Genomic DNA, 57,671 nt, shown 5'->3' with positions numbered 1-57,671 from the left:
CTGCAGCTCGAGCCAGGCGTTCGAGGATATGTCGAAGATCTTGCGGATGATGGCGTTGGCGGCGCTGACCAGGATCGCCAGCAGGATCAGCCACGACACCCATTTGCCGATGAATTCGTTCACGCGATCAATGGTCCTGGATAGAGCGAGAAGCCCTGCCATGCATTCCTCCCTGTGCCGGAGGCGTGCCGGCTTCCCCCTAAGGTCCGTCACGCCGCGTGGTCCAACGGTATGCCGCGCGTGGCCGGACCGGTCAACAAGGATGGAGGCAGCAAACGTCATCGCAACGGAGGGCAGGTCCGGATATTGGCGATTTGCCCCGGCGTCATGCAACCAAAGTCTGATGGTTTCAGGCGATCTTGCTGGTGTCGCGGCCGGCGCCGATCAGCACCAGCATGGCGACCAGGAACAGATACATCCAGGCGTCGCGCCATTCGACCGGGAAATAGCCGGCCCACAGCGATTCGGCCATGCCGAACGCGGCCGCTCCGAGCGCCGCGCGCGGCGGCGAGAGATAGCCGCCGACCGCGGTCACGAACAGGATCTTCAAGCCGTAGACGAGACCCGAGCCGAAACTGACATTGCCGTAATAGAGGCCGGCCATGACGCCGGCCAGCGCGGCGCAGAAACCGCCGAACAGCACGGCATGCCGGAACACCGCGCGCACGTCGACACCGCACATGGCGGCCGCCTTTGGGTCGTCGGAGACGGCGCGCCAGCGCCGGCCGAAGCTCGAGCGGGCGAATGCCCACGCAGCCAGCACGATTGCCACAAGCACCACCGTGCAGTCGATGAGCTGGATGAGCGTCAGCGTTGCCTTGAAGGTTGCGTCCTGCGCGAAAATGACGGGCTGCGCCAGCATCGGCGGCAGCCACAGATCATGGGTGTCGGCGGCGATGCGGCTTGCCTCGGACAACAAAAGCAGGATGCCGAGCGTCGTCACCACGATTGCATTGGGCGAGCGGTCGGCCAACGGTTCGAAGACGCTGCGCGACAGCACGTAGCTGACCAGCGCGGCATAGAGGAAAGCCGCGAAGACGCCGAGGGCCACAGCAGCCAGCAGCGTCAGCCACAGCACCTGATAGCCGAAGGCCGCGGTGAGGATCATCGTCTGGCCGCAAAAGGCAAACAGCGCGCCATAGGCAAGATTGGTGCGGTGCAGGATGCCGTTAGTCAGCACGTAGCCGAAGGCCAGCAGCGCGTATAGCGCTCCCGAATGCAGCCCGTTCAGCACCTGCTGGAAGAAATAGAGCATGCAAAACCCTCGGATCATGCCGTCCAGAAGCAACTGACGTGACGACGACATGTTCAAAAAGGCTGCGGGGAACCGCATCCCTACAGAGGTTGCATCTCTGAATCTAACTTGTCAAATGCGATTTATAGGTTAGATTTCGAGCATGACGGTATCCTGGACCCCGCACCGCTTCACCGGCGGCCTGCTTGCGCTCGACACGACGAACACCGTCGTGCTGCGCGGCGATCCGGAGAGAACGTTCGACCGCTTCGATGATCCGGCCGAGATCGCCCGCTTTGCCGATGCGGCGAGCCGCTTTCGCGCCGCCGAGCTGGGCGACCGACAACTGGCCGTATCGTCGTCCGTGGCGATCGCGCCCGTCGTACTGTCGATCCGCGAGGCGACGGACCGGCTTTTTCGTGGCGCGGTCTCGAAAGGCACGGTTGCCACCGCCGATCTGCCGGGGTTTCTGAGCGCCTGCGCCGAGGGGTTGGCTGGCAGCCAGACCGAAATCGGGGCGCCGGGAAGGCCGTTCGGCGACCCCGTGACGCCGATCGCCTTCGAGGCGGCGCTGGCGGTTTCCGCCCTGTCGCTGCTGCGCGACGACACCGTCGCAAGGCTGAGGATCTGTCCCAACTGCACCTGGCTGTTCGTCGACAGAAGCCGCAATTCCAGCCGTCTTTGGTGCGATATGGCGGTATGCGGCAACCGTCAGAAGGCAAGTCGTCACTATCGTCGCCGCCGCATGGCGGCCAATGAGGTCAAGGATGCTTAGAAGTCTTTCCCGCTCGATCGTCGTCGGCGCTGCTCTGATTGCCGCCGTTGCGCTCGGTGCCTGCCGCGATACCGGCAACGACGAAGGCAAGCTGTTCGAGATTTCCGGCAAGATATTCGTCTTCAACTACCGTCTCGCCAGGGCGACCTATGTCGTCACGCTGCGGCCGCTGCAGCCGATGGGAGACGGCCAGGTGGCGGTCGCCAGCTTCCAGGATCCCGCCGGCGGCGCGCCTTTGGTGGTCGAGCAGAAGGTCTGGCCGAAGCTCGACAAGGTGACACTTGAGAGCCCGGCCCTGACCTGCGTCGTCAAAAACAAGCCCTATGCGATTGTCATCAGCATCAAGGGCGCCGATGGCGCGATCCTGCAGAAGATCGACACCACCTTGATGTCGACGGAGGACCAGTCGGTGCTGCCCGACCGGCCGCTGGTCATCGATCAGCTCTACACGGCCAATCCCGATCTCGTCGGCCATCCCGATGGCAAGTTGCCGGGCGAACCGAAGCCGGATTGCTCGAAAGGCATCTGACGCGCAGAAATTTTAGTGCGCTAGGCAGCGTCCGTGGATCGGTTTTGCACCCGATTCGGGATCGCCGCGGACCGTTCGTTGCGCGTCGCCTGGTACCTTCGATTTTGTTTGACCTGCCTTGCAAGGGGAGAAAGGATGCGTCATCCGACTCCGAACGTTGGCTGCCTGCTCCCACGCGGCCTCCGCAGAGGAAATGCCTGATGACGCTGCATGATGTCGCGCTCGACGACAAGTTCGACCTCGCAAAGGAGCGCATCTTCCTGTCCGGTGCGCAGGCGGTCATCCGCATGCTTCTGATGCAGCGCGAGCGCGACCGCCGCGCCGGCCTCAACACGGCGGGCTTCGTTTCCGGCTATCGCGGCTCGCCGCTCGGCGGCCTCGATATGCAGTTGTGGAAGGCCAAGAAGCAGCTCGCCCAGGCCGATATTGTCTTCCAGCCCGGCCTTAACGAGGAGCTTGCCGCCACCGCTTGCTGGGGATCGCAGCAGGCGGAACTGCTGGGCGAGGGCACCCATGATGGCGTCTTTTCGGTCTGGTACGGCAAGGGGCCGGGCGTGGATCGTTCGGGAGATGTGTTCCGCCACGCCAATCTCGCCGGCTCGTCCAAACATGGCGGTGTGCTCGCCCTGATGGGCGACGACCACATGGCCGAATCATCGACCAACGCGCACGCCACCGAATTCCTGTTCGTCGACACCATGGTGCCGATCCTCAACCCGGCCGGCGTCCAGGAGATCATCGATTACGGCCTATACGGCTTTGCCATGTCGCGCTTTGCCGGCACCTGGGCGGCGATCAAATGCGTCAAGGACAACATCGAATCGACGGCCTCGGTCGATGCCTCGCTCGAACGGCTGAACATCGTCGTGCCCGATTTCGACATGCCGCCCGGCGGTCTCAACATCCGCCACGAGATCGACATGCTCGGCCAGGAGGAGCGGCTGCATGAATACAAGCGCGCCGCTGCCTCCGCCTTTATCCATGCCAACGGGCTGAACCGCATCGTCTATTCGGGCGGCCGCAACCCGAAGCTCGGCATCATCACGCTGGGCAAGAGCTATCTCGATGTCCGCCAGGCACTGGAGGACATCGGCATCGACGAGGCGGCCGCCAACCGCATCGGCGTGCGGCTGTTCAAGGTCGGCTGCCCCTGGCCGCTCGACCTGCAGCATATCGCCGACTTCGCCCGCGGCCTCGACACCATCGTCGTCGTCGAGGAGAAGCGCTCGCTGATCGAGGTGCAATTGCGCGAAAGTCTTTACGGCACCGCCTCGCAGCCGGTCATTGTCGGCAAGAAGGACGAGCGTGGCGACTGGTTGTTTCCGGCCAAGGGAGCGCTCGACCCCAACGAGATCGCCATCGCGCTTGGCGAGAGGATCGTGCGGACGATCGGTCCGTCGGAAGAGATTTCGGCGCGGGTGGCAAAGCTGCGCCAGTTCCAGGCGATGCTTGCGGATGCCACCGACATCGGCTCGCGCACGCCGTTCTTCTGTTCCGGCTGCCCGCACAATTCCTCGACCAAGGTACCGGACGGCTCGATCGCCGCGGCCGGCATCGGTTGCCACTTCATGGCATTGTGGATGGACCGCAACACCCTCGGCTTCACCGCGATGGGCGGCGAGGGTGCGCAATGGGTCGGCCAGGCGCCGTTCTCGAAGCGCGACCATATCTTCCAGAATCTCGGCGACGGCACCTACAACCATTCCGGCACGCTGGCGATCCGCTTCGCACTATCGACCGACGCCAACATCACCTACAAGATCCTCTACAACGACGCCGTCGCCATGACCGGCGGCCAGCCGCACGAAGGCGGCCTGACCGTCGACATGATCGCCAGGCAAGTGCGAGCCGAAGGGATCGACCGCATCGCCATCGTCACCGACGAGCCGGACAAATATGCCGGCAAGGTCGAATTCCCAGCCGGCGCCACCATCCATCATCGCGACGACCTCGATCTCGTCCAGCGCGAGCTGCGCGGCGTCAAAGGCGTGTCGGTGCTGCTCTACGACCAGACCTGCGCGGCCGAAAAGCGCCGCCGCCGCAAGCGCGGCACCTTTCCCGATCCCGACAAGCGGGTCTTCATCAACGAACTGGTCTGTGAAGGCTGCGGCGATTGCGGCGTGCAATCGAACTGCGTTTCGATCCAGCCGGTCGAGACCGAATTCGGCCGCAAGCGCAGGATCGACCAGTCGAGCTGCAACAAGGATTTCTCCTGCGTCAACGGCTTTTGCCCGTCCTTCGTCACCGTGCACGGCGCCAAGATCCGCAAGGCCGAGGGGACGGCCGGCAAGGCCGACCCGCTCGACGGCGTGCCGACGCCCGCCGAATTTCCGCTTGGCGAGCAGGGCTGGGCGGCGATCATCGACGGCGTCGGCGGCACCGGCGTCGTCACCGTCGGTGCGGTGCTCGGCATGGCGGCCCATCTCGAGGACAAGGGCTGCGGCATGATCGACATGGCCGGCCTCGCCCAGAAAGGCGGCTCGGTGTTCACCCATGTCCGCATCGCCCGCACCCCTGACGATATCCACGCCATCCGCGTCTCGGCCGGCAAGGCCGATCTCGTGCTTGGCTGCGATCTCGTTGTGTCTGGCGCCAAGAAGGTGCTGACGGCGGTGCGCGAGGGCCACACCATCTTTCTCGCCAACACCGCCGAGATCATGCCCGGCGAATTCGCCCGGTCGGCCGATTTCTCATTGCCGGTCGAGCGCCTGAAGAAGGCGATCCGCGCCGCCGCCGGCGACGGCAAGGCGCATTTCTTCGACGCCACGCGCACCGCCACCGCGCTGTTCGGCAATTCGCTCGGCGCCAACATGTTCATGCTCGGCTTTGCCTTCCAGCACGGCGGCTTGCCGCTGTCGGCCGAGGCTGTCGAGAAGGCGATCGAGCTCAATGGCGAAGCCGTGGCGATGAACATCGCCGCCTTCCGCTGGGGCCGCCGTGCCGCCCATCAGCCGGATTTCGTGCGAGACCTCGTCGCCCAGCCGGGCAAGACCGGACAGGCCGCCGCGATCGCCGAGACGCTGGATGACATCATTGCCCGCCGCGTCGCTTTCCTGACCGCCTACCAGAATGCCGCCTACGGCAGGCGTTATGCCGAAAGGATCGCCGTCCTGCGCGCGGCCGAAGCCAAGGCCGTGCCCGGTTCGACCGCGGTGTCGGAGGCTGCCGCCAGGAACCTGTTCAAGCTGATGGCCATCAAGGACGAGTACGAGGTGGCGCGGCTCTACACCGATGGCTCCTTTGCCGCCGAATTGGGCAAGCAGTTCCAGAGTTACGAGAAACTCGAATTCCATCTCGCCCCGCCGATCATGGGCCGCCGCGGCAATGACGGCACACCGAGGAAATCGAGCTTCGGCCCCTGGATGATGAAGGGTTTTCGCCTGCTGGCGGCGATGAAAGGCGTGCGCGGCACCGCCTTCGACCTGTTCGGCTACACCGCCGAGCGGCGCAGGGAGCGGCAGCTTCTTGCGCAGTACGAGGCGGATCTGGACCTCGTCGCCAGATCGCTGGCGCCGGCCGGGGTCGATGCGGCAATTGCCCTTGCCTCGGTGCCGGCTCTCATTCGCGGCTATGGCCACGTCCGCCAGGCCAGCGCAGAAAGGGCCGCCGGCGAACGCCAAAGGCTGCTCGAACGTCTGTCGAACACGCCGGCACGGCCGAAACTTCAGGCTGCCGAATGATCGATACGCCTTGTTTACCTGAAGCCCAGTTTCCCAGCCGATCCTGCATCTGCGCGCCCTCGGCAACCGAGCCGAAACCACTGTTCTAAGCCTTTCTTAAGGCGGACGTGGCATGACAGGGCTTAGCGTTGGGCCGACGATATGGGCAGGACAAAGACCGAAAACATCCCACCGGATGTTTATATCCAGTTTGTGCGGTCGTTGTTCGACAACGCCCACATGCTGGTGATTGGCGGCGTGTGCTACTGGATCCTCGGATTCATGATCTACTTTCGCACGCATAATCCGTTGTTCCTGGCTTTCTCTTTTACTCTACTGTCCATCAGCCTCTTCCGCTACTTCGGCATTCGCGCCTTCCGCAAGGCGGGCGCTGTCATAGCCAATGTCGACGAGGCGCAGCGGTGGGAGCGCAACTACATCCTCAAGGGCAGCCTGCAGGGCCTCGGGTTGGGCGCGCTATGCTTCATTTCGATCTATGTGTATCCAGATCCCTTTGCCGAACTGGCCGCGACGTCGCTGGCCATTGCTACCCTGGTCACGGTTGTTGGCCGGAACTACGGATCTCCGCGCATGGTGCGGATTTTTTCCGTGACCTTCATTGGCCCGGCGGCACTTGCACTCTTGCTGCGCATGGATATCCCTTCGGTCGTTCTCGGGTTGATGATCATCCCGTTGACTTTCATCACCATCAACAGCGCCGATCACGTCCGCAACGTGCTTTTCTCGGCCGTCATTGGCCACAAGGAAGCGAGGAAGCTCGCCCTCAGGTTCGATCGCGCCCTCAACACCATGTCGCACGGCCTTGTCATGCTCGGCCCGAACGGCCGCGTGGCGGTGGCCAATGCCGAGGCCGCGCATCTGATGTCGCTCAAGTCACCGGATGCGCTGCTCGGGCGGTCGATCCACGGTCTGTTGATGCGCGGTGTCGCCGGCGGCATGCTGGCGCCGAAGGATTGCCGCTATATCGAGGCCCAGCTGACGCGCGCCCTGCGCGAAGGCCGCGACCGCAAGGTGCTGGTTTCGCTCGCCAACGGCCAGCACTATGAATTCTCGGCTCGCGAGGGCAGCCAGGAGTTGGGCGTCATTACCTTCGAGGACGTCACCGCCCGTGTCGAGGCGGAAGACAAGATCCGCTTCATGGCCCGCTACGACAACCTCACCGGCCTGCCCAACCGGGCCTATTTCCACGAACTGGTCGGCGAGGCCATGGCGTCCGGCGACGGCGACCGTCTCTGCGGGCTGGCAGTGCTCGACCTCGACGATTTCAAGAGCGTCAACGACACGCTTGGGCACCCGATCGGCGACGGGTTGATCTACGCCGTCGCCGAGCGGCTTGCCGCCATTGCCGGGCAAGGCATCACGGTCAGCCGTTTCGGCGGCGACGAATTCATGATCTTCTTCGACCGCGTCGAGGACGAGAGCCATCTGACCGGCCAGCTCGACGAGATTTTCGCCGGCCTGCAGGGGGAGGTCGACGTCGCCGGTCACGGGCTGCGTATCCAGGCCAGCGGCGGCGCGGTGCTGTCGCGGGTCAAGGATACCGATGTCGACGCCATGATCGTCAAGGCGGACCTGGCGCTCTACAAGGCCAAGGAACTCGGCAAGAACAGCTGGCGGCTGTTCGAGGCCTCGATGGATGCCGCCTTCCGCAACCGTCAGCTGATGAAGGCGGATCTGCGCACCGCCGTAGAAAGCAAGGCCCTGCGGGTGGTCTATCAGCCGATCGTGGCGATGAACACCATGCGTATCGCCAGCTGCGAGGCGCTGTGCCGCTGGGATCATCCAGATCTCGGGCCGATCTCGCCCAGCATCTTCATCCCGCTGGCCGAGGAAATGGGCATCATTTCCGAGATCAGCACCTTCGTGCTGCAGGCGGCCTGCACCGAATGCGCCAAATGGCCGGACCAGACGAGCGTCTCGGTCAATCTCTCCGCCAAGGATTTCCGCAGCCGCGACGTCGTCCAGAAGGTTCGTGACGCGTTGATCAGCTCCAGCCTCGCCGCCGGTCGGCTGGAGATCGAGGTCACCGAAACGGCGCTGCTCGACGACAAGTCGCTGACGCGCCAGTACATCGAGGAGCTGAAGCAGCTTGGCGTGCGCATTGCGCTCGACGACTTCGGCACCGGCTATTCGAGCCTGAGCTACCTGCACAAGCTGCCGCTCGACAAGATCAAGATCGACCGTTCGTTCCTGATAGACGTCACTCAGAACAGCCGCTCGCTCGAACTGCTCAAGGGCATTGTCAATTTGTCACGGCCGCTCGGACTTTCCGTGACCGTCGAAGGTGTAGAGACCTTCGAGCAGCTCAAGATCCTGGCCTTGCAGGTCAAACCGGATCTCGTGCAAGGCTTCCTCTTCGGCGCCGCACTTAGTGCGTCGGGTATCGAGACGATGTCGAGTGCCACCTGGCCATTCGTCGCTGACCTGCGCCTCACCGGCAAGCGGACAGCCAGTTAGTATCCTGCTTTTCGAAGTTGGCTCTTGGCGGCCTCCTCCTCACGCGAGTTAATCATCAGTAGACATTTTCAAACGGACGTCCGTCCGTTAACGTTAACAGAAGGTAAATCAACAATATCGGAATTTCAGCTTGTGTCTCATTTCAGCTCGAATAGCCTATCCGCAGGCGGAATTTTCGAGGACAGACAATGGATGCTGCACGGGCTGTAGGGAGTGCGTCTGGCGGGGTCAGCACGGCTGGGGATTCGGTGTTGAACCGATCGATCATGCAACTGCTGGAGCATGTCGATTATCGCCTTATTACAGGAGGCGAGGATCTGGAGGCGATCTATCGACTTCGCTATAAATCCTACCTGCGCTCAGGCATGTGCGGTCCGATCGCCAGCGGTATGTTCGAGGATCGCTGGGACAATCTGCCCAATTCCTACCGGTTCGGTGTCTATTGCTATGGCGAATTGGTCAGCACGATCCGCTTCCATTACATTTCCAGCGAGCACCCGTATTCGCCCTCCGTCGATGCCTATCCGGAAATACTGATCGAGCGACTTGCCCGCGGAGAAACCTTCATCGACGGAACCCGGTTCGCAACCGATCCCGACAGCGCGCCGGCGCCCGGAGTGCTGCCTTTTTTGACACTCAGGCTTGCCATGGTGGCCTCGCGCTACTTTGGCCAGGACTCGGTGCTTACGCCGGTCAAGATCGAGCATTCCAATTTTTATGCCCGTTACTTCAATGCCGTGCAGAGGACTGAGGGCAAAGAGTTTCCCGGCGTTCTTACTCCGATCGCACTGTTCGAAATCCCTGCCGGCGAAAACATGCGCCTGACACTCGAACGGTTCCCATTCTTCAGGTCGACGCCGACCGAACAGCGGCTGATGTTTGCCAATCCGGCCATCAACCGACTGACACCCTTGTCCATCGTGCCGACAGCGAAATATTATCGCGAAGCCGCCTGAGGCCGCGATTTTCGCCAAGCGCCTGGAGCTTTCCGGCCACTTCCGCGTTCTGGATGACGTCAAGGGCGCTGCCGCGCCCCGGGCATCGCCGCGAAGTCTTTGAAGGAACCCGACATGCACATCTCGCAGCTCGCGCTCACGCCGCTCATCTCGCTGATCGCCGGCGTGCTGATTCTCATCATGCCTCGGCTGTTGAACTACATTGTCGCGCTCTATCTGATCGTCGTCGGTCTGCTCGGGCTTTTCCCCCATCTTGCCGGCTGAAGCGTCCGTCAGCCGGCGAAGAACGCAGCGTCGCGGCGACGATCGCCTCGGGCGCATCTTCCTGCGTGAGATGGCTGATGTCGCCGAAAATGTGAAATTATCACAGCGCGTTCAGTTCCCCTGACAGGGTCGCCGGTGCCGCCTGTGGTCGGGTTAGGGGAGCCGGCTTCAATTTTCCTTTGAGGCAGTTGTCGGCTGCGATGCGGCAATAGCGCCATTGCTCTCGGCCCGGCTTTTCGCTATGTGCCTGAAAGATGTCTTCGAAGGGGTATTGCTATGGCTGATCACACGCCGACCGGTCCTGTCGAACTGGGCGCGAAGATGGACTATGCCGAGCATGACCGCACCTATGCGGGCTTTCTCATGCTGGCCAAATACGGATCGCTCTTTTGCGGCGCCATACTGCTGGCGATGGCTTTCGGCTTCTTTGCGGGCGGCTTCTTTTCGGCGACCATCCTGTTCATTCTGATTCTGGCCGCCGGCGCCTTTATCCTCCGATAGATTTTTCCGACACCTTGTCCACGGCGCCGCCGCGAGGCCGGTCGGCGTCTTGCGGGAAACAGCTTCCGGCCGAAAGGATCATGCGGTGGGACAGACGGTTTTCATCCCTCGTGAACTCGATGCCAACGAGCCGCGCGTAGCGGCTTCGCCCGACACGGTGAAACGGCTGGCGGGGCTTGGCTTCGATGTTGTCGTCGAGACCGGTGCCGGCGCGAGGTCGCGCATCCCCGACGAGGAATTCGCCAAGGCCGGTGCCGCCATCGGCAAGGCTGGCGATGTCGCCAAGGCCAATGTGGTGCTGAAGGTCCGCCGGCCGACGGATACCGAGCTGAAGGGCTACAAGCCCGGTACGGCTGTCATCGCCATCATGGATCCCTATGGCAATGACGCCGCCGTCGCGGCCCTGGCCAAAGCCGGTGTCACCGCCTTCTCGATGGAGTTCATGCCGCGCATCACCCGCGCCCAGTCGATGGATGTGCTGTCCTCGCAGGCCAATCTCGCCGGCTATCAGGCGGTCATCGACGGCGCTTCGGAATATGATCGCGCCTTGCCGATGATGATGACGGCGGCGGGCACGGTGCCGGCGGCGAAGGTCTTCATCATGGGCGTCGGCGTCGCCGGCCTGCAGGCGATCGCCACCGCGCGTCGCCTCGGTGCGGTCGTCACCGCCACCGACGTGCGCCCCGCCGCCAAGGAACAGGTCGCCTCGCTCGGCGCAAAATTCCTCGCGGTCGAGGATGACGAATTCAAGGCGGCCGAGACGGCTGGCGGCTACGCCAAGGAAATGTCGAAGGAGTATCAGGCCAAGCAGGCGGCGCTCACGGCCGAGCACATCGCCAAGCAGGACATCGTCATCACCACGGCGTTGATTCCCGGTCGGCCGGCGCCGAAGCTGGTGTCGGCGGCCATGGTCGCCTCGATGAAGCCGGGCTCGGTGCTCGTCGATCTGGCGGTCGAGCGCGGCGGCAATGTCGAGGGCGCTGAGGCCGGCAAGGTCGTCACCACGGCCAACAACGTCAAGATCGTTGGCCATCTCAATGTGCCGGGCCGCGTCGCCGCATCCGCCTCGCTGCTCTATGCCAAGAATCTGTTCGCTTTCCTCGAGACGCTGGTCGACAAGACCACCAAGGCGCTTGCGATCAACCGCGATGACGATCTGGTCAAGGCAACGATGCTGACCGATGGCGGCAAGGTCGTTCATCCGGCCTTCGCCAAGGCCGACCAGCAGCCTCATGTCGAACCCGCCGCGATCCCAGCCACCACCATGGTCGCCGACGCTTCGGCCAAACCCGCTGCTGCAAAGAAGGCCGCGCCCAAGAAACCGGCCGCACCCAAGTCGCCCTCGTCGAAGTCGAAAGGCATTGCGTGATGGATCAGACCCTGCAGAAAGCCCTCGACCAGCTCGACCAGGCCTCCGCCGCCGTTCGGCTGGCGGTACAGAACATGGCGACCGCGCCCGGCGGTGCTGAAGCGGCGGGTGATGCCGCGCACGCCCTATCCGGTGGTGCCATCGATCCCTTTGTCTTCCGCTTCGCCATCTTCGTGCTGGCGATCTTCGTCGGCTACTACGTCGTCTGGTCGGTGACCCCCGCTTTGCACACGCCGCTGATGGCCGTCACCAACGCCATCTCGTCGGTCATTGTCGTCGGAGCGCTGCTTGCCGTCGGCATCGCCGCCTCCGGCATTGCCGCCGGCTTCGGCTTCGTCGCGCTGATGCTGGTCTCGGTCAACATCTTCGGCGGCTTCCTCGTCACCCAGCGCATGCTGGCCATGTACAAGAAGAAGGACAAGTAGAGCGCCATGAACGCCAACTTCGCGTCCTTCCTCTATCTGGTTTCCGGCGTCCTGTTCATCATGGCGCTGCGTGGCCTGTCGCATCCGACCACCAGCCGCCAGGGCAACCTCTACGGCATGATCGGCATGGGCATCGCCATCGCCACCACGCTGGCGCTGGCAACCCCGTCGGCCGGCCGTTTCGGCCTGATCGTGCTTGGCCTCGCCATCGGTGGCGGTGTCGGCGCCATCACCGCGCGCCGCATCGCCATGACCTCGATGCCGCAGTTGGTAGCTGCCTTCCACTCGCTGGTCGGCCTTGCCGCCGTCATGGTGGCGGCAGCAGCCATCTATGCGCCGGAAAGCTTCGGCATCGGCACGGCCGGCGACATCCATGCCCAGGCCCTGATCGAGATGAGCCTTGGCGTTGCCATCGGCGCCATCACCTTCACTGGCTCGGTCATCGCCTTCCTGAAGCTCGACGGACGCATGTCGGGCAAGCCGATCATGATCGGCGGCCGGCACTTCATCAACGCCGCCCTTGGCATCGCTTTGATCGTGCTGATCGTGCTTCTGGTCGGCACGGAATCGAAGCTGGTGTTCTGGCTGATCGTCGCCGCATCGCTGGTGCTGGGTATCCTGCTCATCATTCCGATCGGCGGCGCCGACATGCCGGTCGTCGTCTCGATGCTCAACTCCTATTCCGGTTGGGCAGCGGCCGCCCTTGGCTTCACGCTCGGCAATCTGGCGCTCATCATCACCGGTGCGCTGGTCGGCTCGTCCGGCGCGATCCTGTCCTACATCATGTGCAAGGGCATGAACCGCTCCTTCATCTCGGTCATCCTCGGTGGCTTTGGCGGCGAGACGGCGGCAGCGGCGGATGACGGCATCGAGCGCACGGTCAAGCAGGGTTCGGCCGACGATGCGGCCTATCTGATGATGAACGCGCAGAAGGTCATCATCGTGCCGGGCTACGGCATGGCGGTTGCCCAGGCTCAGCACGCGCTGCGCGAGATGGCTGACAAGCTCAAGGCCAACGGTGTCGACGTCAAGTACGCCATTCATCCTGTCGCCGGCCGCATGCCTGGCCACATGAACGTGCTCTTGGCCGAGGCCAACGTGCCCTACGACGAGGTGTTCGAGCTCGAGGACATCAACTCCGAATTCGCGCAGGCCGACGTCGCCTATGTCATCGGCGCCAACGACGTCACCAACCCGTCCGCCCGCGATGACAAGTCCTCGCCGATCTACGGCATGCCGATCCTCGACGTCGACAAGGCCCGCACCTGCCTGTTCGTCAAGCGCTCGCTCGGCTCCGGCTATGCCGGCATCGACAACACGCTGTTCTACAAGGACGGCACCATGATGCTGCTCGGCGACGCCAAGAAGATGACCGAGGAGATCGTCAAGGCCATGGATCACTGATCGGCGGATCAGCGCAGAGACACGCCAAGAAACGCCCGGCCTCGCGCCGGCCTTTTTCTTGGCTTGACGGCGGTTTCGGGGCTACGATGACGAATGCCCGTCCCGTCGACGGGATTGTCGTCAACGGAGACGTTGGTGCCCGACCCCATAGCATCGCAGGCCACCCCAAAAGCGCCGCGCAAGCTCAGCCAGGCGGTGGTGATCGTGCATGGCATGGGCGAACAGCGGCCCATGGATACGCTGCGGGGCTTTGTCCAGGCGGTCTGGAGCCATGACCCCGCCCGTGCGCCGTTTTATGCCCATGTCGCCGATCCGGCCGACCCCGCTGGCGCGAAGATCAACCAGAGCTGGATCACACCCGACAGCCGGACAAATTCGTACGAACTTCGCCGCATCACGACGCCTTACGATGTCGATGGCCGTCGCACCGATTTCTACGAGCTTTACTGGGCCGACATCACGCAAGGCACGACACGGGGCCGGCTCGCGGCCTGGGTGACGAACCTGCTGTGGCGCAAGCCCGCCGACATTCCGCGCGACGCCCGCAAGCTCTATCTCGTCACCCTCGTTGCCGTCATCGTCGTCCTGTGCGCGACGCTGGCGCTGGCGACGTCGGTTTGGCAAGGCTACATGTCCTGGGCCGCCGGCGTGCTCGTCACGATCCTGGCCTCATTCGTTATCTGGTCGGTCGACCGGTTCGGCCTTCCCTATTTCGGCGATGTCGCCGCCTATGTGCGTGCGGAAGCGGCGACGGTCGAGAAGCGCGCGCTGATCCGTGACCGTGGCCTGAGGCTGCTGAAGCGCCTGATGTTGGACGACACCTACGACCGGATCGTGCTCGTCTCGCACAGTCTGGGGTCGATGATCGCCTATGATCTCTTGCAGATATTGTGGGCCGATTTCAGGCCCCGAAAACTGGAGGCTATCCGCGACAAGACCAAATTGAAGGCGATCCGCGCCATCGACAAGGCGACGCTCAGTTCCGACGGTTCCTCATGGCCGGATAGGCTGGACGACCTCGCCAGTTTCCGGCGTGATCAGTGGGAGCTATACCGACAGCTGCGGACGAAAGACCCCGACCATCCGCAGCCGTGGAAGATCAGTGATTTCGTCACGCTCGGCAGTCCGCTGACCCACAGTGAGTTTCTGGTGACACATGATCTCGCCGAGTTCCGGCGCGGCATTGCCGAGCGACTGTTCTCGGCCTGTCCGCCAATCGCCGAAGGGGCGGCCGGCGGCGGCTCTATCCTCTATCAGCAAGGGCGCAGTCCTTCAGGCAAACCGAAACGGGCGGTGCACCATGGCGCGGTGTTTGCCGCAACGCGATGGACCAACATCTTCGACAGGGGCAATGGCTGGCTGACCGGCGACCCGATTTCCGGACCGATGACCGAGAATTTCGGCCCCGGCGTGGACAACGTCCAGGTCGAGTTGCACGGCTCCCTCGGCCGCATCTTCACGCATACGCTCTATTGGTCGCTGGCGGCAACCGGCGTCGAGGTCGCCGCGTCGGCAGGCGTTGTGCCACGCACGCATCTTGCCGTATTGCGCGACGCTGTCGATCTTGGCCGCAAGCTGGAGCCAAGCCAAGCGCCGGCGACTGCCAAACGATAAGAACAGAGAGATCCCACCGCGCTGCACGGCAATTCAAACAGAAATCCACTCCGGGCTTGGCCCGGAGTGGATTGATTTGCTTCGGCCCCAGAATCAGCGGCCGGTCAGGAACACCGCCTCCTCGTCGTCGCGCTGCCTGCCGCCGAGGGCCGCCGCAGCACTTGCGATAAAGGCACCGATGGCCAGCGACAGCGCACCAAGCAGCGCAAAGGTCGCGCTACCTTTCCTGGCGGTGTCGGCAGCCTGCTGCGCCTTGACCTTGGCGTCCTGAGCCTTGGCAAGGATCGCGTCGACCCGCGCCTTGGCATCTGCTTCCGAGAGTCCGGTGCGGGCAGCGACCAGTTGCGACAGATAGGTCTTGTCGTCGGCCGAAATCTCGCCGGCAGCAGCGCTGGCGATCAGGATGCGCGAGGCTTGCCCAACCGCGGCGGCATCGCTGTCCGGATTGGCCGCCGTGAGCTTGCCTGCATCGGCCGGGCGGAACAGCGAATCCACCAGATAAGACGTCGCATTGTCGGGCGAAACGCCGTTGGCGGAAGCACCGGCTGACGCGCCCATGGCTGCACCCGAAGCGACGGTCGAGACCGCCTGCACGCCCGACCCCAGCGCAGCGGACAGAGCCGAGCCAAGCACCCCGACGACGAGCAAGGTGGCCAATGCCCAGGCGAGGAAGCCGTGGGCGGTGTCACGGAAATAGACCTCGTCGGTATGGATGCCGACCCATTTGGTGCGCAGGCGCCCTGCAAGGTAGCCGCCGACACCGGAGGACAGCCATTGCACGATGATCAGCCAGATAGCGGTGGACACCGCGAATGTGGTGACCGATGCGCCTGAGCCCGACCAGGGTGACACCATGGTCAGCCCCAGCCCTGAGCCGAGCAGCATGAGGATCAAGGTCAACGTCGAGGCCGCGAAGGCACCGGCGATGATTGGTCCCCAACTGACGGCGGGAGTTGAGGATTCAGTAGAAGCGGAAACGTCGACAGCCGATAGGGTGGACTGCATGAACTTCCCCCTACCGTACGAAAAGCATAATCAGAATGATAATTGGAATCGGGATTCCAAGTAGCCAGAGCAAGATACCGCGTCCCATGAAGGCCTCCTGTGAGAAATTGTGATCGATACTGTCACAATGTCCCTCGGGAGCTTCCGTTCCGGCGGGTTATGAAATGATTTTGTTTGCCTCCGATGGAACAATTGGCGCGCCGCAGCGCGCCAATGCCGGAGATCAATATCCGTGAAGATCAAATGTCCAGGTTGGCGACCGACAAGGCGTTGTCCTGGATGAACTCCCGCCTCGGCTCCACCTCGTCGCCCATCAGCCGCGAGAAAAGGCTGTCGGCGTCGGTGGCGTCGTTGACCTTGACCTGCAGCAGCGAGCGCACATTCGGGTCGAGCGTGGTTTCCCAGAGCTGCTCGGCGTTCATCTCGCCGAGACCCTTGTAGCGCTGCATGGTCAGGCCCTTGCGGCCGGTCGCAAAGACGGCGTTGAGCAGCGCCAGCGGCCCCGAGATGGTTTCGGCGACATCCTTGCGGCGCAGCACCGGCGGCGTCCCGTAGACCTCGCTGAGGCGCTGTGCGTAGCGGTCGAGCTGCCGTGCATCGGCCGAATTGATCAGCGCCAGGTCGAGATGCGCGTATTCCTTGACGCTGCGCACCGTACGCTCGAACACATAGCCGCCGACGCCTTCGTTCGAAGTCGACATGCGGCCGGTCCAGCCGCGCTCGGTGTCCTCGGCGATGATGTCGAGGCGTTTTGCAATCCGCTCCGCCATGGCATCGGCGCGGCCGAGATCTGTGAAGACGTCGGGGTTGAGCCCGCCGGCGATCGCCGCCTGTTCGACCACGCCTCTGTTGTAGCGCGTGTGCAGCCCGTTGATCAGCTGGCGCACCGCCAGCGCATCGTCGATGGCGCTGCGCAGGTCCTGTCCGGTGCGAACCTCGCCGGAGCCGAGCGAAAGCGATGCTTCCTCGAGTCCCGAGCCGATCAGGAACTCCTCGAAGGCGCTCTCGTCCTTGATGTATTGCGAGCTCTTGCCGCGGGTCACTTTGTAGAGCGGCGGCTGGGCGATGTAGAGATGGCCGCGCTCGATCAGTTCCGGCATCTGCCGGAAGAAGAAGGTGAGCAGCAAGGTGCGGATGTGGGCGCCGTCGACGTCGGCGTCGGTCATCAGGATGATCTTGTGGTAGCGCAGCTTGTCGGCGTTGAACTCGTCCTTGCCGATCGAGGTACCGAGCGCGGTGATCAGCGTGCCGATCATGTCGGAGCCGAGCATGCGGTCGAAGCGTGCCCGCTCGACATTGAGGATCTTGCCGCGCAGCGGCAGGATCGCCTGGTTCTGGCGCGAACGGCCGCCCTTGGCCGAGCCGCCGGCGGAATCGCCCTCGACGATGAAGATCTCGGATTTCGCCGGGTCGCGTTCCTGGCAGTCGGCCAGCTTGCCGGGCAGCGAGGTGACGCCGAGCGAGCTCTTGCGGGTGATGTCGCGCGCCTTGCGCGCGGCTTCACGTGCCGCCGCGGCCTGGATCACCTTCTCGATGACCACCTTGCCCTCGCTCGGGTGTTCCTCCAGCCAGGTCCCGAGCGCTTCGTTGACCAGCCCTTCGACCACCGGACGGACCTCCGACGAGACCAGCTTGTCCTTGGTTTGTGAGGAGAACTTTGGATCGGGAACCTTGACCGACAGCACCGCCGTCAGGCCCTCGCGGCAATCGTCGCCGATCAGCGAGACCTTTTCCTTCTTGGTCAGGCCCGAGGAGTCGCCATAGCCGGTGACCTGACGGGTCAGCGCACCGCGGAAACCGGCGAGATGGGTGCCGCCGTCGCGCTGCGGGATGTTGTTGGTGAAGGCCAGCACGTTCTCGTGGTAGCTGTCATTCCACCACATCGCCACCTCGACGGTGATGCCGTCGCGCTCGGCCTTGATGGCGATCGGTTTGTCGATCAGCGGTTTCTTGACCCGGTCGAGATATTTGACGAACTCTTCCAGCCCGCCATCATAGTGCAGCTCGTGGCGCACGACGTCGGCATGGCGGGCATCGGTCAAAACGATGCGCACGCCGGAGTTGAGGAAGGCAAGCTCGCGCAGCCGATGTTCCAGCGTGCCGAAGTCGAACTCGACCATGGTGAAGGTTTCGGCCGACGGGAAGAAGGTGATCTCGCTGCCGCTGCGTCCTTCATAGGTGCCGGCAACCTTGTTTTGCTCATAGCTGCCCGTCGCCTTCAGCGGCGCGTCGGCATTGCCATGCGTGAAGCTCATCTCGAAGATTTGGCCGTTGCGGCGGATCTTGAGCTTCAGCCATGCCGAAAGCGCGTTGACCACCGAGACGCCGACGCCATGCAGGCCGCCCGACACCTTGTAGGAATTCTGGTCGAACTTGCCGCCGGCGTGCAGCTGCGTCATGATCACTTCGGCAGCGGAAATGCCTTCGCCGGTGTGGATATCGGTCGGAATGCCGCGGCCATTGTCGATCACGGTGACCGAACCATCGGGGTTGAGCGTCACGGTGACGAGGTCGGCATGACCGGCCAGGGCCTCGTCGATGGCGTTGTCGACCACCTCGTAGACCATGTGATGCAGGCCGGAACCGTCGTCGGTGTCGCCGATGTACATGCCGGGGCGTTTGCGGACAGCATCCAACCCCTTCAAAACCTTGATGGAATCGGCGCCGTATTCGGCTTCAGCGCCGTTGTTGTTGTCGATCTGATCGCTCATGAAAACCTGTTGTCTGGATGCCGCTTGCACGGTGCTAAAAATCGGCACCGAATCGCGCCTCTGATATTGCCTAGATATAGGCGCTAAAGGCGGTTTTTCCAAGGTTTGCAGGCATTTCCGGGGTGAATCCCGAGCCGGCAGCCGGCTATTTTTTTCGAGCGCCGGATTTGGCGAGGAGGCTGCGCAAATATTTGATCATGAATTTGTCTCCGGGCGCCAGCCGCCCCGTCCGGTCGAGCTCCAGCGTTAGGTTGAGCGCCGTGGTCAGCGCGGCCTTCGGATCCCTCGCCACATAGGCATAGGCGACGTAGGCGCGCGCCAGATCGATTTGCCAGATCGCATTGTTCGGATCGGACTGGGCCAATTTCTGGGCAATAGCGAGGCTGGCCTCGAAGGCCGCCTTGGAACCCTCAAAGTGACGTCGGTCGGTTTCCAGATACCCGATCTTCTGCAGGGTGATCGAAACATCGCGTTGCCAGTTCAAATTGGCAGGATCCAGCTTGGCCAGCCGGACGGCTATAGCAAGGCTGTCCTGATAGTTTTGCAGGGCACCGCTGGCATCGCCCTGCACTCTAAGCACCTCGGCGACCCGCTCGAGACACACCGACAGGTCGCGCTGCCAGTCCGTGTTGCCGGGATCGATGGCGGCAAGGTCGCGCGCCGTGGCCAGCGCCTGCTGGTGGGCCTCCAGCGCGCGCGGCCAATCCTTCTGGTCGCTGTAAGCATTGCCGATTTTGGAGTAACCAATCGACAGGTCGCGCTTCAAGTCGGTAGCGTTGGGGTCGCGGCGCGCCAAGTCTTCGGCGATCGCCTGGCTCTTGTTGAAGGCCGCGAGCGCACCGGCGGCGTCGCCGCGCTCCCGCAGCAGATCACCGATCTTGGTTTGGCTGACTGAGACAGCGCGTTGGAGCCGCGCGTCATCGGGCTTGTTCTCGGCCAGCGCCAGCCGAATTCTCAGGCTCTCTTCAAACGCTGTCTGGGCGCCGTCCAACTGACCGGCGGTACGGGCAAGGTCGCCGATTTCGTCGTAGGTGATTGTCAGATCATTGAGCAGATCGGCGCGGCCCGGCTCCGCATCGGCCAACTGTTGCTTGATCGAGAGGCTTTGTTGATAGGCTTGGGCGGCGGCGCCCACATCGCCTTGCGTCGCCAGCACGTTGCCGATCTTGTCGTTTGCCATGGCAAGATCGCCGAGCCAGTCTTTCTTGTCCGGCACGCTTGTGGTCAGGTCCTGCAGCATGTCCCTGGCCGCCTCATAGTTTTCCAGGGAGGTTGGCAGGTCGACTTGCGCCATCCTTACGTTGGCGAGCTTGATATGGCTGATGGCGAGATCGCGCTTGACGCTGGGATCAGTTTCCTGACGCGACCGCTGCTCGAGGTTGGCCAACAGTGCTGAGAAGGCGCGGCCGGCCGCCTCGACATTGCCAACCGTCGTATAGAGGGTACCGAGTTCCTCCAGCGTGCGGCTCTGGCGGTCGGCCTGTTCCAGGCTGAGTGAGGTCTGCCCGGCCTCGCCATAGAGTGCCAGCACCGATTCATAGTCGCTGATGGCCGTGGCGTAGTCGAGGTCGGCACGCGCCGCACCACCTGAGAGAAAACGCGTCGCGGCTTCGGAAAGCGTGCGGCCGACGAAGTTGGCCTTCAGCGCGTTGCGCGAGGTTTTGTCGATGTCGGCGGCCTTGGCGAGGATCGCGCGTGCGCCATCGAAGGCGCCTAGCGACAGCTGCTCCTCGGCCTGTCGGCGCAGTTCCGTCACTTGCGGATCGTCGGAGGCGAGCGTTTTCATTTCGCTGCGCACCTTGACGAACGCGTCGGCCGCCTCGCGCAGCCTGGCGTTCAGACTGTCGGCCGACAAATGGCTGGCATCGGAACCGATCAACGCGCCATAGAGCGGCGCCAGCGGCATGTCGGCGTCGCTGGCGATCTGCTCGACCTGGCCGCGCATGTCCGGCGTCACGTCGGCCATGGCGAGCAGCAGGCGTTCGCGCTCCGGCAGTTGTTCCTTGGCTGCCGCGGCAAAGAACAGTTTCGGCAGGCCGCTCTCGACATAGGGCAGCTGCTTTCCACGCGACAGGTCATAGACCTCCTGCTGAACCAAAGTCAGCACCGAGCGGATCTCGAGACCGTCGGTGCCGAGATATTTGGTCAACGCCGTCGTGAACGGTGAATTCTGGCCGGTTCCGTCGGCCGCCGTCTCGCCGGGGGCGGCCGAGAACGCGAACAGGATGTTTTCGGCGCGGCCGATCCGGCCAAGCCCGGGCTTGACCTTCTCAGTGATATCCTTTGCCAGCCGCGCCGCGCCGCGCCCTTCGCCGCTGCTTCCCGAGAACGGATCGCTGCGGCAGGCGTCGAGCACGATCAGCCCGACCTTGGCGGTGGCGGCGACCGCGTCGCGCACCTCTTCAAGAGGCAGGCTGGTCTGCTCCAGCGCATCGAGCGAAGAGGCATCGGCATCGATCGGCAGCAGCCGGTTGTCGCCTGAGATTTCGACGCCATGGCCGGAGAAGTAGACCAGCGCCACATCGGCGCCTTTCCCATCCTGACGAAAATCGTCGAGCGCGCGGCGCATGCTTTGGAGATCGCGGTTGGTTTCGAGAACGACCTCGAAGCCGAGCTTCTTCAGCGACGCTTCCATCGCCTCGCCGTCATTGATCGGATTGGCGAGCGGCCTGACCAGACGATAATCGTCGTCGGCAATGACCAGCGCCACGCGCCGCTCCGCCACCGCGGTGGCGGTGGTCGTAAGCATCAGCAGCAAGGCAAACAGCAAGCGCAAGTCGAACCGCCCCCCCGGCTCAGTCATTCGCCAACCATTCCACCACTTTATGGCGCGAGCAAGCCGGGTCTTTGGCCGAAAACCGGCTCCTTCAGGCCGCCCGCATCGGCTTCAGGGCCTCGCTCCAGCGCAACAGCTCGTCCAGCATGGTCTTGGCTCCGCCCTGCACCTGCTCGCTGGCCCGGAAAGAGCCGTCGTGCTCGAGCAGTTTCTGATAGAGCGGCAAGGAAACACCTTCGGAGATCGGCATTACACCCACCGCAGTCAGCAGCGGCTTGAGCGCTTGCGCTGCGCGCAGGCCGCCGGAGACGCCGCCGTAGCTGAAGATGGCGGCGGGTTTGTATTTCCACTCGCGGGCGAGATAGTCGACCGCGTTGATGATCGCCGGGGCGGCGAAATAATTGTATTCCGGCGCCACGAAGACGAAGGCGTCGGCGGCATCGACCGCCTTCGACCAGGCCTTGGTGTGGTCGTTCTGATAGTTGCCAAGCTTGGGGTGATGCGGCTCGTCCAGAACCGGCAGATTGAACGCGGCGATGTCGGTCAGCACCGGTTCGAATTTCCCGTGTTCGCGCGCGAATGCCTCCAGCCACTCGGCAAAAACCGGTCCGGCACGGCCGGGCCGCGTGCTGCCGATGATGATGTTCAGCTGGTGCTTCAATGCGGGCTCCTTCGATGGGCAGTATCTGTTGGTGACTGTCACCTACGGCAGAGCGCGGCTGCGGACAAGGCAGGACTTCCAGGGGAACGGTCACAATTGGCTGAACAGCTTGTCTGCCGTCATATTTCAGGCTGCCGTTCGGCCACATGGACGCCTGGATTGCCAGCCACTACATTGAGGTATCAGCGGAGCACTTTATGGACGTCCAGCCCGCCCCTTTCGTTCCCCCGGCGCCGAAGCCGCGCACGACGCCGCCCTCGACGCTGGAGATGATTCGCATCGTCTACCGCAACCCGCTCGAACTGTGGGGCGAGCATACCTACAACGAGCCCTGGATTTCTGTGAATGGCATTGGTGGACATCTGGTCGTCGCCAACGATCCCGGCCTCATCCGCCACGTGCTGGTCGACAATGCCAAGAACTACAAGATGGCGACGGTGCGCCAGAAGATCCTGCGGCCGATCCTGCGCGACGGCCTGCTGACCGCCGAGGGCGAGGTCTGGAAGCGTTCGCGCAAAGCGATGGCGCCGGTGTTCACGCCGCGCCACATCTTCGGTTTCGCCGATCCGATGCTCAGGCGCACGCAAGAATTCGTCACCCGCTATGAGAGTGGCGGCACGTCCGACATCGCCCATGACATGACACTGCTCACCTACGACATCCTGGCCGAGACGCTGTTCTCCGGCGAGATATCAGGCGAGCCGGGCAGTTTCGGTAACGAAATCGACCGCCTGTTCGAGACCATGGGCCGCGTCGATCCGCTCGACCTGTTGCGCGCACCAGACTGGTTGCCGCGTCTCACCCGCATCCGTGGTCGCAAGACCATGGCCTATTTCCGCAAGATCGTCACCGACACGGTCAAGATGCGTGAAGAGAAATTCAAGCGCGATCCCGATGCCGTACCGCAGGATTTCCTGACGCTGCTGCTCAAGGCCGAAGGCCCCGAAGGGCTGACGCGGGCCGAGGTCGAGGACAACATCATCACCTTCATCGGCGCCGGCCACGAGACCACGGCGCGCGCACTCGGCTGGACGCTTTACTGTCTCGCGGAATCGCCGTGGGAGCGCGACAGGGTCGAGCAGGAGATCGACCAGGTGCTGGCGCGCGAGCCCGATCCGACGAAATGGCTCGACGCCATGCCGTTCACGCGTGCGGCTTTCGACGAGGCGCTGAGGCTCTACCCGCCGGCGCCGTCGATCAACCGCGAGCCGATCGAACCGGAAATGTGGAACGATCTTTATATCCCGAAACACGCCGCGGTGCTGGTCATGCCGTGGGTCGTCCATCGCCACAGGAAACTGTGGGACCGGCCCAACGCCTTCCTGCCTGAGCGCTTCCATCCGGGAAATCGCGAGAAGATCGACCGCTTCCAGTATCTGCCGTTTGGCGCGGGCCCGCGCGTCTGTATCGGCGCCAGCTTCGCCATGCAGGAGGCGATTATCGCGCTCGCCATCATGCTGTCGCGCTTCCGCTTCGACACCACGGCCGAAACGAAACCCTGGCCGGTGCAGAAGCTGACCACGCAGCCGCAAGGCGGCTTACCGATGCAGGTAACGCCGCGTTAGGTGCGCCGATATTCAGGTGATGCTGGCCTGCGAACGATGGCTTTCTGCGCTTCCGGTGCTCACGTCCTTCAAGTACGCCCCGCTCCGGTTCTCGGAACCCACCGACCTCAACCTGACCTGAATCTCAACACACCTTAGGAATGCCGAATTAAGCCGCGGGCTTGCGCTGCTGGAACTGGCCGGCGGCACGGAAGCGCCAGAGGTAGCTGGGCAGGATCGTGGCGATCGATTGCGGCTGGATGCCAAGCCCGGCCAATATCCGGTTGGCCTTGGCCGCCGCGTCCGAAACGATGTTGTGCTCGCGCAGCTGTATCACCTGGTCCTTGGTCAGCAGCGGATTGGGCAAGAGGCCGAGGATCGAGGCCTGGATATTCGCCACCCACCACGGCACCGGCACCAGCAGGCGCTTGCGTTCGATCACGTCAAGCAGTTCTTCCATGCACTCCTTGAAGGTCAGCACCTTGGGGCCGCCAAGCTCGTAGATCTGGCCGCCATCGACCTTGCCGTCGACCGAGCGTGCCACCGCTTCGGCGACGTCGCCGACATAGACCGGCTGGAACTTGGTCTGCCCGCCGCCGATCAGCGGCAGCACCGGCGAATAGCGCGCCATGCCGGCGAAGCGGTTGAAGAAACTGTCCTCGGGCCCGAAAATGATCGACGGCCGGAAGATCACGGCGTCCTTGATCGTCTCCAGGACGGCCTTTTCACCAAGCGCCTTGGTGCGTGCGTAGTCCGATTCGGACTCCAGATCGGCGCCAAGCGCCGAGATATGGGTGAGGCCGGCGCCAACGGCGCGCGCCGCTTCGGCCACCGCGCGGGCGCCGAACTCATGCACGGCGGAGAACTTCTGCCGGCCACTCTGATGCAGGATGGCGACCAGGTTGACGACATGGTCGGCTCCCTGCACGGCGCGGTCGACCGACCAGCGGACGCGCACATTGGCCTGTACCGGCTGGATCTGGCCGACATTGCCGAGCGGCTGCAGGTGACCGGCGAGATCGGGCCGCCGGCAGGCGACCCGGATGCGATAGCCGCGCTTGGCCAGCGCGCGCACGACATGGCGGCCGACAAAGCCTGAGCCGCCAAAGACGACGACGAGCTTTGGGGTCTGCAGGATTTCGGTCATGGCTGGCTCCGGCGCTCGCAAGCTTGGCTGAAGCCGTTTCATAATCCGTTTCGCGCCAAAGGCAAAGGGCGACGCGTGGTCGCTGCCGCCCTTGTTTCCAAGCAATTCCAGGAAAAGTGCGAAGCGGTTTCCTTGGGAATTGCGCCAGAACAAGACCGTGTCAGAACGCCTTGCCGATGCGGGTGTCGACCGAGTGACGGTTGCCGCCGCGAATGACGAAGAAGAGCAGGATCGCAGCCCACAAAAGCGACTTCTCGGCACCCGAAAAGCCTTGGCCCATAGTGACCCAGTGGAACCAGACCGTGACCAGCAGCACGAACAGGCCAGCAAAGGCGGCCGGCCGCGTCAAAAGGCCGATGGCAATCAAGATGCCGCCGAAAAATTCCGTGCAGGCCAGAAGCAACGACCACAAGGCGCCGGGATAGAAGCCGAGGCCCTCGACCATCTCGGCGGCGCCGAAAGGGGTGGTGATCTTCTGCGAGCCATGCACGGTGAGAAACGCACCGGCGACGACGCGAAGAACGGTTTCACCGGCGTCATGCAGCGACGAATACAGGCGGCCAAGCACTGGAACGATCAGCTTGCCGCGGGAGGCGTCGGTGGTCACGGACATCGTAGCTCCTGTTTTTGTGATATTTCCTTGCAAACGCCCGATGGCTCCCATCAAGTCAAGTTAACAAAAGTTAACTTTCATCATCATGTTTTGGCGCATGCGGAGGATGAAACGCAGAAAACCCCGCCGAAGCGGGGTTTTCCGGGTGACGCAACGGTCGAGACAGGGTCCAACGAGGCGGCTGACCTGAGACGGCATACGCTCGCCCCGACCCTAAACGCATCCGACTGAAGACACCGACCGGGCAAACCCGACCCGGACACCCATTGGTCGTTGCCGCGCCGGAAAAGGTTCAACAGGCGTGCTGCGAACAGCTATTCTTCGGGTAGTTTCTCTGGCTCCGAGCGACCACCCGTGCAAACCCAGACTTCGCCAGATGCGGAGCTGCGGTCGACCCATTTTTGCCAATGGCGACTTAGCCACTCAGGCGAAATGGCTCCCTTGTCTTGCATTTTCGCTTCCTCTGGGAGAATCACGAGAACATTGCCTGCATCGTAGCCACAATCGCGAACGAGACCCAAGCCCGACCCCTCATGCGTTGCAAAAAGCATGTAGTCGAGGATTTCTTCTTTGGGCGTCATCCTCCGGTACCGAAATAGCGATCCACGAAAAAGAGGCTGATCGTCTCGCATATCCAGCAGCTTGGTCCAGATCATTTCTTGATATCCAGGTCGAGCTTACTAACATCCGCTTCAGGAAGAATAGCGCTCGGCAAATTCGGAAATGCGCTGCACCACCGCCTTCGGCGCGGTGATGCCCCGCGCCTGCGCCTTCTCGGCGGCTTCGGCCCGGGCACGCCCGGGCACATGCACGCCGAAGCGCCGCCGCAGCCGGTCGAGCTGGTCCTTCATCCGCTGCTCGAAATCGGGATCGAGCAGCTTGGGCTCGACGGCAAGCACGAACAGACCGGTTCCGGGGCTGTCCGGTCCGCCGGAGAACCATGGCGCGTCGAGCGACCAGTTGGCGCCCGACAGGCCCGCCGCCAGCACTTCGACCATCAGCGCGATGTTGGCGCCGCGCTGGCCGCCGAAGGCAAGCATGGCGCCCTTCATGGCGGCGGCCGGATCGGTGGTCGGGTTGCCGCTGGCATCCAGCGCCCAGCCTTCGGGGATTTTTTTGCCGTCTTCCGCCGCCTTGCGGATGTTGACGAAGGCGGTAGCACTCGACGACTGGTCGATGACCAGCGGCGCGCCGTCGGCGGCAGGTGCTGCAAACGACATCGGGTTGGTGCAGTAGACCGGCTTGACCGAGCCTGAGCCGGCGAGCACCGCCGGGCCATTGGTGGCGGCGAACGACACCAGCCCAAGTTCTGCCAGCCTGCCGGTGAAGTAGCCGAGCGCGCCGCATGTATAGGCGTTCTTCTGCGAGAAGATGGCGACACCGAACAGCTTTGCCGCCTTGGCGAGGTCGTCGATGGTGCGGTCGAAGCCTGTATGCGCCAGTCCGCCGCGTGCGTCGGAGAGATAGACCGCCAGCGCCGGCCGGGTGATCACCGGGTCGGCATTGCCGTCGATGCGTCCGGCTTCAAGCGCCTCGAGATAGTCGATGAAATGCGACAGCCCGACGGTCGAAAGCCCTTCCGACTCGGCGGCGATGATCGAGGCGGTGAGCGATTGCGCCGCTTCCTCATTGGCGCCTGCGCCGAGCGCCGCCATCCGGCAAAGTCCTTTCGCCTGGTCGAGACTGAGTTGCATCATGGCTGCCTCTAAGTGGGTAGGGAGTGGTGGCTAGTGAATAGAGGATGCGGTGCGCCGCTTCTACCCGCTATTCGCTCCACGCACCTCACTAGCCGATCTTGTTGGGGATCCGCGCCTCGATCCTGCTGAAGGCGAAGACCAGAATGCCGGTGATCGTCATGTAGATCAGCGCCAGCAGCAGCAAGGGTTCGTAGGTCAGGTAGGTGTCCTGCCGCACCTTGGACGAAACGGCGAAGATATCGATGACGCTGATTGTCGCCACCAGCGGCGTCGACTTCAATTGCAACACGGTTTCGCCGGTCAGCGTCGGCAGCGCACGATAGAACGCCTGTGGCAGCCAGATGCGCCGAAATGTCTTCCAGCGGGTCATGCCGAAGGCACGGGCGGCCTCGAGCTGGCCCTTGGGAACGCCGGCAAAGGCGCCGCGCATCACCTCGCCCTCATAACCGGCGAAAGAGAGGGTCAGCGCCAGCACGCCATAAGGCCAGGCTTGCCGCAGATACGGCCACATCCAGGATTCGCGGATCCACGGATATTGCGGAAACAGCGAGCCCAGGCCGTAGTAGAGCAGCCACAGCTGGATCAGCAGCGGCGTGCCCCGAATCACCGTGCAAAAGACCTTGGCCGGTGCGGCGAACCAGAAGGAGCCGGTCGCCTGCGCCAGCCCCAGGGGCACGGCGAGCAGGAAGCCCAGCACGCAGGTGACGGCCAGGATCCACAGCGAGCGCCAGATGCCGAGCAACCCCATTTCATAATACTGCGGCAGCCAGTCCCACCGCATGAAAAAGGTGGCCCCCAGAACCAGCCCCAACGCCACAAGGATCAGCACGATGCGGTGCGGCTGCAACCACAGCGACGTTCGCGCGACGATATTGATAATGGCCGTTTCACCGGTCATCAGCGCGCCTCCTTGAGCGAAGGCATGCCGCGCCGCGACCAGGCCTCGATACGGCCGATGATCAGATTGGAAAACAGCGACAGCAGCAGATAGAGCACGCCGGCGGCGAAAAAGAAGGTGAAATAGGCTTTGGTGACCCCCGCCGCCTGCCGCGTTGCCAGCGCCAGTTCATAGAAGCCGACGACCGCCAGCAGGGCGGTGTCCTTGGTGGCGATCAGCCAGAGATTGGCGAGGCCCGGTATGGCGAAGGGCAGCATGGCCGGCAAGGTGATGCGCCGCAGCAGCAGGCCGGGAGACATTCCATAGGCGCGGGCGGCCTCGATCTGGCCTTGCGGAATGGCCAGGATCGCGCCGCGTATCACTTCGGTCGAATAGGCGCCCTGGACAAATCCGAGCACGGCGATGCCGGCGGCAAGACCGCTGATGTCGACGCGCTGATAACCCATTGCCGTCAGCGCCTGGTTGATCAGGTCGGTTCCGGCATAATACAGCAGCAGGATCAGCACCAGTTCGGGCACGGCGCGCACGATGGTGGTGTAGACGGCCAGGAGATCGCGTACCACCGGCCCGCCATAGAGCTTGCCATAGGCGCCTCCGGTGCCGATCAGAAGGCCGAGGCACGTGGCGCCCAGCGCGATCTCGATCGAATGGAGCAATCCAACCAAGAGAGCTCCGCCCCAGCCCGGCGGGTAGGGCGAGAGAAGCTCGATGATGCCGGCCGCGGAGGCCGAAAGAAGTGCGTCGATCAGCGTCGTCCCCGAATTGCTGGCGTCAGCCGCTGTCAATTCTCGTCAGCGGAAAGCGTGCGTGGACAGGTTTCGGCGAAACCGCACGGCGCGATGCCGTGCGGTTGTTGCTCATGCGTGGACGACGTCAGTTCGACTGTGTCGGGCCGCCGTAAATGTCGAAATCGAAGTACTTCTTTGAGATTTCGTCATACTTGCCGTTGGCGCGGATGGCCTTGATGCCGGCGTTGATCTTGTCCTTCAGCTCGGTGTCCTCCTTGCGCACGCCGGCGCCGACGCCCGGTCCGAGCACTTCATCGTCCGGAGCCACCATGCCCTTGAGGTCGCAGCACGCCTTGCCCTGGTCCGACTTGAGGAATTCGCCAAGCGCGATGGAATCGGCCTGCACCGCGTCGAGACGGCCAGCGGCGAGATCGTTGTTGGCCTCGTCCTGGGTCTGGTATTCCTTGATCTCGGCCGCCTCGGTGAAGTGCTTCTTGGCGTAGACGGCATGCACGGTCGACACCTGAACCCCGACCACCTTACCCTTGAGGTCCGCGGGAGCGGGCCCGAATTTCTGGTCCTTGGGACCGATGATCGCGGTTGGCGTGTTGTAATATTTGTCGGAGAAGTCGATCGTCTTCTGGCGCTCGGCGGTGATCGACATCGAGCTGGCGATGACATCGATCTTCTTTGTCGTCAGCGCCGGGATGATGCCGTCCCAGGCAACCGGGGTGATGACGCAGTCGAGCTTCTCTTCGGCGCAGACGGCGTCGATGAAATCGATCTCCCAGCCAACCCACTTGCCCGAAGCATCCGGCGAGGTGAAGGGTGGATAGGGCTCGGCGGCGACGCCGATCTTGACCGGATCGGCCTTGGCCACGCCCATGGCGGCGACGCCCAGCAGCAGCGCTGCGGCAAATGTCTTCAGAACAGTCTTCATTTCACGACTCCCAGTTTGTTGTTGGTTCCCGGTTTTCTTCCGTCTCGGCCTGTCCTAGCCGATGTTGCGGATGAACTGCTTGAGTCTTTCGGATCTGGGCGCGCCGAAGATCTGCTCCGGCGGTCCTTCTTCCTCGACCAATCCATTGTAGAGATAGACGACATGCGTCGCGACCTCGCGGGCGAACTTCATCTCGTGGGTGACCAGCACCATGGTGCGGCCTTCGCGCGCCAGATCGCCGATCACCTTCAGCACTTCGCCGACCAGTTCGGGATCGAGCGCCGAAGTCGGCTCGTCGAACAGCATGACGCGCGGATTGATGGCCAGCGCCCGGGCGATCGCGGCGCGCTGCTGCTGGCCGCCCGACAGATAGGCCGGATAGACGTCGCGCTTTTCGGCCAAGCCGACGCGGGCGAGCAGCTTCTCGGCCTCGCGGATCGCCACATCGCGCTGGACGCCAAGCACATGCACGGGAACCTCGATGACGTTCTCGATCAGCGTCATGTGGCTCCACAGGTTGAAGTTCTGGAACACCATGCCGAGCTTGGAGCGGATGCGCTCGATCTGCTTGCGGTCGGCCGGAACTGTGTGGCCGTGGCTGTCCGCCTTCAGCTTGATCTCTTCGCCATTGACGCGGATGATGCCGCTGGTCGGATTCTCTAGGCAGTTGATGCAGCGCAGCAGTGTCGATTTGCCCGAGCCTGAGCCGCCGATGATGGCGATGACCTCGCCGTCGCGCGCCGACAGCGAGACGCCTTTCAGCACATGCAGCTCACCGAACCTCTTGTGCAGGTTCTCGACGTGGATGGCTTCGGCGGCGCCGTCCTGCGCCGTGTGTTTCAGTGCGGGGACGGCGCTTTGCGCCATCATCCCTTCGACGCTCCGTGGAGTGGTCGAGCCCGTCGCTGCTGGATTCTTTTACCCATTACCCGTCACTGGACAGAGTTCCCGTTCTCAAGATGGACCGTTCCGCTTGCCTCCGTCAACCATGGTTTTTGGACTATTGATCACAGCTTGCCGTAGTGGTTAGTGGCGGCAACGGACGTCTCGGGAGAATTGAGTGGGCAAATCATACGGGTCGCAGTCCATGGCCGGACCGCTGAAACGCGTGCTTATGCGGTCCGCCGCCAGCGCCATGCGTGATGCCAGGGCGCAGGAATGGCACTACGGCCCGGGCTTCGATCCGGGAAAGGCCGCCGCCCAGCATGAGCGATTGACGCAGCTGGTTTCTGCCTCCGGCGCCGAGGTCGAATGGCTGACGGATGCCGACGACGGGCTGGCCGATTCGGTCTTCACCCATGATCCTTCGCTGATGACCGATCACGGCGCGATCATTCTTGCCATGGGCAAGGCGCTGCGCCGGACCGAGCCCGGCCTGCACGAAGCAGCCTACAAGCGCCTGGGCGTTCCCATCCTCGGCCGCATCGATGATCCTGGTCAGGTGGAAGGCGGCGACTGCGTCTGGGTGGACGCAAACACGCTGGCCGTTGGCCGTGGCGTGCGCACCAACCAGGATGGCATCCAGCAGCTCGCCAACCTGCTGTCGCCCAAGGGCATTTCGGTTTTCGGCTTCGATCTGCCGCTCTGGCACGGCGAGGAGGCCTGCCTGCACCTGATGTCGGTCATCAGTCCGCTCGCCGACGATCTGGCGCTGGTCTACGCGCCTCTGCTGCCGGCCGCCTTCTACCAGATGCTGAGGGCGCGCGGCATCACGCTGGTCGAGGGCGATGCCGATGAGTTCCATGCTTCCAACGGGCTCAGCCTCAATGTGCTGCCGACGGCGCCACGCCAGGTGATCGCCGTCGCAGGCTTCCCCAGGACGGCGGCTGCCATGCAGGCGGCCGGCTGCACGGTTTCGACCTTCGAGGCGGATGCGCTCTGCATCGCTTGCGAGGGTGGCCCGACCTGCCTGACGCGACCGGTGCTGCGCCAATGACCACCATCGGGACGACCGTCGGTGAGGCCCTCATTTCACTGCTCGAGGCCCATGGCGTCGACACGGTCTTCGGCATTCCCGGCGTGCACACGGTCGAACTCTATCGGGGGCTGGCGCGCTCGAATATCCGCCATGTCACGCCGCGCCACGAGCAGGGCGCCGGCTTCATGGCCGACGGCTATGCACGCGCCAGCGGCAGGCCGGGCGTCGCCTTCGTCATCACCGGACCGGGCCTGACCAACACCATCACCGCCATGGGACAGGCGCGCGCCGATTCGGTGCCGATGCTGGTGATCTCAGGCGTCAACGCCACCCCGACGCTGGGCAAGGGCCTGGGCCATCTGCATGAACTGCCCGACCAGCGCGGCATGATGGAGAAGGTGGCGCTGTCTTCGCTGCGGGTCACCGAGGCAAGAGAATTGCCCGGCGCGCTGGCGCAGGCCTTCGCGCTGTTTTCATCGGCCCGGCCCGGTCCGGTGCATATCGAAATCCCGACCGACGTCATGGTCAAGTCGGCGGATGGCCTCGCTGCCATGCTGAGCAATGCGGCACCGCCAGCGCCTTCCGGCGCGGCAATTGCCAGCGCGGCCAAACTCATCGCCGCCGCGCGCACTCCGTTGATCCTGGCCGGCGGCGGCGCCAAACGGGCCGAAGCGCCGTTGCGGCGTCTGGCCGAACGGCTGGGGGCGCCGGTCGTCGAGACCGCCAATGCGCGCGGCCTGCTGCATGCCCATCCGCTTTGCGTGCCGGCCAGTCCAAGCCTGAAGGCGGTGCGGGCCCTGATGGCGCAAGCGGACCTGGTCATTGCCGCCGGCACCGAGTTCGGCCCCACCGACTATGACGGCTACAGCGATGGCGGTTTCGTCCTGCCCGCCAATCTGATCCGCATCGATATCGGTGCAGACCAGCTGGCCCGTCGCCCGGCGACGGTTTCGATTCAGGCAGATTGCGCCGAGGCGTTCGAAGCGCTGCTCCTGGAAATCAGCCATGTCCCTGCAAGCGAGGGCGGCCCGTCGCGCGCCGCCGCTGCACGAGAGGCGGCCTTTGCCGAGATCAGTCCGACGATGCAGTCGCAGGTGCGCGCCGTGGAAGTGATCCGCGACACGCTGCCGGGTGCGCTCATCGTGGGCGATTCGACGCAGCCGATCTATGCCGCCAACCTCTACTATGACCATGACCGCCCCGGCGGCTGGTTCAATGCCGCCACCGGCTTCGGCGCGCTCGGCTACGGCCCGCCGGCGGCGATCGGCGCCGCCCTTGCCGTGCCCGATGCGCCGGTCGTCTGTCTCACGGGGGATGGCGGCTTCCAGTTCACGCTGCCGGAACTGGGCGCCGCGCTTGATGCCCAGACACCGGTCATCTTCGTCGTCTGGAACAATCGCGGCTACCGCGAGATCGAAACCTCGATGCTCGATGTCGGCGTCGAGCCTGTCGGCGTGTCGCCGGCGCCGCCGGATTTCTGCAAGCTGGCCGAAGCCTATGGCCTTGGTGCGGAACGGCTTGCCGATATCGACGCCCTGGCGGACGCGTTGAAACGCGCCCGGGCAACCGGACTACCGCGCGTCATCGAAATCACAGTCGACTGAAGAGTGGCGGCGCAACGGGCTTCATGTGCCTCAGCCGGCATGGACCCGGCTGGCCGACGGGCCGATGCATGCAAAGACGCAACAACTGCCATGTCGAGATATCAGTTGAGTGATGGTGCGAAAGGCGCGACGCTCTGCGTCGGGCGGCGTAACAAGCGACACAATCAAAAAAATAACAGGAGCGGTCCAGGATGACGGAAACACTTGAAGGCAGGCACATTGTCGTGACCGGAGGCACCGGGGCGCTCGGTGGTGCGGTCGTCGGCAAACTGCTGAGTGAGGGCGCGATCTGCCATGTGCCCAATGCCCATGCCGCGGCGCCCGGGCATTTCCCCTTTACCGAGCATGACCGCGTCAAGCTGGTGCACAATGTCGATCTCTCGGACTCCGCCAAGGTCGAGGCGTTCTACAGCCAGGTTCCGGGGCTGTGGGGTTCGATCCACCTGGCCGGCGGCTTCACCGCGGCGCCGGTGGAAAAGATCGAGTCGGCATCCTTTGCCGAGATGATGGACACCAACGCACGCACCGCCTTCCTGTGCTGCCGCGCGGCGGTGCGCTCGATGCTGGCGTCGGACATCGCGGGCCGCATCGTCAATGTCACGGCGCGCGCCGGGCTCGACCCGCGGCGCGGCAGCGGCATGGTCGCCTACGCCGCCAGCAAGGCCGCGGTAGCGGCGATGACGGTGGCGATGGCCGAGGAGCTGAAAGGCAAGGGCATCCTGGTCAATGCCGTGGCGCCATCGACGCTCGACACGCCGGCAAACCGCGCCGATATGCCGGATGCCGATGTCAGCAGATGGGTCAGTCTCGAAGCGGCGGCCGAAGCCATTGCCTATCTCGTCTCGCCAGCCAATCAGGCGATGAGCGGAACGCTGGTGCCGCTCTACGGCAGGGCCTGAGCAGAAACCGTCGAAACAGGGCAGGTGGCGTCCGATCCATCTGCGTTGCGGTAGCTGTAGAGCCGCAGCGGGGAGGTAGCATCCGTCGGACACTCCTTGAGCCATGACGGCGGGTGGCCCTCCATCAGCGCTGCCGCGAATGGATAGGTGTTTTCGAGTTCTAGCGACGGTGGGCCTCTCCACCCGCAAAGGGCGACATGCGTCGCCTTGGACGCATCGAGAAACGTGCGCGGGTCGGCGGTCGAGGGATCAAGGAAGCGATAGCTCCGTTCGATCCCTTGAGCCGACGGGTGGTTGGGGATTGTCACCACCTTGGGACCTTCGGCAAGAGCCAGAAGATGCGCTCCGATCAACGGTGGCGTCAGGACGACGGCGCCAGCAGGCCAACCCTGCCGCGGTTCAACATGCCTGAGATCGCAACTGTCGGCGAACTCGGCGGCGGGAATGGCTGCCTGCGATGGTCTTGCCGACAGCTGGTACAGCGCCATTGCCGCGGACAAAACCAAACCGGGCAGGATTAACGCGTATCTTCGCGATCCCACCGGCACGCGTGATTTCAAATAGCGCCCCAGTCCCGCATCTGGTGGCAGGAAACTCGCCAGCACGAAGGTCAGACCGATGCCGGAAAAGACCGGAAGATAGCGAAAGTAACGGAAGTAGCCGATCGCCAGCCCCAGCGAGAGCAGCGAGAACAGCGACAGGATGACCAGCGGCCGGCTTCGGCTCTGCGGATTGAGGCAGATGACTGCCGGGGCGAGCGCGCCGACGAACAGCAACGCCATGCTGGGAAAGCTCTCCGACAAAACGAAATCAGGGCGCCGGAACAGGCTCAGTTCCTGAGGGATCCTGTTGAGCATGTTGTCGCGTACATAGGCGTCGAGCGAAGCATAAGGGCCGGCCAGGCATTGTGGGAACAACATCACCAGCGCCGCCGCGCTGACGGCCGCGAACACCAGCAAGATTGCTGTCCGCGTCGCCCATCCGCCGCGCCGGCCGACCAGCAAAGACACCACGGCAAATGAAAGCCCGGCCGCGACGAGTGCCGTCACATGCGGGGTCGAATAGGTGTCGCATCTGACTGCGGAATAGGCTGAAGGCGGCACGATCGCGGCGAACAGGCCGACCGCGCCCAGGGCCAATGCCAGCCCAAAGCCAGCGATCCTGTCTGCACCCCGTTCGCGGCCGAATACCCAGTCAAAGGCATAGACCGCCATCACCAGCGCGTAGAACGGCGCGAACTCGGCGCTGATGGCAAGCGCCAAGGCCGCCAGCAGCCCGTTGACGAAGGCAGCGAAGCGGTTCTGCGACAACATCAAGACCAGGGCCGCGAGCAGAAGCAGTATTTGCAGATTGTGGTAGTCGATCCGTCCCGGGGCGTATTCGAAAAAGCTGCGCGCGGCAAAGATCAGAGCCAGCGGCAATGCAACGGCCGGGTTGGCAAAGCCCACTGCGATCACGAGCCGATTGTAGAAATAGAGCGCGGGCGCAAGCAGCAGCAGCGGGACGACAAAGCTTGCCAGCGTCAGCGCCGGCTCGAAGCCGGCAAACGGCATCAGCAGACGCGCGAAGGCGGCATAGGGCAGGTCCACGATCCATGGCCAGTGCGAGACATAGGGCTCCGGCTGGACAACGCCGGGCAGCGTCCGGTCGAAGATGTTGCCCGTTTCAAGCAAGGTGCGGACTTCGTGCAGTTTGACGAGGTCGTCCACGTCGCCATTGAGCTGGAAGCCCAGGGACCAGAGCACAGCCATCAAGATCGCCATTCCGCAAAAGCAGAACAAGGCCGGTGACCCGATGTAGAGACGCGGCAACCACGAAGAGCCCGTAGCGGGACAATCGTCGTCATTGCGCATGGAAAGCCTCTCCTTGGATTACTGGCAGATACGCGAGGAAGTTTATCTTACCGTAAAGAAAAACCCCGCCGGATCGCTCTGGCGGGGTTGAACTGACCACCGCCCAAGGCGGTGGGGGCAGATGACCTAGCTGCCCTGCTTCTTCAGCGCGGCACCCAGGATGTCGCCGAGCGAAGCGCCGGAGTCGGTCGAGCCGTACTGGGCGACCGCTTCCTTCTCTTCGGCGATTTCCAGCGCCTTGATCGAGACCTGCAGCTTGCGGGTCTTCTTGTCGAAGGCGATGACGCGCGCGTCGACCTTCTGGCCGACGGTGAAGCGCTCGGGGCGCTGCTCGTCGCGGTCACGGCTGAGATCGGAGCGCTTGATGAAGGTCTCGATGCCGCTGTCGACCAGCCGCACTTCCAGACCGCCATCCTTGACGCCGATGACTTCGCAGGTGACGACCGCGTTCTTGCGCAGTTCGCCGCTCGTCGCTGCTTCGCCAACCGTATCCTTGGCCAGCTGCTTGATGCCGAGCGAGATGCGCTCCTTGTCGATGTCGACGTCGAGCACCTGCGCCTTGACCATGTCACCGCGATTGTACTCTTCGATGACCTGCTCGCCCGGACGGGTCCAGTCGAGATCGGAGAGATGGACCATGCCGTCGACATCGCCTTCGAGGCCGATGAACAGGCCGAACTCGGTCTTGTTCTTGACCTCGCCCTCGACCTGGCTGCCGACCGGATGGCTGCTGGCGAAAGCCTGCCACGGATTCTCGAGCGTCTGCTTGAGGCCGAGCGAGATGCGGCGCTTGGCCGGATCGACTTCGAGCACCACCACGTCGACTTCCTGGGTCGTCGACAGGATCTTGCCGGGATGCACGTTCTTCTTCGTCCACGACATTTCCGAAACGTGGATGAGGCCTTCGATGCCCGGCTCCAGCTCGACGAACGCGCCGTAGTCGGTGATATTGGTGACGGTACCCTTGATCTTCTTGCCGATCGGGAACTTGGTGCCGATCTCGGACCACGGATCGCTCTCGAGCTGCTTCATGCCGAGCGAGATGCGATGGGTTTCCTGGTTGATGCGGATGATCTGCACCTTGACCGTCTGACCGATGTTGAGGATTTCGGTCGGATGGTTGACGCGGCGCCATGCCATGTCGGTGACATGCAGCAGGCCGTCGATGCCGCCGAGATCGACGAACGCACCGTAGTCGGTGATGTTCTTGACGACGCCTTCGACAACCTGGCCTTCTTCGAGGTTCTGCACGATTTCCGAACGCTGCTCGGCGCGGCTCTCCTCGAGCACGGTGCGGCGCGACACCACGATGTTGCCGCGGCGGCGATCCATCTTGAGGATCTCGAAGGGCTGCGGGTTGTGCATCAGCGGGGAGACGTCGCGGATCGGGCGGATATCGACCTGGCTGCGCGGCAGGAAGGCCACGGCACCGTCGAGGTCGACGGTGAAGCCGCCCTTGACCTGGTTGAAGATGACGCCTTCGACGCGCTCGCCCTTGGTGAACTTCTCTTCGAGACGGACCCAGCTCTCTTCGCGGCGGGCCTTTTCACGGCTGAGCATCGCTTCGCCAAGCGCGTTCTCGATGCGCTCGACATAGACTTCGACGGTGTCACCGACCTTGAGGGTGGTGTCCTTGCCCTTGACGCCGAATTCCTTCAGCGGCACGCGGCCTTCGACCTTGAGGCCGACGTCGATGATGGCCATGTCCTTTTCGATCGCCGTGATCGTGCCCTTGACGACCTGGCCTTCGCCGGAATGACCTGTTGTGAATGATTCTTCGAGCAGGCTCGCGAAATCGTCGCGAGTGGGATTTGCAGCTGACATTGTTTCTCCTGGAGTGCCCCGCTTCTGTCGCGGGACGGGCGCCGTGGGTTAGCGTTGCGTTGGCCTGCCGGCGTTCCGGGCTACAAAAGCCCTGGGCCGCTCTTTAAGCGGCAATTCCGGCGCATGAAGAATGCTGGCAGGCTGGTTCGTGCCCGATATGGGTATTTTCTTCGCCTCCGGCAACGGAAACACGAGGGAAAAACCCACTCAGGCCTTGTCTCTCTTGGCCAGCACGTCGTCGATGATCGCCATGGCCGCAAGAAACGCGGCTTCTATAGCCATTTCGCTGGTATCAAGCAAGTGCGCGTCTGCGGCCGGCTTCAAGGGCGAGTCGGCGCGGCCCATGTCGCGCTCGTCACGGCGCACGATATCGGCGAGGATCTCGGTGAAATCGGCGGTGCCGCCGATGCTCTCGATCTCGGCCAGTCGCCGCCGCGCCCGCACCTCGGCGCTCGCCGTCACATAGAGTTTTATGTCGGCGTTGGGGCAGACTACGGTGCCGATGTCGCGGCCGTCGAGCACTGCACCTGGCGGCGTCGTGGCGAATGCGCGCTGCTTTTCGACCAGGATGCGCCGCACGGAAGGAAACACCGCGACCTTCGAGGCCGCCTCGCCGACCGCATGCGCCGACAGCACCGCCCGGTCGAGCTTGGCCAGATCGACCTGGCGCGCAGCGGTTTCGGCCGCCGAGACATTGTCGAGCGGCAGCGCGTGCTGGATCAGCGCATAGGCCACCGCGCGATAGGTGAGGCCGGTGTCGAGCAGGTTCAGCCGGTAGTGGTCGGCGAGCCGCCGGGCCAGCGTGCCTTTGCCGGCGCCAGCGGGACCATCGATGGCGATGGTGAAAGGGCTACTCAACATTTGCAGCTTTTGCTTCCCGCCATTTTTCCTCGAAAAGACTGCCTTCAATTTCGACGGCCGTTGTATCTGGTTGAGCATTGATTTCGTTGAGATATGGAACAGGTGCGCCTTCTAGCCAAGCTGTCCCCCATTCCAACTTTGTTGCCCAGGATATCATTCCTATGGCGCTGCCATCACGGCAATGAACTTCCCGGCTGAGGGACCGATCATCCTCAACCTCGGTCCAGTAATCAGTCGGCACATCGGGTTGGCTGCTTTTCCAACGGCAATGAATGTATTGCATTCGCTCCCTCGTCAGCTGGCGCAATCGACTGCCGTCGCGAGTTTCGCTACCCGATCTCCGCGCCCAGCCCCTTCATAAGCCCCATGAATTCCGGAAAACTGGTCGCGATCATCGCCTGGTCGTCAATGGTGACGGGCTTTTCCGTTGCCAGCCCCATGACCAGAAAACTCATGGCGATGCGATGGTCGAGATGGGTTTGCACCGTTGTATCCGGGCCGTTCGGATGGCGGCCGAGACCCTTGCCGCCCGGCTTTCCGCGTACCGCAAGCGAAGCCTCGCCCTCGGTGCAGTCGACGCCGTTGAGCTTCAGACCGTCGGCGACAGCCGACAGCCGGTCGGATTCCTTCACCCTCAGCTCTTCCAGCCCTTGCATCAGCGTTTCGCCCTCGGCGAAGCTGGCCGCGACCGCAAGCACGGGATATTCGTCGATCATCGACGGCGCCCGCTCGGGCGGCACGGTGACACCCTTAAGCTCGGAATAACGCACGCGCAGGTCGGCGACATCCTCGCCGCCGGCATTGCGCGGGTTGAGAATCTCGATCTTGCCGCCCATTTCCTGCAGCGTCAAAAGCAGGCCGGTGCGGGTCGGGTTCATCAGCACATTCTCGATCACGATGTCGGAGCCCGGCACGATCAGTGCGGCCACCAGCGGGAAGCCGGCCGAGGACGGGTCGCCCGGCACCGCGATCGTCTGGCCGGTCAGCTTGCCCTGGCCTTCGATGAAGATGTGGCGCACGCCGCGCTCGTCGGTCTCGACCGACAGATTGGCGCCAAAGCCTTTCAGCATCTTTTCGGTGTGATCGCGCGTCATGACAGGCTCGATCACGGTGGTGATGCCCGGCGTGTTCAACCCGGCCAGCAGCACCGCCGACTTCACCTGCGCCGAAGCCATCGGCACGCGGTAGGTGATGGGCGCGGCATGCTTGGGCCCATGCAGCGTGATCGGCATGCGGTCGCCCGGTGTCGCCTTCAGCACCTGCACGCCCATCTGGCGCAAGGGTTCGAGCACGCGGCCCATTGGCCGGCCCGACAGCGAGGCGTCGCCGATGAAGGTCGTTTCCATGTCATAGGTGCCGACCAGGCCCATTGTCAGCCGCGAGCCGGTGCCGGCATTGCCGAAGTCGAGCGGGCCTTCCGGCTGCAGCAGCGCGCCATTGCCGGTGCCGCGGATCACCCATTCGGCGCCGCGCTTCTCGATATGCGCGCCCATCGCCTTCATGGCAGCACCGGTGCGCATCACGTCCTCTCCTTCCAGCAGGCCGGTGATGCGGGTCTCGCCGGAGGCGAGGCCGCCAAACATGAAGGAGCGGTGCGAGATCGACTTGTCGCCCGGCACGCGCGCCGTGCCGGCAAGGGCTGGTGATTTGCGAGCGGTGGCCGACTTTGGGGGGGCGGCGTGAGACATGGAATTTCCCTGGGCGGAATGCCGGCGGGCCGGCGCTTTTCATTTGTTGCGGCGGTCTCGTATCACGGCGGGCCGAAATGGTCATCCCCCATGGTCGTCATCGACGCGAGGCCTTTCATTGCATGGTTTTGTGACGCCGGCTTTTCGCTTTGACAGCGCTGCAAACTGTGGTTAAGGGGACCACTCTTTTATTGACGAGGCTTGCCGTGGCAAAAACCGAACTTGGCACAAAACGTATCGACCCGGAGACGGGCCGAAAATTCTACGACCTGAACAAGGACCCGATCGTCTCGCCTTACACCGGCAAGACTTATCCGCGTTCCTATTTCGAGGAAGGCAAGATCGCCGCCCTCGAGGAGGAAGAGGAAGTGGCCGAGAAGGAAGTGGACGCCGAGGACGAAGAGGGCGTTGAGGTCGTCTCGCTCGAAGAGGCCGACGAGGACGTCAAAGCTGACGATCTGCCGGATCTCGGCGACGACGAGGACGATGTCGACCTCGGCGACGACGAGGATGACACGTTCCTTGCCGACGAAGAAGAAGAAGACGACGACGTTGCCGACATGATCGGCGTCGGCGACGACGACGACGAGGTCTGATCGGCCTTGAAAGCAGGCGTTTGCCAGCTTTCGTGGCCTGTGAAGAAAAAGCCGCTCTCTTAGGCTTGATATTGACGAAAGGCGGGGTTAGAAGCCGCCTGCACTAACGGCGCGGTCTCCAACCCACGCCGGATCTCTTCGCCGGAAACGGCGCCGGTTGACTGCCGGAAGTGGGGCCATAGCTCAGTTGGGAGAGCGCTTGAATGGCATTCAAGAGGTCGTCGGTTCGATTCCGATTGGCTCCACCAAGTTCCCTCTAGGCCGTTGATTTTCCTAGAAAGCCTTTGATTTGAAGGCCTATTCTACGAACATGGTCGAAGCACTTTCCTGAAGCCACCATTTTCGAAGCCGTTCGACCGGCTATTGAATGCGATGGATTTGGGATGAAACCTTGCCCTTTCGAGCAGGCAGACCAATCCAGCAGCCGCGAGCGGGTATGGGCGGCGTTCGATTTCCTTCCCGCATGCGCTCATTTCGAGTAATGCTATGAGTGGGCGCCTTCCGATCGCGCGGGGACGGCGCTGTTAGGTGGCGGCGTGACCGTGATCGGCTTTGATTGCAGCGTTTGCCATCTAGAATTGCGTGCTTCGAGGCTGGAACATGGAACACAGGCTCGCGGCGGTGCTGGCAGCCGACATGGCTGGATACTCTCGGCTCATGGAAGCCGACGAGAGGGGCACGCTTGCGCGGCTCAAAACGCATCGGATCGAACTCATTGATCCGGCGATCGCCAAGAACCAGGGCCGCATCATCAAAACCACCGGTGACGGCATGCTGGTCGAGTTCCAGAGCGTGGCAGATGCCGTGCGCTGCGCCGCGGAGGTGCAGATCCGCATGCGTCGCCGCAACGCCGACGTGCCGGAGGCCGGACGCATTCAGTTCCGGATCGGCATCAATCTCGGCGACATCATCTTCGATGAGGGCGACATTTATGGCGACGGCGTGAATGTCGCCGCCCGGCTGGAGCAGATGGCCGAAGTCGGCGGGGTGTGCGTCACCCAGGCCGTGTACGAACAGGTCTTCGATCGGCTCGAAATCAAGTTCGAGGACCTCGGCGAGAAGGCCTTGAAGAACATCTCCCGCCCGATACGGGTCTGGCGCGCGGTGCTGGACGATGCAGCCGATCCGCGAGCGGGGGACGGCTCGGCCCGGCACAGCGTGGTGAAGCCGTCGATTGCGGTCCTGCCGTTCGCCAACATGAGCGGCGAATCCGAACAGGAATTTTTCGTGGACGGACTGACCGAGGATATCATCACGGAACTTTCGCGGCGGCACGAGCTGTTCGTCATCTCGCGCAACTCCACCTTCGTCTACAAGGGGCAGTCGGTAAACCTCCGCGAAATCGCCCGGAAGCTGGGCGCGCAATTCCTGGTGGAAGGCAGTGTTCGCAAATCGGGCGGTCAGCTCAGGGTGACGGCGCAGTTGATCGATACTGCCACGGATACGCACATCTGGGCCGAGCGATACGACCGCAAGCTCGACGATGTTTTCGCCATTCAGGACGAACTGACCGCAGCGATAGTGGCCACGCTGCCAGGCCGCGTCGAAGCCGCGCAGCAGGATGTCGTGGCGCGCAAAACACCCGCCAACATGGCAGCATACGAATGCGTGCTCGCGGCCAAGGTCCGCCACCATCGTAGCAGTCGAGCCGAGAATGAGGAGGCGCTGAAGCTGGTGACACGAGCGCTGGAACTCGACCCCGAATACGCGCATGCCCATGCCTGGCGGGGCTGCATCCTGGGGCAAGCTTGGGGCTACGGCTGGTGCGCCGATAAGGACGCTGCTTTCGACGAAGTCGTCCGTGAGCTTGAGTTGGCGCAAGCGCTGGACAGCAACGATGCCGACGTTCAGCGGATATTGGCCGCCATCAGCATCAGCCGCAACGATCTGACGAAGGCTCGGCACCACCAGGAGCGGGCTCTCGCACTCAATCCGAACTATGATCTCGTCGTGGTCCAGCACGGCGAGCTTTTGACTTGGCTCGGTCGCCCCAAGGAAGGGGCCGACTGGATTCGCAAGGCGATGCGGTTGAACCCTCACCACCCGGAACGCTTCTGGAGCCATCTTGGGAAAGCTCACTTTACAGCCCACGAATATCCCGAAGCAATCGAGGCCTTCATGCATCTGTCGAAGATGGATGCCAACCAACACGCTTTTGTCGCGGCGGCCTATCACTGGCTCGGCGATCGGACCGCTGCGTCCGCTCACCTCGCTCAAATAGACAAGGTCGATCCGGAATTTACGATCGATGCGTTGGTCTCGACCCTGCACTACGAGAACGAGGCGGATCTTCATCACCTGGTTGATGGACTGAAGTCACCCGAAGCGGCGCAGGTGAAAGCATAGTCATCACCACTCGGCGAAGGAACCGTCCTTGTGGCGCCAGATCGGGTTGCGCCAGCGGTGGCCTTCCTTGGCGCGCTCCTTGACATAGTCCTCGTCGATCTCGACGCCGAGGCCCGGGCCATCGGGAATGGCGACATAGCCATCCTCATAGCGGAAGACATCCTTGTTGGCGGCATAGTCGAGCAGGTCGTTGGCGGCATTGTAGTGGATGCCGAGGCTCTGCTCCTGGATGAAGCAGTTGTAGCTGACCGCATCGAGCTGCAGGCAGGCGGCAAGCGCGATCGGCCCGAGCGGACAGTGCGGCGCCACCGCGACATCATAGGCCTCGGCCATCGCCGCGATCTTGCGGCATTCGGTGATACCGCCGGCATGCGACAGATCGGGCTGGATGATGTCGACGACGCCCTCCTCGAACACCGACTTGAAGTCCCAGCGGCTGTAGAGCCGCTCGCCGAGCGCAATCGGCGTCGAGCCGAGGGCGGCTATTTCCTTCAGCGCCTCGCGGTTTTCGCTCAGCACCGGCTCCTCGATGAACATCAGCCTGTAGGGCTCCAACTCCTTGACCAGGATGCGCGCCATCGGCCGGTGCACGCGGCCGTGGAAATCGACCGCGATGCCGATGTTGGGGCCGACGGCCTCGCGCACCATGGCTACCCGCTCGACCGCGGCATCTATTCTGTCATGGCTATCGACGATCTGCAGTTCCTCGGTGCCGTTCATCTTGAGCGCTAGGAAGCCGCGCGCCACCACTTCCCGGGCGCCGGCGGCGACCTCGGCCGGACGGTCGCCGCCGATCCAGGAATAAACCTTGATGCTGTCACGCAACTTGCCGCCGAGCAGTTCATGTACGGGCACGCCGAGCGCCTTGCCCTTGATGTCCCACAGCGCCTGGTCGATGCCGGCGATGGCGCTCATCAGGATCGGCCCACCACGGTAGAAGCCGCCGCGATGCATCACCGTCCAGTGGTCCTCGATCAGGCGCGGGTCCTTGCCGATGAGATAGTCACCAAGCTCCTTGACCGCCGCCTCGACGGTCAGCGCCCGACCCTCGACGACCGGCTCGCCCCAGCCGGTGACGCCGGCGTCGGTCTCGATCTTCAGGAAAAGCCAGCGCGGCGGAACGATGTAGGTGGTGAGCGAGATGATTTTCATGCGCAGTCTCAGTTGTTCTTGAGTTTCTTGGCGCTGACGAGGTCGCGCGCCGCAAGGTCGAGGATCTTGTTTGCCGCCCCACGCGCCGCCTCGGCGTCGCGCATGCGCAGCGCCTCGACCACCTCGCGATGTGCCGCCACCGCTTCCAGGCGCCGTTCGAGCGAAATCGTCGCCGTCGCCTCCAGCGAGAATTTGAGACCTGTGTCGATCAGATTGCCGATCTGGCGGAAGATCGGGTTGTGGCTCGCGGCATAGACGATCTGGTGGAAAGCGATGTCGGAGCGCGAGAAAGCGGCGCGATCCTCTCCGGCGCCTGCCATGCCGCGCCACGCCGCTTCGAGATCGGCGATCTCCTGCAGAGTCGCGCGCGTCGCGGCAAGCTCGGCGACCAGCGGTTCGATGGCCCGGCGTGTTTCCAGGATGGCGTCGAAGAGCTTGTCGTCCAGCGCATGCGGCGCATGCCACGCCAGCACTTGCGGGTCGATGATGTTCCAGTCGTCCTCGTTGCAGACGATGGTGCCGACGCGCGGCCGCGACAACACCAGCCCCTTGGCGGCCAGCACCTTCAGGGCCTCGCGGATAACGGTGCGGCTGACGCCATACTCGACGCCAAGTTCGTTTTCTGTCGGCAAGGAGGATCCGGCCGGGTAGCGGCCGGAAAAGATGTCCGAGGCCATCGCCTTGGTCACGTCGGGCATGACGCGCGGGCGACGGGTGGTCACACCCTCCGGGGCCTTCTTCGAAATTTCGGTCACCTTAGCCCTCCTCCAAGGCGGCGAACCTGCGAGTTCGCGCAACCGGCCCGGCATTAGCGGATGCAAACGAGTTGCGCCAGCGATCGTTGGTCAGAGCATGTACCTTAATTATCATACCAGATCAATTGACGAGTATGATAAAAGCGAATAGAAACGCCGACACCCGGGCTGAGCGCCCGGCCTATCGCTGGGAGGTAATCATGCGACTTTTGAAGACCGCGCTCGTCGCGGGCGCGCTTGCCGTGCTGTCCGTCACGACGATCGCTTCTGCCTACGCTCAGGACACCAAGATCGGCTTCATCGTCAAGCAGCCTGAGGAACCTTGGTTCCAGGACGAATGGAAATTCGCCGACCAGGCCGCCAAGGAAAAGGGCTTCACCCTCGTCAAGATCGGCGCCGAGGACGGTGAGAAGCTGATGTCGGCGATCGACAATCTCGGTGCCCAGGGCGCCCAAGGCTTCATCGTCTGCACGCCGGACGTGAAGCTCGGACCTGGCATCGTCGCCAAGGCCGCCGCCAACAATCTCAAGCTGATGACCGTCGACGACCGTCTGGTCGGTGCCGACGGCAAGGCGCTGGAAGACGTGCCGCACATGGGCATCTCGGCCACCAAGATCGGCGAGGCCGTCGGCCAGGCGATCGTCGATGAAATGAAGGCGCGCGGCTGGAAGGCTGACGAGGTTGGCGCCATCCGCGTCTCCTATGATCAGCTGCCGACGGCGGTCGATCGCGTCGAAGGCGCCATCTCGGTGCTGAAGGCGAACGGCTTCAAGGCGGAGAACATCTTCGACGCGCCGCAGGCCAAGACCGACACGGAAGCCGCGCTGAACGCCGCGACGGTCGTGCTCAATGCGCACGCCGACATCAAGAAGTGGGTCTCCTTCGGCCTCAATGACGAAGCCGTGCTGGGCGCCGTGCGCGCCTCCGAGAGCGTCGGCATCCCGGCGGACGGCATGATCGGCGTCGGCATCGGCGGCGCGGATTCGGCGATCAACGAGTTCAAGAAGCCGGCCGCCACCGGCTTTGTCGGCACCGTGATCATCTCGCCGAAGCGCCATGGCTATGAGACGGCGCTCAACATGTACGACTGGGTTGCCAACAACAAGGAACCGGAGAAGCTGATTCTGACCTCCGGCGCGCTGGCCAAGCGGGACGACTATCAGAAGGTCCGCCAGGGCCTCGGCATCGAATAATCCTCCCTGTACAAACAGGCGGCGGCTCATCCCGCCGCCTGTTTGTCATGGCACAACAAGGATCGACGCCCGTGTCCTTTCTCGACTTCTCGCGCATCACCAAGACCTATCCGGGCGTCAAGGCACTGTCGGACGTCTCTTTCGGCGTCGACAAGGGCGTCGTGCATGGCCTGATGGGCGAGAACGGCGCGGGCAAATCCACCCTGATCAAGATCCTGTCCGGCGACCAGCATGCCGACGCGGGTGAGATCAGCATCGACGGCAAGGTCCAGACCTATGCCTCGACCCGGGATGCCTTCGACAATGGCGTCATCGTCATCCACCAGGAACTGCAGCTCGTTCCCGAGCTCACGGTTGCCGAAAACCTCAGCCTCGGCCGCTTTCCCGCCAGCGCCGGCATCATCGCGCGCACCAGGATGCTGGACGACGTCGGCGCCAAGCTAAAATCGGCCGGCATCGACATCGACATGCGCCGCAAGGTCAAGACGCTGTCGATCGGCGAGCGCCAGATGGTCGAGATCGCCAAGGCGATCATGCTCGACGCGCGCGTCATCGCGCTGGACGAGCCGACCTCGTCGCTGTCGTCGCGCGAAAGCGAAATCCTGTTTGCCCTGATCGATCGGCTGCGCGGCGAGGGCAAGGTGATCATCTATGTGTCGCATCGATTGGATGAAGTGTTCCGGCTTTGCGACAGCCTGACCGTGCTGCGCGACGGCAAGCTGGCGGCGCACCATGTTTCGCTGAAAGGTGTTACCCGCGACCAGGTCGTCGCCGAAATGGTCGGCCGCGAGATTTCGGACATTTGGGGTTTTCGGCCGCGCAAGGCAGGCAACGTCCGCCTGAAGATCGAGGCCCTGTCAGGGGCAAAGCTGACGACGCCGGCCAGCTTCGAGGCGAGAGCCGGCGAGATCGTCGGCTTCTTCGGTCTGATCGGCGCTGGCCGCTCGGAACTGATGCGGCTGGTCTTCGGCGCCGATCTGCGCTCGGGCGGCGCCATCACCGTCGACGGCAAGGGGATCCACGCCACCGATCCGCATGGCGCGATCCGGGCCGGCATCGTGCTGTGCTCGGAAGATCGCAAGCATGACGGCATCATCCAGGGCCGCTCGATCGAGGAGAACATCAACATCTCGTCGCGCCGCCATCACACACGCTTTGGCGTGCTCAACCGGGCCAGCGAGATCGCGACCGCCGAAACCTTCATCAAGAAGCTCAAGGTGCGCACGCCGTCGCGCAAGCAGGACATTATCAACCTCTCCGGCGGCAACCAGCAGAAGGTCATCCTTGGCCGCTGGCTGTCCGAGCAGGGCGTGCGGGTGCTCATCGTCGACGAGCCGACACGCGGCATCGACGTCGGCGCCAAATCGGAAATCTACGAACTTCTCTATCAGCTTGCCGAGGACGGCATGGCGATCGTTGTCGTCTCGTCCGAACTGCCGGAGGTGATGGGCATCTGCGACCGCATCCTGGTGATGTGCGGTGGGCGCATCAGCGCCGAACTCACACGCCACCAGTTCGCCGAGAAGGCGATCCTGGCCGCCGCTCTTCCCGACAAGAAAACCCCCGACGCGATCGCATCCTGAGGACCCCCCCGCCATGACCGACCGGTTGAAGAAGATCCTGCTCGGCGAACAGGGCCTTGTCGTCATTTTCATCGTTGCCTTCGCGCTGGTGTCGGCTCTGGTGCCGAACTTCCTCACCGACCGCAACATGCTCGGCCTGCTGCAGTCGGTGGTCACCGTTGGCATCGTCGCCTGCACCATGATGTTCTGCCTCGCGGCGCGCGACTTCGACCTGTCGGTCGGCTCCATCGTCGCCTTCGCCGGGATGGTCGCGGTGATGGCGTCGAACGCCACCGGTTCGATTCTGCTCGGCCTTCTGGCGGCAATTGCCTGCGGCGCCTTCGTCGGCTTCATCAACGGCGTTGTCATCGCCAAATTCCGCATCAACGCGCTGATCACCACCCTGGCCACCATGCAGATCGTGCGCGGCCTTGCCCTGATCGCGTCCGACGGCCGCGCCGTCGGCATCAACAGCCCGGATTTCTACCAGCTGGCGCTATCGAAACTGCTCGGCATACCGACGCCGATCTGGGTGCTGGCCGTTCTCTTCGGCGTCTTCGGTTTCGTCCTCAACCGCACCGTCTTTGGCAAGAACACGCTGGCCATCGGCGGCAATCCGGAGGCCTCCCGGCTGGCCGGCGTCAATGTCGACTGGACGCGCATCTGGATCTTTACGCTGCAGGGCGTCGTCTGCGGCATCGCCGGCATCCTGCTCGCGTCGCGCATCACCTCCGGCCAGCCCAACGCGGCGGTCGGGCTTGAGCTTTCGGTCATCTCGGCTTGCGTGCTCGGCGGCGTCTCGCTCGCAGGCGGCCGCGCCACCATGTCGGGCGTGATCGTCGGCGTGCTGATCATGGGCATCGCCGAAAACGCCATGAACCTGCTCAACATCCCGGCCTTCTACCAGTACATCGTGCGCGGCGTTATCTTGCTCCTGGCGGTCCTGCTCGACAATCTGCGCTCGTCGGCACTGGGCCGGCGTTGAGCGTCTTCGACTGGAGCAACAAAATGGCTGAGCGCCTGTCCGGCAAACGCATCTTCCTGACAGGGGCCGCGCAAGGCATCGGGCTCGCCATCGCCGAAGCCTGTTTGGCCGAGGGAGCAAGACTGTTCCTGGTCGACCGCGACAGCGCGCTGCTGGACAAGACTGTCGCTGGCCTTGCCGCACCACAAGGCTATGTCGGGCATACCGCAGCCGACATCAGCGATTGGGCGGCGATTGCCGCGGCTGTCAGCCGGGCAAACAACGAAATCGGCCCCGTCAACGCGCTGATCAACAATGCCGGTGTCAATGTGTTTTCGACGCCGCTCGACACCAGCGAGGAGGAGTGGAACCGCAATTTCGACGTCAACGTCAAGGGCGCCTGGAACTGCAGCAAGGCAGTCTTGCCGGGTATGATCGCAAGCGGCGGCGGCGCAATCCTCAACATCGCCTCGACGCACAGCTTCACCATCATTCCGCACACCTTCCCCTATCCCGTCGCCAAGCACGCTCTGCTCGGCCTGACCAAATCGCTGGCACTCGAATATGCGGGGCAGGGCGTGCGCGTGAACGCGCTGGCGCCGGGCTATGTCGAGACGCAAAAGGCCATCGACTACTGGAACAGTTTTCCTGATCCGGCCGCGGCGCGCGCGGACACCATGGCGCTGCATCCCGGCGGCCGCATCGCCTCGACGCACGAGATCGCGCTCGCCGCGGTGTTCATGATTTCCGACGAGTGCCCGTTCATGAACGCGGCCAGCCTCGTCGTCGATGGCGGGCTGAGCCAGCTGCAGCATCCCGCCTGAGTGCCGGGGAAGATCTAGCCAAGAGACGATCGCAGCACGGGTTCGGCGGTTTGGGCAAAGGGTTGAACCGGGTCGGCGCCACCAGCTGAGGAGAGAAATTCTAATCGCCGTCGCGGATTTGGAATAAACTAACTCTACAGAATTTATAGAATAAGCAATCTGCACTGGCGATATGGTTTTCCACCCGGACAGGACCCCGCCATGCCCAACCTTTTGCGCTCGCCCTCAATTCCGTCTGGCATGACCGGCCAACGTCGTCGGACTTCGGGAGGCAGGCCATGACCCGCGACATCCCTGACCGCATCAAGGTGCTCTGGTTCCTGCCGACGCATGGCGACAGCCGTTATCTCGGCACATCGGAAGGCGGCAGGGCCGTCGACCTGCCCTACCTGACGCAAGTAGCAAAGGCAGCCGACACGCTGGGTTACTACGGGGTGCTGTTGCCGACCGGCCGGGCCTGCGAGGATTCCTGGGTGATCGCCTCGGCGCTGGTGCCGCTGACCGAGCGGTTGCGCTTCCTTGTCGCCGTGCGGCCCGGCCTGCAATCGCCAACGCTCGCTGCACGCATGACGGCGACGCTCGACCGCATCTCAAATGGTCGCCTGCTGATCAACGTCGTCACCGGCGGCGATCCGCTGGAGAACAAGGGGGACGGCATTTTCCTGTCGCACGCCGAACGCTATGAAGTGACGCAGGAATTCCTGCAGATCTACAAGCGCGTGCTGAGCGGCGAGACGGTCGAGCACGAGGGCAAGCATTTCCGCATCGAGGACGGCCGGCTGCTGTTTCCGCCGGTGCAGACGCCATACCCGCCGCTCTATTTCGGTGGCTCGTCCGACGCCGGATCCGTGGTGGCGGCGCAGGAGATCGACAAATACCTGACCTGGGGCGAGCCGCCGGCCGATGTCGAGCGCAAGCTTGACGGCGTGCGTGAACTCGCCGAGAAAGCCGGCCGTAAGCTCTCCTTCGGTATCCGCCTGCATGTCATCGCGCGCGAGACGACCGAACAGGCCTGGGCCGCGGCGGACAGCCTGATCAGCCGGCTCGACGATGCGACGATCGCCTCGGCGCAAAAGGTCTTTGCCCGCATGGATTCGGTCGGCCAGGCGCGGATGAGCGCACTGCACGCCGGCAACCGCGCCAAGCTCGAGATCGCGCCCAATCTGTGGGCCGGCGTCGGTCTGGTGCGCGGTGGCGCCGGCACGGCACTTGTCGGCGATCCCGACACGATTGCCGAACGCATCGATGAATACCGTCGCCTCGGCATCGATACCTTCATCCTGTCCGGCTATCCGCATCTCGAAGAAGCCTACCGCTTTGGCGAACTGGTGCTGCCGAAACTGCCGACCGATCATCCGGTGAAGGCCGCCGGCTCGTCGGTCAACACCGGCCCGTTCGGCGAGACAATTGCCGGCGACCACCGGCCGAAATCACTCGCCAGCGCCTCGTGAACGCGCTTCCTCCGGCCCGTCGGTTGCGCGTCGCCATCATCGGCGGCGGCTTTTCCGGCGCCGCGGTGGCCTGGCATCTGGCGCGGGCTTCTCGACCGGAGCGCCTGTCGATCACGGTGATCGAGCCGCGACCGGCGCTCGGCGGCGGCCTTGCCTATTCCAGCGAGGAGCCGGTGCACCGGGTCAATGTCCCGGCGGTCAGAATGAGCATGGCCCCAGAGGATCCGCAGCATTTTGCGCGCTGGTTGAGCCGTGACGGTGAACTCGAACGCGATGCGGACGCCATCTGGAAGAATGGCGAAGTCTATCCACGCCGGCGCGCGTTCGGCCGCTATGTCGCCGAGCACCTCGCACCCTGGCTCGGTTCGGGCGCGGTGCGTCATGTCGGCGCTCTCGCCACACATATCGCACGTGACGAGGACGGCAGGGGCTGGACCGTACACACCTCGGACAGGCCGGTCGCCACCGACATCGTCGTCCTGGCGGCGACGCATCCGCTGCCCAATATTCCCGCCGCTCTGGCCTCGCTGGCCGAGGCGCCGGGGTTCATCGCCGATCCGTACGCTCCTGCAGCGCTTGCCGGGATCGGGCGGGAGGCGTCGGTGCTGATCGTCGGCTCCGGACTGACCTCGGCCGACATGGTTGCCGAACTCGATCGTCGCGGCCATCGCGGCCGTATCCTGGCGCTGTCTCGCCGCGGGTTGCGCTCGCGCGGCCACCCGGACATCAGGGGTGAGCCCTTTGGTGACTTTGCCTCCGTGCCGGCCACAACGGCGCTGCGGCTGCTCAAAACCATCCGTGCGACGCTGGCAGCGGCACACGCGGCCAATGTCAACTGGCAGTCCGTCTTCGACCAGCTGCGCCAGCAGGGGCCGGTGCTGTGGGCCGCACTTGCGCCGCTGGAGCGGGCAAGGCTGGTCCGCCAGTTGCGCGTGTTCTGGGATGTGCATCGCTTCAGGATCGCACCGCAGGTGGCGGCCGTGCTCGACCGCCGCCATGCAGCCGGCACGTTCGACAATATTGCTGCCAGGCTTGTCGCATCGAACCATGAGGACGACAGCCTGGCGGTCAGCTTTCAACGGCGTGGGCAGACGCGGATCGAGACGGCCCGCTTCGATGCCATCATCAACACCACCGGCCCGGCGCATGGGCAGGCGCTGCAGCTCAACCCGGCATTGCGCTCGCTGACCGAGGCCGGGCTGATCGGGATGGATCCCTACGGGCTCGGTATCGAGACAAGTCGCGACAGCCGCGCCGTCGGCCGGGACGGCAGGGCGGTCAGGACACTGTTTGTCGCCGGTCCGTTGGCACGCGGGACTTTCGGCGAACTCATGGGCCTGCCGGAGGTTGCCCGCCATGCGCAGGCAGTCGCGGCCGAGATCGCAAAGCAGCTCGACACGCCAGCCGAGGCCATCGGCGCTACTGCCGGGCACGTTCGGGTCGCGGGCTGACAACGGGAAGCCGGGTCTGCCGCGCAAAATTGGTATTTCCGTCCCGAGAGGGCTTCAAAAACGGAAAATCCTTCTTTGTATATATATTCTATAAACATAATAAATATTGGTGAAAACCGGCTGCGGTCGGATCGATCAACGACACCGCCTGAAGGGGAGACAGTTCATGGCACACGCTGAGACCGACGCGATCAAATTCGCCTACTGGGTGCCCAATGTTTCGGGCGGCCTGGTGATCTCCAACATCGAGCAGCGCACCAACCATTCGGCTGAATACAATCGCAAGCTGGCGCAGATCGCCGAGAAGGCCGGCTTCGACTACGCGCTCAGCCAGATCCGTTTCACCGCCGGCTACGGCGCCGACGAGCAGCATGAATCGGTGGCGTTCAGCCATGACCTGCTGGCGGCGACCACCACGCTCAAGGTCATCGCGGCGATCTTGCCCGGACCGTGGAATCCGGCGCTGGCGGCCAAGCAGATCGCCACCATCAGCTACCTGACCAACGGTCGCGTCGCCATCAACCTCGTTTCCGGCTGGTTCCGTGGCGAATTCCACGCCATCGGCGAGCATTGGCTCGACCATGACGAGCGCTATCGCCGCTCGGAGGAGTTCATCCGTTCGCTGCGCGGAATATGGACGCAGGACAGCTTCACCTTTCGTGGCGATTTCTATCGCTTCAACGAATATTCGCTGAAGCCGAAGCCGCCGCATCCGCTGCCCGAAATCTTCCAGGGCGGCTCGTCGCGCGCCGCGCGCGACATGGCATCGCGCGTTTCGGACTGGTACTTCACCAACGGCAACACACCGGCCGAGATCGCCAAACAGGTGGATGACATCCAGGCCAAGGCAAAGGCCAACAACCATTCCGTCAAGGTAGGCGTCAATGCCTTCGCCATCGTCCGCGAGACCGAGGACGAGGCCAAGGCGGTGCTCGCCGAAATCATCACCAAGGCCAATCCTGAGGCGGTCAATGCCTTTGGCCATGAGGTCAAGAATGCCGGCAAGGCCTCGCCGGAAGGCGAGGGCAATTGGGCGAAATCGTCCTTCGACGATCTGGTCCAATACAATGACGGCTTCCGCTCGAACCTGATCGGCACGCCGAGGCAGGTCGCCGAGCGCATCGTCGACCTGAAGCGCGCCGGCGCCGATCTCATCCTGCTCGGCTTCCTGCACTTCCAGGAAGAGGTCGAGTATTTCGGCAAGCATGTCATCCCGCTCGTTCGCGAACTGGAAGACAGCGAGGCGGCAGCCTCGCTGGCAGCGGAATAGTCACCCCACTGGTTGGCCGGACAGACGCCGGCCAATCCACGAATGAAGCTCACCCGGCGCGCTCGATCCTTCGAGCGGCAACGAGGATTTGTGCGCCTGAGGGTGCAATCGAGGACGATTGGAATGCCGTTGCCAAGTTATGCCCTCGGAGCTATGGAGGCTTCGGTCTATGCGCCGGAAATCTTGGCGCGCGGCCTGACGTCAGCTCTGCCGCCAGCGCAGCCATCCGAAGGCCGCGCCGAGCCCACCGGGCTTGCCGCGCAAGCCGCTCCGCTGCTTTCGCTTCAGGGCATCGGCCTGTCGTTTGGCGGCGTCGTCGCGCTGGCCGATATCGACCTGTCTGTTCCATCAGGCGAGATCCGCGCCATCATCGGCCCGAACGGTGCCGGCAAGAGCTCGCTGATCAACGTCATCAGCGGTGTCTATCGGCCAGATCGCGGTCATGTCCTGCTCGATGATGTCGGCTATGCCCAGGTCCCGACGCAGCGGCTGGCGCATCTCGGCGTCGCCCGGACCTTCCAGAACCTCGCCCTGTTCAAAGGCCTCAGCGTCCTCGACAATGTCGCCTCGGGTCTTGCCTACAAGGTCCGCTCCAACTTCGCCGGCCAGGTGCTCGGCATCGGCCGCTCGCGCGGCGAGCAGCGCGACACTCTGAGCCGCGCCGATCAGATCCTCGAATTCCTCGACCTCAGCCCCGTTCGCGATCGCCTTGTCGGGACCTTGCCCTACGGGTTGCAGAAGCGGGTCGAGCTTGCCCGTGCGCTGGTCGCGCAGCCGCGCCTGCTTTTGCTCGACGAACCGATGGCCGGCATGACCGCGAGCGAAAAGGGCGAGATGGCGGGCTTCGTGCGTGCCGCGCGTGATCGCTTCGCCACCACCGTGGTGCTGATCGAGCATGATGTCGGCGTCGTCATGGGTCTGTCCGACCGCATCGCCGTTCTCGACTACGGTCGCAAGATCGCCGACGCCACGCCCGACGAAGTCAGGAACGACCAGCGCGTCATCGACGCCTATCTCGGCGTCGCCTCGGACAATGAGGACGGGGCAGGCATATGATCGCCGACTTCGACTACCAGTTCTTCATCGAAGTGCTCGTCGGTGGCCTGCTCTCCGGCGTGATGTACTCGCTGGTCGCCATCGGCTTCGTGCTGATCTACAAGACCTCAGGCGTGCTCAATTTCGCGCAAGGCGCGCTGCTCCTGTTCGCGGCGCTCACCTTCGTCAGCCTGGTCGAACGCGGCGTTCCGTTCGCGCTGGCGCTGGTGGTCACCTTCGCCATCATGGTGGCGATCGGCATCGCCATCGAGCGGACGGTGCTGCGGCCTCTCACCAACAAGCCGCCGATCACGCTGTTCATGGCCACGCTTGGCCTCTCCTACATCATCGAGGGCGCGGCCCAACTGATCTGGGGCACGCAGGTCCACGGCCTCGATCTCGGCATCGAGGACGTGCCGCTGGAGATCGGCGGCGTGTTGATCAGCCAGTTCGATATCTTCGCCGCCGTGGTGGCCGCCGGCATGGTTCTGCTTTTGTCGTTGTTCTTCCGCTACACCCGCATCGGCCTCAGCTTTCGCGCTGTCGCCGACGACCAGTTCGCGGCCCTCGCGGTTGGCCTGCGCCTGCCCTTGATCTGGGGCACCGTCTGGGCTGCTGCCGGTCTCGTCGCACTGGTGGCGGGATTGCTTTGGGGGGCTCGCCTTGGCGTGCAGTTCTCGCTGTCCCTGGTGGTGCTGAAAGCACTGCCGGTGCTGGTGCTCGGCGGCTTTGATTCCATCCTCGGCGCCATCGTCGGCGGACTGCTTATCGGCGCCAGCGAGAAGCTCGCCGAGGTCTATATCGGCGACTATTTCGGCGGCGGCATCGAGAGCTGGTTCGCCTATGTCGTCGCGCTCGTCTTCCTCCTGCTCCGTCCTTCCGGCCTGTTCGGCCAGAAGCTCGTCGAAAGGATCTGAGCCATGACCGCGATACCAAGCGATTTCTCCTCCGCGCCGGTGCTGCCGAAATGGATCGCGCCCGTCCTGCTGCTCGCCTTCGCCTATGGCGTCGTGCCGCTGTTTGGCTCGAGCTACCTGTTCGAGGCCATCCTGCTGCCGTTCCTGGCGCTCAGCCTCGCCGGCGTGGGCTTGAACATCCTGACCGGCTATGCCGGCCAGGTTTCGCTGGGCAGCGCCGCCTTCATGGCGGCGGGCGCCTTCGCCGCCTATAATTTGAACCTGCGGGTCGAGGGCCTGCCGCTGATCGGCAGCATTGTCCTGGCCGGTCTGGTCGCGGCCGCGATCGGCATCGTCTTCGGCCTGCCGAGCCTGCGGCTGAAGGGCTTCTATCTCGCGGTTTCGACGCTTGCCGCACAGTTCTTTGTCCAGTGGGCGCTGACCAAATTCAGCTGGTTCTCCAACGACTCGGCTTCCGGCGTCATCGATGCGCCAAGACTATCAATAGCCGGCTTTGCTCTCGATGGCGCCGTCGGCCGTTATCTCTTTGCGCTGACCATCGTCGCCATCGTGACGTTTCTTGCCTATCGGCTGGTGTCGTCGCAGACCGGCCGCAACTTCATCGCCATCCGCGACAATGAAACCGCCGCCGGTATCATCGGCATTCCGGTCCTGAAGACCAAGCTTCTGGCCTTCGCCATCTCGTCCTTCATCATCGGCGTCGCCGGCGTCATCTGGGCCTTCGCCTATCTGCGGACCGTCGAGCCGGATGGTTTCGACCTCGATCGGTCGTTCCAGATCCTGTTCATCGTCATCATCGGCGGCCTGGCCTCAATCCGCGGCGCCTTTTTCGGCGCCGCCCTCATCGTCGTCTTTCCGCTCGCTTTGTCTCGCCTCGGCGGTTTTCTGCTCGGCGATCTCTTTGACTCGGGTGTGCTCGACATGAGCCAGCGCATCGTGCTGGGCGCGCTCATTATCCTGTTTCTGATCCTCGAACCCGACGGGCTGGTAGCGCTGTGGGACAGAATCCGAAGACGGCTCCTGGCCTGGCAATCGACTTGAGCCATCGGGGGCAACCGCCCCGAACTGAAAATGAACCAGAGGCCGGACCCAAGACGGCCCCATACCGGGAGTACCCTAGCCATGACCTTCCTGAGCACCATCAAGGCGGCGGCGCTGTCCGCGGCGATGATCGTGTCGGTGGCCTTGCCTGCCGCTCACGCCGACGAACAATATTTCCCGCTGCAAAGCTACCGCGTCGGGCCTTACGCGGCCGGCGGCACCGGCTTCTTCGGCGGCTTCATCGACTATCTCAACCTCATCAACATTCGCGACGGCGGCGTCAACGGCGTCAAGCTGACCTGGGACGAATGCGAGACGCAGTATGAGGTTGAGCGCGGCGTCGAGTGCTACGAGCGGCAGAAGAGCCATGCCGGCGCCGCCGCCTGGAACCCGCTTTCGGTCGGCATCGCCTATGCCATGATCGACCGCATCACTGCCGACAAGGTGCCGCTGATCACCGTCAACCACGGCCGCACCGACTCCACCGACGGCCGTGTCTTCCCTTACGTCTTCCCGCTGCTGCTCAATCCCTACAGCGA

Annotated in this window: 49 protein-coding genes and 1 tRNA gene (2 of these 50 cut by a window edge); 29 read left to right on the top strand and 21 right to left on the bottom strand. The window is 63.5% G+C overall.

Going from position 1 to position 57,671, the window contains the following annotated elements:
• Positions 1-162, bottom strand: partial view of a TRAP transporter small permease subunit gene (locus AC0ZT5_RS13310; RefSeq protein WP_488496798.1) — the 5' end (the start) only. It extends 423 nt beyond the left edge of the window; only the first 162 of its 585 coding nucleotides appear in the window; it begins with the start codon at positions 160-162; its stop codon lies off the left edge, out of view.
• Positions 163-349: 187 nt separating this feature from the next.
• Entirely contained in the window at positions 350-1,255 is a 906-nt protein-coding gene (locus tag AC0ZT5_RS13305; protein ID WP_477281590.1) for a branched-chain amino acid ABC transporter permease, read from the bottom strand.
• Between the two features lie 142 nt (positions 1,256-1,397).
• Between AC0ZT5_RS13305 and AC0ZT5_RS13300 the strand changes: the two genes are divergently transcribed.
• From AC0ZT5_RS13300 to AC0ZT5_RS13250, 11 genes are all read left to right on the top strand, one after another.
• Complete coding sequence (locus tag AC0ZT5_RS13300; protein WP_488496797.1) at positions 1,398-2,009, top strand: CGNR zinc finger domain-containing protein; 612 nt, start codon at positions 1,398-1,400, stop codon at positions 2,007-2,009.
• Positions 2,002-2,538 (top strand): hypothetical protein, encoded by a 537-nt coding sequence (locus tag AC0ZT5_RS13295; RefSeq protein WP_488496796.1) that lies wholly within the window; start codon positions 2,002-2,004, stop codon positions 2,536-2,538. Before AC0ZT5_RS13300 ends, AC0ZT5_RS13295 begins: the two co-directional genes overlap by 8 nt.
• Positions 2,539-2,738: 200 nt before the next feature.
• Positions 2,739-6,218: an indolepyruvate ferredoxin oxidoreductase family protein gene (locus AC0ZT5_RS13290; protein ID WP_488496795.1), complete on the top strand. Its 3,480-nt coding sequence runs from the start codon at positions 2,739-2,741 to the stop codon at positions 6,216-6,218.
• 141 nt (positions 6,219-6,359) lie between these two features.
• Positions 6,360-8,675, top strand: a complete 2,316-nt coding sequence (locus tag AC0ZT5_RS13285; protein WP_488496794.1) for a putative bifunctional diguanylate cyclase/phosphodiesterase — start codon at positions 6,360-6,362, stop codon at positions 8,673-8,675.
• A gap of 248 nt (positions 8,676-8,923) precedes the next feature.
• Positions 8,924-9,631, top strand: coding sequence for an N-acyl amino acid synthase FeeM domain-containing protein (locus AC0ZT5_RS13280; protein WP_477225572.1), 708 nt, complete (start codon positions 8,924-8,926; stop codon positions 9,629-9,631).
• Between the two features lie 114 nt (positions 9,632-9,745).
• On the top strand, positions 9,746-9,895 hold the full coding sequence (locus AC0ZT5_RS13275) for a DUF3096 domain-containing protein (RefSeq protein WP_019862764.1): 150 nt from the start codon (positions 9,746-9,748) through the stop codon (positions 9,893-9,895).
• Positions 9,896-10,171: 276 nt separating this feature from the next.
• Positions 10,172-10,396 (top strand): aa3-type cytochrome c oxidase subunit IV, encoded by a 225-nt coding sequence (locus AC0ZT5_RS13270; RefSeq protein ID WP_095082965.1) that lies wholly within the window; start codon positions 10,172-10,174, stop codon positions 10,394-10,396.
• Between the two features lie 85 nt (positions 10,397-10,481).
• The gene (locus AC0ZT5_RS13265) at positions 10,482-11,765 is read left to right on the top strand and encodes a Re/Si-specific NAD(P)(+) transhydrogenase subunit alpha (RefSeq protein WP_488496793.1); all 1,284 of its coding nucleotides are present in this window, start codon (positions 10,482-10,484) and stop codon (positions 11,763-11,765) included.
• Positions 11,765-12,190 (top strand): proton-translocating transhydrogenase family protein, encoded by a 426-nt coding sequence (locus AC0ZT5_RS13260; RefSeq protein WP_091581083.1) that lies wholly within the window; start codon positions 11,765-11,767, stop codon positions 12,188-12,190. The genes AC0ZT5_RS13265 and AC0ZT5_RS13260 overlap by 1 nt, the downstream gene beginning before the upstream one ends.
• 6 nt (positions 12,191-12,196) lie before the next feature.
• Positions 12,197-13,594, top strand: coding sequence for an NAD(P)(+) transhydrogenase (Re/Si-specific) subunit beta (locus tag AC0ZT5_RS13255; RefSeq protein ID WP_184873197.1), 1,398 nt, complete (start codon positions 12,197-12,199; stop codon positions 13,592-13,594).
• Positions 13,595-13,729: 135 nt separating this feature from the next.
• Positions 13,730-15,208, top strand: coding sequence for a hypothetical protein (locus AC0ZT5_RS13250; RefSeq protein WP_488496792.1), 1,479 nt, complete (start codon positions 13,730-13,732; stop codon positions 15,206-15,208).
• Positions 15,209-15,301: 93 nt separating this feature from the next.
• On the opposite strand, the gene AC0ZT5_RS13245 is transcribed toward AC0ZT5_RS13250, so the two are convergent.
• The 4 genes from AC0ZT5_RS13245 to AC0ZT5_RS13230 form a co-directional block, all read right to left on the bottom strand.
• Complete coding sequence (locus tag AC0ZT5_RS13245; protein WP_488496791.1) at positions 15,302-16,213, bottom strand: hypothetical protein; 912 nt, start codon at positions 16,211-16,213, stop codon at positions 15,302-15,304.
• A gap of 239 nt (positions 16,214-16,452) precedes the next feature.
• Positions 16,453-18,924, bottom strand: a complete 2,472-nt coding sequence (gyrB, locus tag AC0ZT5_RS13240; RefSeq protein WP_488496790.1) for a DNA topoisomerase (ATP-hydrolyzing) subunit B — start codon at positions 18,922-18,924, stop codon at positions 16,453-16,455.
• Between the two features lie 145 nt (positions 18,925-19,069).
• On the bottom strand, positions 19,070-21,727 hold the full coding sequence (locus tag AC0ZT5_RS13235) for a caspase family protein (RefSeq protein ID WP_488496789.1): 2,658 nt from the start codon (positions 21,725-21,727) through the stop codon (positions 19,070-19,072).
• A 64-nt stretch (positions 21,728-21,791) separates the two neighbouring features.
• Positions 21,792-22,361, bottom strand: coding sequence for an NADPH-dependent FMN reductase (locus AC0ZT5_RS13230; RefSeq protein ID WP_488496788.1), 570 nt, complete (start codon positions 22,359-22,361; stop codon positions 21,792-21,794).
• Positions 22,362-22,558: 197 nt separating this feature from the next.
• Here AC0ZT5_RS13230 and AC0ZT5_RS13225 point away from each other — a divergent pair, with 197 nt between their 5' ends.
• Complete coding sequence (locus AC0ZT5_RS13225; protein WP_488496787.1) at positions 22,559-23,926, top strand: cytochrome P450; 1,368 nt, start codon at positions 22,559-22,561, stop codon at positions 23,924-23,926.
• Positions 23,927-24,074: 148 nt separating this feature from the next.
• Here AC0ZT5_RS13225 and AC0ZT5_RS13220 read toward each other — a convergent pair whose 3' ends face one another.
• From AC0ZT5_RS13220 to AC0ZT5_RS13185, 8 genes are all read right to left on the bottom strand, one after another.
• Positions 24,075-25,052, bottom strand: coding sequence for a complex I NDUFA9 subunit family protein (locus AC0ZT5_RS13220; RefSeq protein WP_488496786.1), 978 nt, complete (start codon positions 25,050-25,052; stop codon positions 24,075-24,077).
• Between the two features lie 160 nt (positions 25,053-25,212).
• The gene (locus tag AC0ZT5_RS13215; protein WP_488496785.1) at positions 25,213-25,665 is read right to left on the bottom strand and encodes a DoxX family protein; all 453 of its coding nucleotides are present in this window, start codon (positions 25,663-25,665) and stop codon (positions 25,213-25,215) included.
• Positions 25,666-25,979: 314 nt separating this feature from the next.
• Positions 25,980-26,321, bottom strand: coding sequence for an Imm45 family immunity protein (gene imm45, locus AC0ZT5_RS13210; RefSeq protein ID WP_477281621.1), 342 nt, complete (start codon positions 26,319-26,321; stop codon positions 25,980-25,982).
• 36 nt (positions 26,322-26,357) lie between these two features.
• The gene (locus AC0ZT5_RS13205) at positions 26,358-27,359 is read right to left on the bottom strand and encodes an Ldh family oxidoreductase (RefSeq protein ID WP_488496876.1); all 1,002 of its coding nucleotides are present in this window, start codon (positions 27,357-27,359) and stop codon (positions 26,358-26,360) included.
• A gap of 91 nt (positions 27,360-27,450) precedes the next feature.
• Entirely contained in the window at positions 27,451-28,260 is an 810-nt protein-coding gene (locus AC0ZT5_RS13200) for an ABC transporter permease (RefSeq protein ID WP_095082939.1), read from the bottom strand.
• The gene (locus AC0ZT5_RS13195; protein WP_206073704.1) at positions 28,260-28,973 is read right to left on the bottom strand and encodes an ABC transporter permease; all 714 of its coding nucleotides are present in this window, start codon (positions 28,971-28,973) and stop codon (positions 28,260-28,262) included. The genes AC0ZT5_RS13200 and AC0ZT5_RS13195 overlap by 1 nt, the downstream gene beginning before the upstream one ends.
• A 160-nt stretch (positions 28,974-29,133) precedes the next feature.
• Positions 29,134-29,928 (bottom strand): transporter substrate-binding domain-containing protein, encoded by a 795-nt coding sequence (locus AC0ZT5_RS13190; RefSeq protein ID WP_095082937.1) that lies wholly within the window; start codon positions 29,926-29,928, stop codon positions 29,134-29,136.
• A gap of 54 nt (positions 29,929-29,982) precedes the next feature.
• Entirely contained in the window at positions 29,983-30,795 is an 813-nt protein-coding gene (locus AC0ZT5_RS13185; protein ID WP_488496875.1) for an ABC transporter ATP-binding protein, read from the bottom strand.
• 220 nt (positions 30,796-31,015) lie between these two features.
• On the opposite strand from AC0ZT5_RS13185, the gene AC0ZT5_RS13180 reads away from it, so the two are divergent.
• The 3 genes from AC0ZT5_RS13180 to AC0ZT5_RS13170 all read left to right on the top strand — a co-directional run bounded on the left by AC0ZT5_RS13180 (position 31,016) and on the right by AC0ZT5_RS13170 (position 34,349).
• Positions 31,016-31,864, top strand: coding sequence for a dimethylarginine dimethylaminohydrolase family protein (locus tag AC0ZT5_RS13180; protein WP_488496874.1), 849 nt, complete (start codon positions 31,016-31,018; stop codon positions 31,862-31,864).
• The gene (locus tag AC0ZT5_RS13175) at positions 31,861-33,450 is read left to right on the top strand and encodes a 5-guanidino-2-oxopentanoate decarboxylase (RefSeq protein ID WP_488496784.1); all 1,590 of its coding nucleotides are present in this window, start codon (positions 31,861-31,863) and stop codon (positions 33,448-33,450) included. The genes AC0ZT5_RS13180 and AC0ZT5_RS13175 overlap by 4 nt, the downstream gene beginning before the upstream one ends.
• Before the next feature lie 191 nt (positions 33,451-33,641).
• Positions 33,642-34,349 (top strand): SDR family NAD(P)-dependent oxidoreductase, encoded by a 708-nt coding sequence (locus tag AC0ZT5_RS13170; protein WP_488496783.1) that lies wholly within the window; start codon positions 33,642-33,644, stop codon positions 34,347-34,349.
• Here the strand turns inward: AC0ZT5_RS13170 and AC0ZT5_RS13165 are convergent.
• The 5 genes from AC0ZT5_RS13165 to aroA all read right to left on the bottom strand — a co-directional run bounded on the left by AC0ZT5_RS13165 (position 34,334) and on the right by aroA (position 40,575).
• Positions 34,334-36,100: a DUF998 domain-containing protein gene (locus tag AC0ZT5_RS13165; RefSeq protein WP_488496782.1), complete on the bottom strand. Its 1,767-nt coding sequence runs from the start codon at positions 36,098-36,100 to the stop codon at positions 34,334-34,336. The two genes, AC0ZT5_RS13170 and AC0ZT5_RS13165, sit on opposite strands and share 16 nt — an antisense overlap.
• A gap of 228 nt (positions 36,101-36,328) precedes the next feature.
• Entirely contained in the window at positions 36,329-38,026 is a 1,698-nt protein-coding gene (gene rpsA / locus AC0ZT5_RS13160; RefSeq protein ID WP_013528183.1) for a 30S ribosomal protein S1, read from the bottom strand.
• 207 nt (positions 38,027-38,233) lie between these two features.
• The gene (gene cmk / locus AC0ZT5_RS13155; protein WP_488496873.1) at positions 38,234-38,884 is read right to left on the bottom strand and encodes a (d)CMP kinase; all 651 of its coding nucleotides are present in this window, start codon (positions 38,882-38,884) and stop codon (positions 38,234-38,236) included.
• Entirely contained in the window at positions 38,877-39,170 is a 294-nt protein-coding gene (locus AC0ZT5_RS13150) for a DUF6881 domain-containing protein (RefSeq protein ID WP_488496781.1), read from the bottom strand. The genes cmk and AC0ZT5_RS13150 overlap by 8 nt, the downstream gene beginning before the upstream one ends.
• Before the next feature lie 46 nt (positions 39,171-39,216).
• The gene (gene aroA, locus AC0ZT5_RS13145) at positions 39,217-40,575 is read right to left on the bottom strand and encodes a 3-phosphoshikimate 1-carboxyvinyltransferase (RefSeq protein WP_488496780.1); all 1,359 of its coding nucleotides are present in this window, start codon (positions 40,573-40,575) and stop codon (positions 39,217-39,219) included.
• 206 nt (positions 40,576-40,781) lie between these two features.
• On the opposite strand from aroA, the gene AC0ZT5_RS13140 reads away from it, so the two are divergent.
• From AC0ZT5_RS13140 to AC0ZT5_RS13130, 3 genes are all read left to right on the top strand, one after another.
• Entirely contained in the window at positions 40,782-41,171 is a 390-nt protein-coding gene (locus tag AC0ZT5_RS13140; RefSeq protein ID WP_091581070.1) for a TIGR02300 family protein, read from the top strand.
• Between the two features lie 172 nt (positions 41,172-41,343).
• Positions 41,344-41,419: transfer RNA gene (locus tag AC0ZT5_RS13135), tRNA-Ala, on the top strand.
• A gap of 352 nt (positions 41,420-41,771) precedes the next feature.
• A complete protein-coding gene (locus AC0ZT5_RS13130; RefSeq protein WP_488496779.1) occupies positions 41,772-43,517 on the top strand; it encodes an adenylate/guanylate cyclase domain-containing protein in 1,746 nt (581 codons plus the stop codon).
• A 3-nt stretch (positions 43,518-43,520) separates the two neighbouring features.
• Here AC0ZT5_RS13130 and dgoD read toward each other — a convergent pair whose 3' ends face one another.
• Together dgoD and AC0ZT5_RS13120 are read right to left on the bottom strand one after the other, a co-directional pair.
• The gene (gene dgoD, locus AC0ZT5_RS13125) at positions 43,521-44,669 is read right to left on the bottom strand and encodes a galactonate dehydratase (RefSeq protein WP_111544911.1); all 1,149 of its coding nucleotides are present in this window, start codon (positions 44,667-44,669) and stop codon (positions 43,521-43,523) included.
• A gap of 8 nt (positions 44,670-44,677) precedes the next feature.
• Positions 44,678-45,367, bottom strand: coding sequence for a FadR/GntR family transcriptional regulator (locus AC0ZT5_RS13120; protein WP_477413068.1), 690 nt, complete (start codon positions 45,365-45,367; stop codon positions 44,678-44,680).
• A gap of 257 nt (positions 45,368-45,624) precedes the next feature.
• On the opposite strand from AC0ZT5_RS13120, the gene AC0ZT5_RS13115 reads away from it, so the two are divergent.
• The 11 genes from AC0ZT5_RS13115 to AC0ZT5_RS13065 form a co-directional block, all read left to right on the top strand.
• Positions 45,625-46,617 (top strand): arabinose ABC transporter substrate-binding protein, encoded by a 993-nt coding sequence (locus AC0ZT5_RS13115; RefSeq protein WP_477412967.1) that lies wholly within the window; start codon positions 45,625-45,627, stop codon positions 46,615-46,617.
• Positions 46,618-46,688: 71 nt separating this feature from the next.
• Positions 46,689-48,200, top strand: coding sequence for an L-arabinose ABC transporter ATP-binding protein AraG (araG, locus tag AC0ZT5_RS13110; RefSeq protein WP_488496778.1), 1,512 nt, complete (start codon positions 46,689-46,691; stop codon positions 48,198-48,200).
• 13 nt (positions 48,201-48,213) lie between these two features.
• Complete coding sequence (araH, locus tag AC0ZT5_RS13105; RefSeq protein WP_488496777.1) at positions 48,214-49,164, top strand: L-arabinose ABC transporter permease AraH; 951 nt, start codon at positions 48,214-48,216, stop codon at positions 49,162-49,164.
• A gap of 23 nt (positions 49,165-49,187) precedes the next feature.
• Complete coding sequence (locus AC0ZT5_RS13100; protein WP_488496776.1) at positions 49,188-49,967, top strand: SDR family oxidoreductase; 780 nt, start codon at positions 49,188-49,190, stop codon at positions 49,965-49,967.
• 278 nt (positions 49,968-50,245) lie between these two features.
• Entirely contained in the window at positions 50,246-51,418 is a 1,173-nt protein-coding gene (gene ssuD, locus AC0ZT5_RS13095) for an FMNH2-dependent alkanesulfonate monooxygenase (protein WP_488496775.1), read from the top strand.
• Entirely contained in the window at positions 51,415-52,869 is a 1,455-nt protein-coding gene (locus tag AC0ZT5_RS13090) for an FAD/NAD(P)-binding protein (RefSeq protein WP_488496774.1), read from the top strand. The genes ssuD and AC0ZT5_RS13090 overlap by 4 nt, the downstream gene beginning before the upstream one ends.
• A gap of 166 nt (positions 52,870-53,035) precedes the next feature.
• Positions 53,036-54,139, top strand: a complete 1,104-nt coding sequence (gene sfnG / locus AC0ZT5_RS13085) for a dimethylsulfone monooxygenase SfnG (protein WP_488496773.1) — start codon at positions 53,036-53,038, stop codon at positions 54,137-54,139.
• 123 nt (positions 54,140-54,262) lie between these two features.
• On the top strand, positions 54,263-55,195 hold the full coding sequence (locus tag AC0ZT5_RS13080) for an ABC transporter ATP-binding protein (protein WP_488496772.1): 933 nt from the start codon (positions 54,263-54,265) through the stop codon (positions 55,193-55,195).
• Positions 55,192-56,091, top strand: coding sequence for a branched-chain amino acid ABC transporter permease (locus AC0ZT5_RS13075; protein WP_488496771.1), 900 nt, complete (start codon positions 55,192-55,194; stop codon positions 56,089-56,091). Before AC0ZT5_RS13080 ends, AC0ZT5_RS13075 begins: the two co-directional genes overlap by 4 nt.
• A 3-nt stretch (positions 56,092-56,094) precedes the next feature.
• A complete protein-coding gene (locus tag AC0ZT5_RS13070) occupies positions 56,095-57,132 on the top strand; it encodes a branched-chain amino acid ABC transporter permease (RefSeq protein WP_488496770.1) in 1,038 nt (345 codons plus the stop codon).
• An 81-nt stretch (positions 57,133-57,213) separates the two neighbouring features.
• On the top strand, positions 57,214-57,671 hold the start of the coding sequence (locus AC0ZT5_RS13065) for an ABC transporter substrate-binding protein (RefSeq protein WP_136618300.1). 880 nt of this gene lie beyond the right edge of the window; only the first 458 of its 1,338 coding nucleotides appear in the window; it begins with the start codon at positions 57,214-57,216; its stop codon lies beyond the right edge, outside the window.

The sequence above is a fragment of the Mesorhizobium sp. CNPSo 4670 genome (genome assembly GCF_057784235.1).
Note: the sequence above shows the minus strand (reverse complement) of the source record. Positions and strands in the feature narration are given on the sequence as shown.

Bases quoted from the DNA above. Each gene is read 5' to 3' on its own strand.
- AC0ZT5_RS13270 (WP_095082965.1), top strand. From the start codon at position 10,172: ATGGCTGATCACACGCCGACCGGTCCTGTCGAACTGGGCGCGAAGATG.
- AC0ZT5_RS13075 (WP_488496771.1), top strand. From the start codon at position 55,192: ATGATCGCCGACTTCGACTACCAGTTCTTCATCGAAGTGCTCGTCGGT.
- AC0ZT5_RS13205 (WP_488496876.1), bottom strand. From the start codon at position 27,359: ATGCAACTCAGTCTCGACCAGGCGAAAGGACTTTGCCGGATGGCGGCG.
- AC0ZT5_RS13120 (WP_477413068.1), bottom strand. From the start codon at position 45,367: ATGCCCGACGTGACCAAGGCGATGGCCTCGGACATCTTTTCCGGCCGC.
- AC0ZT5_RS13150 (WP_488496781.1), bottom strand. From the start codon at position 39,170: ATGCAATACATTCATTGCCGTTGGAAAAGCAGCCAACCCGATGTGCCG.
- AC0ZT5_RS13260 (WP_091581083.1), top strand. From the start codon at position 11,765: ATGGATCAGACCCTGCAGAAAGCCCTCGACCAGCTCGACCAGGCCTCC.
- AC0ZT5_RS13100 (WP_488496776.1), top strand. From the start codon at position 49,188: ATGGCTGAGCGCCTGTCCGGCAAACGCATCTTCCTGACAGGGGCCGCG.
- aroA (WP_488496780.1), bottom strand. From the start codon at position 40,575: ATGTCTCACGCCGCCCCCCCAAAGTCGGCCACCGCTCGCAAATCACCA.
- AC0ZT5_RS13070 (WP_488496770.1), top strand. From the start codon at position 56,095: ATGACCGCGATACCAAGCGATTTCTCCTCCGCGCCGGTGCTGCCGAAA.
- ssuD (WP_488496775.1), top strand. From the start codon at position 50,246: ATGACCCGCGACATCCCTGACCGCATCAAGGTGCTCTGGTTCCTGCCG.
- imm45 (WP_477281621.1), bottom strand. From the start codon at position 26,321: ATGATCTGGACCAAGCTGCTGGATATGCGAGACGATCAGCCTCTTTTT.
- dgoD (WP_111544911.1), bottom strand. From the start codon at position 44,669: ATGAAAATCATCTCGCTCACCACCTACATCGTTCCGCCGCGCTGGCTT.
- AC0ZT5_RS13245 (WP_488496791.1), bottom strand. From the start codon at position 16,213: ATGCAGTCCACCCTATCGGCTGTCGACGTTTCCGCTTCTACTGAATCC.
- AC0ZT5_RS13275 (WP_019862764.1), top strand. From the start codon at position 9,746: ATGCACATCTCGCAGCTCGCGCTCACGCCGCTCATCTCGCTGATCGCC.
- AC0ZT5_RS13300 (WP_488496797.1), top strand. From the start codon at position 1,398: ATGACGGTATCCTGGACCCCGCACCGCTTCACCGGCGGCCTGCTTGCG.
- AC0ZT5_RS13165 (WP_488496782.1), bottom strand. From the start codon at position 36,100: ATGGCTGTGCTCTGGTCCCTGGGCTTCCAGCTCAATGGCGACGTGGAC.
- AC0ZT5_RS13235 (WP_488496789.1), bottom strand. From the start codon at position 21,727: ATGACTGAGCCGGGGGGGCGGTTCGACTTGCGCTTGCTGTTTGCCTTG.
- AC0ZT5_RS13225 (WP_488496787.1), top strand. From the start codon at position 22,559: ATGGACGTCCAGCCCGCCCCTTTCGTTCCCCCGGCGCCGAAGCCGCGC.
- AC0ZT5_RS13190 (WP_095082937.1), bottom strand. From the start codon at position 29,928: ATGAAGACTGTTCTGAAGACATTTGCCGCAGCGCTGCTGCTGGGCGTC.
- AC0ZT5_RS13305 (WP_477281590.1), bottom strand. From the start codon at position 1,255: ATGCTCTATTTCTTCCAGCAGGTGCTGAACGGGCTGCATTCGGGAGCG.
- AC0ZT5_RS13080 (WP_488496772.1), top strand. From the start codon at position 54,263: ATGCCGTTGCCAAGTTATGCCCTCGGAGCTATGGAGGCTTCGGTCTAT.
- AC0ZT5_RS13200 (WP_095082939.1), bottom strand. From the start codon at position 28,260: ATGACCGGTGAAACGGCCATTATCAATATCGTCGCGCGAACGTCGCTG.
- rpsA (WP_013528183.1), bottom strand. From the start codon at position 38,026: ATGTCAGCTGCAAATCCCACTCGCGACGATTTCGCGAGCCTGCTCGAA.
- AC0ZT5_RS13290 (WP_488496795.1), top strand. From the start codon at position 2,739: ATGACGCTGCATGATGTCGCGCTCGACGACAAGTTCGACCTCGCAAAG.
- AC0ZT5_RS13170 (WP_488496783.1), top strand. From the start codon at position 33,642: ATGACGGAAACACTTGAAGGCAGGCACATTGTCGTGACCGGAGGCACC.
- AC0ZT5_RS13255 (WP_184873197.1), top strand. From the start codon at position 12,197: ATGAACGCCAACTTCGCGTCCTTCCTCTATCTGGTTTCCGGCGTCCTG.
- AC0ZT5_RS13185 (WP_488496875.1), bottom strand. From the start codon at position 30,795: ATGGCGCAAAGCGCCGTCCCCGCACTGAAACACACGGCGCAGGACGGC.
- AC0ZT5_RS13115 (WP_477412967.1), top strand. From the start codon at position 45,625: ATGCGACTTTTGAAGACCGCGCTCGTCGCGGGCGCGCTTGCCGTGCTG.
- AC0ZT5_RS13175 (WP_488496784.1), top strand. From the start codon at position 31,861: ATGACCACCATCGGGACGACCGTCGGTGAGGCCCTCATTTCACTGCTC.
- AC0ZT5_RS13295 (WP_488496796.1), top strand. From the start codon at position 2,002: ATGCTTAGAAGTCTTTCCCGCTCGATCGTCGTCGGCGCTGCTCTGATT.
- AC0ZT5_RS13220 (WP_488496786.1), bottom strand. From the start codon at position 25,052: ATGACCGAAATCCTGCAGACCCCAAAGCTCGTCGTCGTCTTTGGCGGC.
- AC0ZT5_RS13180 (WP_488496874.1), top strand. From the start codon at position 31,016: ATGGCCGGACCGCTGAAACGCGTGCTTATGCGGTCCGCCGCCAGCGCC.
- AC0ZT5_RS13285 (WP_488496794.1), top strand. From the start codon at position 6,360: ATGGGCAGGACAAAGACCGAAAACATCCCACCGGATGTTTATATCCAG.
- gyrB (WP_488496790.1), bottom strand. From the start codon at position 18,924: ATGAGCGATCAGATCGACAACAACAACGGCGCTGAAGCCGAATACGGC.
- AC0ZT5_RS13130 (WP_488496779.1), top strand. From the start codon at position 41,772: ATGGAACACAGGCTCGCGGCGGTGCTGGCAGCCGACATGGCTGGATAC.
- sfnG (WP_488496773.1), top strand. From the start codon at position 53,036: ATGGCACACGCTGAGACCGACGCGATCAAATTCGCCTACTGGGTGCCC.
- araH (WP_488496777.1), top strand. From the start codon at position 48,214: ATGACCGACCGGTTGAAGAAGATCCTGCTCGGCGAACAGGGCCTTGTC.
- AC0ZT5_RS13215 (WP_488496785.1), bottom strand. From the start codon at position 25,665: ATGTCCGTGACCACCGACGCCTCCCGCGGCAAGCTGATCGTTCCAGTG.